Raw genomic sequence first — 56,162 nt, forward strand, 5'->3', positions numbered from 1 at the left:
GGACGGGCTGAAGAAGTTCGATGGCCGGACCGCCGTCTATATCCGCCCGATGTACTGGGCCGAGCATGGCGGCTATATGGGCGTGCCGGCCGACCCGGCCTCGACCCGCTTCTGCCTGTGCCTTTACGAATCGCCGATGATCGCGCCGTCCGGCTTTTCGATCAGCGTTTCGCCGTTCCGACGGCCGACCATCGAGACCATGCCGACCAACGCCAAGGCCGGTTGCCTCTATCCGAACAACGGCCGCGCCATCATGGAGGCCAAGATGCGCGGCTTCGATAACGCGCTGGTCCTCGACATGCTGGGGAATGTCGCCGAGACCGGATCGTCCAACATCTTCCTGGTCAAGGACGGCCATGTTTTCACGCCGGCCGCGAACGGAACCTTCCTCTCGGGCATTACGCGCGCCCGCACCATCGTGCTTCTGGAGGGTTCCGGCATCCGTACCACCGAGAAGACGTTGTCGGTGCGCGACTTCCTCGAGGCCGACGAGATATTCTCGACAGGCAATCATTCGAAGGTGGTCCCCGTCATTCGTATCGAGGATCGTGAATTGCAGCCTGGTCCGGTGGCCGGGAAAGCCCGGGAACTCTATTGGGAGTGGGCGCATTCGGGTTCCGCCGCCTAGGCGAAACGCAAAATAGGTTCGGCCAGGACGGTTGTTCCGCTTCGTGCCGGACCTATGTTAGATCGATCGACACCGCTTTTTCATGAGGGAGTAATATCCATGGCTTTCGAACTGCCCGCCCTGTCTTACGATTACGAGGCGCTTCAGCCCTATATGTCGAAGGAGACGCTGGAGTATCACCACGACAAGCACCACAAGGCCTATGTCGACAACGGCAACAAGCTTGCCGCCGAGGCTGGCGTCGATGCCAGCAATGCCAATCTCGACGAGATCGTGAAGCAGTCTTTCGGCAAGAACGCCGGCCTCTTCAACAACGCGGCCCAGCACTACAACCACATCCATTTCTGGAAGTGGATGAAGAAGGGCGGCGGCGGCAACAAGCTGCCCGGCGCGCTGCAGAAGGCCGTCGACAGCGACCTGGGCGGCTACGACAAGTTCAAGGCCGATTTCGCCGCCGCCGGCGCGACGCAGTTCGGCTCGGGCTGGGCCTGGCTGTCGGTGAAGGACGGCAAGCTCGCCATCTCCAAGACGCCGAACGGGGAGAACCCGCTGGTCCACGGCGCCACCCCGATCCTCGGCGTCGACGTGTGGGAGCATTCCTACTACATCGATTACCGCAACGCCCGGCCGAAATATCTCGAGGCGTTCGTCGACAATCTCATCAACTGGGATTACGTGCTCGAACTCTACGAAAAGGCGACAAGCTGAGTTTTGAAGGCCCCGGCAATGTTCGGGGCCTTTTTCTTTCCGTAAAAAGAAGAAGCGACCGGAATAAATGGAGTACCGGTTTCGTTCGGTAGAGGGGCGCTTTCGCCCTGGATGTCAACGTGGAGCCCAAAGGAATGAGAAAGCTTATACTCGCCATCTCCGTCCTCGCACTCGGTAGTGCCGCCGCCTCCGCCGATCCGATCGGCGACAGGCAGGCGCTGATGAAGGAACGCGGCAAGCTCGTCGGCGGCCTTGCCAAGATGGTCAAGGGCGAGCAGCCCTTCGATGCCGACGCCGTTCTGGCCGCTCTGAAGGGCCTCGAGGCGAATGCCGAGAAGTTCGACGCCGAGGCGCTGTTCCCGAAGGGCAGCGAAGCAGGCGGCGACACCACGGCCGCGCCGAAAATCTGGGAAGACATGGCGGGCTTCAAGGCGGCCGAGGACAAGTACCTGGCCGACGTGAAGGCGGCGGTCGATGCCGCGCCGTCCGACGTCGACGCGCTGAAGGCCCAGATCGGCAAGATCGGCCCCGACTGCGCTTCCTGTCACCAGTCTTACCGCATCAAGAAGGGTTGATCCCGGCCATGAGCCGGGCGCGCAGGCTTGTCGGCGCCGGCATCGTCGTTGTCGGCGCGGCCGCGGTCGCCGGCTGGTTCCTGTCGGCGCCGGTGCGGCTGGATGCGGCGACCCTGGCCGGACTGCATCCCGGTGACGCGACGAAGGGCGAGCGCATCTTCAACGCCGGCGGCTGTGTCTCCTGTCACGCCAGACCTAAAGCCGAAGGGGAGGCCCGTCTCGAACTGGTCGGCGGCGTCCAGCTCAAGACACCGTTCGGCACGTTCGTCACGCCGAACATCTCCCAGGATCCGAAGGACGGGATCGGCACCTGGTCGCCGCAGGATTTCGCCTATGCGATGCTGCGGGGCGTCGCGCCGGACGGCACGCATCTCTATCCGGCGTTTCCCTACACCTCCTATGCCCGCATGACGCCGGCCGACGTCTCCGACCTCTTTGCGTATCTGAAGACCTTGCCGGCAATCGCGGGCAAGCCCGGCCCCAGCCAACTCTCCTTTCCGTTCAATATCCGGCGCGGCATCGGCGTCTGGAAGCGGCTCTATCTCGACAGCGCGCCCGTCTTCCAACTCGCCGCCGATGCGCCGGAAGCCGTGCGCGCCGGGCAATACCTCGTCGAAGGTCCGGGACATTGCGGCGAATGCCATACGCCACGCTCGTTTGCCGGCGGCACCATCAAGGGAGAATGGCTGGCAGGTGCCGTAGCCGCCGAAGGCGAGGGGGTCGTGCCCAACATAACCTCCGGCGAGGGCGGCATCGGCGACTGGTCGGCCGCCGACATCGCCAGCTATCTCGAAAGCGGCTTCACGCCGGATTTCGATTCGGTCGGCGGGGCGATGGTCGAGGTCCAGCAGAACATGGCGCGGCTGACGCCTGAGGATCGCGAGGCGATCGCGGCCTATCTCAAGGCCGTTCCGCCTCATCCGAACGGCTATCCGGCCCGCAAGCCGGAAAGCTGAGCGTCACTTTCGCCGGGGATCAGGCCGTGAGGTTCGCCTTGCCCGTCACCTTGAGCGCGAACGCGTAAGTATAGGCCACCTCTTCCAGCCGCGAAAAGCGCCCGGAGGCGCCGGCATGTCCGGCGTCCATGTTAATCCTGAACAGGATCGGACTGGCGCCGGTTTTCATGTCGCGCAGCTTCGCCACCCATTTGGCCGGTTCCCAGTAGGTGACGCGCGGGTCGGTCAGGCCGGCCACGGCCAGAACCGGCGGATAATCCCTTGCGCCGACATTGTCATAGGGAGAATAGGCCGCGATCGTGCGGTAATCCTTTTCGGACGCGATCGGATTGCCCCATTCCGGCCATTCGGGCGGCGTCAGCGGCAAGGTCTCGTCCAGCATGGTGGTCAGGACGTCGACGAAGGGGACTTCCGCGACGATGGCGCCGAAGGCGTCCGGCGCCATGTTGGCGATCGCGCCCATCAGCATGCCGCCCGCCGATCCGCCATGCGCGACGATGCGGTCGTGCGCCGTATAGTTTTCCGCCACCAGGTGCCGGGCGACCGAGATGAAATCCGTGAACGTGTTCTCCTTGGCCGCGCGCTTGCCGTCCTCGTACCAGGCATAGCCCTTGTCCTTGCCGCCGCGCACATGCGCGATGGCGTAGACGAAGCCCCGGTCGACGAGCGAAAGACAGTTGGTGTTGAAGGCGGCGGGAATGGTGATGCCGTAGGCACCGTAGCCGTAGAGCAGGCAGGGCGCCGAGCCGTCGAGCGGCGTGTCGCGACGGTGGAGCAGGGAAACCGGCACCATTTCGCCGTCCTGCGCCGGCGCCATCAGCCGGCGCGTCACATAGAGGTCGGGATCATGCCCCGACGGCACCTCCTGCGTCTTGAGCAGGGTGCGCTCGCGGGTGCGCATGTCATAGTCGAAGAGCTGCGCCGGCGTCGTCATCGACGAATAGCTGAAGCGCAGGACATCCGTGTCGTATTCGTACGAGCCGGAGAGGCCCAGAGAGAAAGCTTCCTCGTCGAAGCTGATGACGTGTTCGTCCCCGCTGGCGCGCTCGCGCACCACGATGCGCGGCAAGCCGTCCTTGCGCTCCAGCCGCACCAGATACCGGGCGAATCCGATGATCGACAGGATCAGCCGGCCCGGTTCGTGCGGAACCAGTTCGGTCCAGTTCGACCGCGTAGGATCGGCAACCGGCGCGGTCATGATCTTGAAATCCTTCGCGCCGTCTGCGTTGGTCAGGATGAAGAAGATGTCGCCGCCTTCTTCGAGGTCGTATTGCAAGCCGGTCTCGCGCGGGGCGACGATTTTGGGTTCGTCGTGCGGGCGGTCGGCGCTGAGGATCCTGTATTCGGATGTCTCGTGATCGTTGATGCCGATCATGATCCAGTCGTTGTTGCGGGTGCCCCCGACATTCATGAAGAAGCCGGGATCGGCCTCCGCGTAGACAAGCCGGTCGTTCGCCGGATCGTCGCCCAGAACATGATGGAAAATCTTCGACGGTCGATGGTTCGAATCAAGTCTCGTATAGAAGAAGCCGGCATTGTCGGCCGACCAGACGCCGCCGCCGCCGGTATCGCCGATGACGTCCTCGAGATCGGCCCCGCTATCGAGATCGCGCACGCGCAGGCTGTAGAACTCGGAGCCCTTGTCGTCATAGGCCCATAGCAGGCGCGCATGATCCGACGAATGGTCGATGCCGCCGAGCCGGAAATAGGCCTTGCCGGCGGCCTCGGCGTCGCCGTCCAGGAAAATGTGCTGCTCGCCGCCGTCCCGGGGCGTGCGGAAATATCTCGGCTGTTCGCCGCCGATGCGAAAGGAGGAGCCGTAGGCGTAGGGACCGTCCTTCATCGGTACGGAGGAATCGTCCTCCTTGATGCGTCCTTTCATTTCCGCGAAAAGAGCCGTCCGAAGAGCGGCCGTATCCGCCATCAGGGCGGACTGGTAGGCGTTCTCGGCGTCGAGATGCGAACGGATGTCGGGCGCAAGCAGCGACGGATCCCGGAACACGTCCTGCCAGTTGTCGGCGCGCATCCACGCATAGTCGTCGATCCGCCTGATGCCGTGATGCTCGTCTTGCGTCGGCTTCTTCTGCGGCCGCGGCGGCTCGACGGCGGGGAAACTTGCCTTCATTCTTTCGATCTCGTCATTGCGACACAGGTTGCGGGCAATGAACATGTCCGAGCCGGATGCTCAAGCGTCAATTAGATCTGAACGGCATTGTGATGAGCACGCCAATGGCTTGTTGCCGATGTGAATCGACTGGCGCAAGACCTGTATCGTTTTGATACTCTGGAAAGCGTTGGCCTATTTTCTCACAAAAGACGTGCTTCATTTAAAAATATTTGTTGAAGAAAGGATAAGTAGAGAAGTTGCACGAATTGACTTGCGCAGCCTTCAGGTTCATGAAGTCTTCCGCAAAGCGAATCGTTCGTCGCTTCTGGCGAAGGTCGCGCCAAGCCTCGGTCTGAACGGGGCATCAAAACCATAACTCTCGTTGGGACCTGGAACCATGGATACTGCAGAAGCGCCTTCCCGAAGCAGCGAAATGCTCATCGAACTGACAGCCGACGTCGTTGCGGCGTATGTCAGCAACAATCCCGTGCCGGTCGGCGAATTGCCGAATCTCATCGCCGATGTTCATGCGGCCCTGGGGCGCGTTTCCGAGCCGGCCGAGCATGTTCAGCCGGCTGAGAAGCAGAAGCCGGCCGTCAATCCGAAGCGCTCCGTGCATGACGACTACATCGTGTGTCTTGAGGACGGAAAGAAATTCAAGTCGCTGAAGCGCCATTTGATGACCCACTACGGCATGAGCCCGGACGAATATCGCGAGAAGTGGGGCCTCGACGCGTCCTACCCGATGGTCGCGCCAAACTATGCGGCGGCGCGTTCGCAGCTTGCCAAGAAGATGGGGCTCGGACGCAAGCGCAAGGGCGGCCGGTAAGCCGGTCGCACTCTCCGATCAGCGGCGCCTTCGGGCGCCGTTTTTCTTTCCGGCCTGTTCGCGCGGATAGCCGTTGCGGCCAGATGCGCCGTCACGGTCCCGTAACCTGTCGAGCGCCTGTTTGAGCGCGATATGACGGTTCAGGTCATAGCTCCAGTGGCGGCGGGCGCCCTTCAGTCTTTCCCTTTCGATTATTCGTTCCAGCCTTAGGATCAACGCCGCTCTCTCGGAGGGGCCGGCTGCGAAGGCGGCGCTCAGGTCGGCCCCGCAAAGAAGGCTGACGGCAGCAAGCTGTCGCGCTTCTTGGATCCACTCCCGCTTTTCGTCTTCGAAAGCCCTTGCTTCGTCTTCCAGTTTTCCCATTGCCCATCCCGCCTCGAAAGGACTGTGACTATGGGCAGCGGCTTCCGCCGTGGGGAAAAGCCGGGTAGGGAAATTTCTGACGGAAAAAGAAAGAGAGATTTGTTTTCAATGCCTTGTCGAAATCGACGAGGGCAAACGGTTCATCATTTGTTCACAGGTCGGAGGTGTCCGTCTATAAGGAACTTATTCCTATTTGGGAGGAAGTTTCGTGCCTTCGATGTTATCGGCGACCCTGGAAAAGCATCCGCAGCAAACGCCGGCTGCCGCCCCAGATGCGGCGTTCCATGCCAGTTCCAAGCGGCGCGATGAGGTGGCGCAGGAAATGTGCGAGTGCCTTATCGATATCGTGGCGGCACTCTTTTCCGTCTCCAGCAAGGAACTGCGCAAACCGGGGCGAACCGCGGATTCGATATCGCGCGTCAGGCAGATCGCCATGTATGTCGCCCATGTCGTGCTTCGCCTGACGCAAGGAGAAGTCGGGCGCGGCTTCGGTCGCGACAGGACAACCGTCATCCATGCCTGCCACATCGTGGAGGACTTGCGGGACGACGCGGAGTTCGACCGTGCCGTCTCGATGGTCGAACGCATCGCGCATGCCGCCTTCCGTTCCCGGGTGGACCTTTGAGCGTGGGGATGCAGGTAAATGACATGACCGACGGCGGTCAGCGTGTCCTGAGGTTCCTGGCCGCGGGGGCGGCGTCGGTGCGGCCGGCGGCCGGCGCCGGGAAGCTGATCCTCGAAGCGGGTGGACGGGGCGCCGTGGCGATTGACGCCGCCCTGCTGTCCATGCTGGCCGCGCGTGGCATCCTGGCACGGAGTTCGCACAGCGTCGCCCTGTCCGCGCAGGGTTTGTCGCTGGCGCGTCAATTGGTCTTGGTCCCGGCGCCGCGCAACAGGGATGGTCAGATCGGGTTGACCGGAATCGAAGCCGACTCCGGCCCCTCGGTTGCGCTGGCCAATCTTGCCGAATCTCCGCTCGCGCAGCTTGCCCGCCGTAAGGGGAAGGACGGTCTTCCATTCCTCGACGAGAAGGAATTCGGCGCAGGCGAACGGCTGCGCGCCGACTACACGCGCGGCCTCATCATGCCGCGCCTCGGTGCGAACTGGGAAGCCAGTGTCGCCTCCGGGAGGCGAAGCGGTTCCGGCGGCGGCATTGCCGGCCTGACCGACGCCGCGCTCGCGGCCCGGCAGCGCGTGGAAAATGCCGTCGCCGACGTCGGACCTGAATTGTCGGGCGTGCTGATCGACGTCTGCTGTTTCCTGAAGGGGCTCGAGCAGGTGGAAGCCGAACGCCGCTGGCCGGTGCGCTCGGCCAAGGTCGTCCTCAAGACCGCCCTGGGCGCGTTGGCCAGGCACTACGCGCCGCCGGCGCCGTCAGGCCGGCGAAAGCCGGTCCTGCACTGGGGCGCCGAGGACTATCGGCCCACGATAAGCTGACGGGTCAGCCAGCCGTGGAAAACGCTTCCTCGGCGTTGCGCTTGATGCGCTGGACCATGGAACGAAGGCCGTTGGCGCGCTGCGGCGACAGATGCTCGTCGAGGCCGAGCGACTTGAGCGCGGCTTCGGCATCCGTCGCCAGGATCTCGCTGGCGCGACGGCCCGAAAAGAGCGCGAGCACGATGGCGACCAGGCCGCGCACGATATGCGCATCGGAATCACCGCTGAACGTGACGACGGGATCCGTTCCGCTGCCGATTCCGGTGGTCAGCCAGACCTGGCTGACGCAGCCCGGCACCTTGTTGGCCGGCGTCCGCTCGCTGTCGGGAAAAGGCGGGAGGCCTTCGCCCAGCTCGATCACGTAGCGATAGCGGTCTTCCCATTCGTCGAGAAGGGAGAAATCGTCGCTTATGTCTTCGAAGGTCGTCATTTGTGTCGCATATAGGGGCACGCGACAGGCGCGTCACGAAAAAAGAACACCGCGGGCGCCGAGAGGGAAGGCGGCCCGCGGTGTCGCCGTTCAAGCGGCGGAGAGGATCAGTTCTTGGCGGGCGCGCTCCCGACCTCAGCTTCGGGGACGCTACCCGTAACGGTGGTCTGGTCGGGCGCTTCGTTTTCGTCGCCGATCAGCTCGGCGGCGATCTTCGCCGTGGCCTTGGCGCGAACGCCGATCGTATGCATGGCCTGCTTGCCGGTTTCACAAACGTCGGGCCTGCGGTCGCACATGCCGGCAATGTCGCCGACGGCGTCGCGCGCAGCCAGCAGGGCCTGGATCGGACCGACGCTGTCGTCGCCCGAAGTGCCCGAGCCTGCGCCGAACGGGAGCAGCAGCAGGACCAGCGAAAACCAGAAGGCCGCTCTTATCAGGAAACCCATTTTCATACCCTCTCGTCGTGACCGGGCGCCGGCTCGTCGGCCGAGCCTCTTTTCTGCATCGACCATGACACGATCACACAAAAGACGGCTTGCATGAAGCAGGAGGATTTTCTGAAAAGTTTAGACAAATCGGCAGGAAACCGTTCACGCCTGCCTTGCCCCGGTTTCAGTCGGCTTTGTCTTTTACTAAATAGAAACCATTTAAAAGATTGATTATAAAACATAATATTATAAATTCTTCGCCAAAGTCGGCGCCAGTATGCCATGTCCGGTAAGTCACCCCGGGCTAACCGCCCGTTTACTATGGCGGCAGAAGCGGGGGCATAGCGATCGCCATGCCCGAATATTTGCCCGTCGGAGGACGCCTTGTGGCCCCGCCTTATCCTTTCCTTAAAGGCTGGATGCGAGTTTCGTTTCAACGAAAGTGATCTGCGAAGCAGGCGAGTGCGTTGCGTTGAGTTTGGCGGCGACCAGATACGTTGATTTTTGCGATGCGATCGCCGCTGGCTGCGAGCGTTTCGTCCAGCCCGCCGTGGCCGATGCCGGCCGGCGGCGTATTCAGGCGCGCCTCATCGGCGTTCTCCTGGCGTCGCCTTTCCTGATGACCGCAGCCGCGGTGATGCTGGCGACCGCCAACATCGGCGCGGCGGCCACCGTGTTCGTGATCCTTGTTCTGTTTGCCGCAGGCTGGCTCTCGGCGATGCTGGTGGCGGCGACGGGGACGTCCCGGCTGGTCGGTTTGGGGATTTTGACTGTCGCGGCTTGCGGTCTCGCCGGCCTGATCGCCGCTGCCGGCGGTCTCGGCTCGCCTGTTGCTCTCCTCTGTCTTGCCCTTCCGGTGGAGGCCTGGTGGGTTTCAGGGTCGCGCCGCGCTACGATCGCAGCAGGTGCAGCCGCCTTGGCTGCAGCCATCCTGCAGGTTTTCCTGGCACCGCTTCTGCTCTCGGTCGGGGAACCTGCGGCATGGCATTGGCTCATTCCTGCCGCATGGGGCGCGACCGTGCTCGCACGCGCAGGGCGGTTTCACCCCGCCGATGCGGAGCAGGACCAGCGGACCGAGAGCTGTCTGGAGGACGTGATCGACGCCGTCGTTTTTCGCATCGCGCGGGGCGGGGACGTGCTGGACGTCTCGCCAAGCGCCATGCGTTTGCTCGATCTTTCCCCGCAGATATTATCCGGCGCCGGTCTGTTCGATCGAATCCACTTGGCCGACCGCGTCCCTTATCTCAGTGCCATTGCCGACCTGCGCGACGGCGCGGTTTCGCGATGCCTGGAGCTGCGTTTGCGCCTGCCCGGTGCAAACGGCAATTTCCCGACATTTCTCTTCGAGTTGATGCAAGGCGGGCAGGATCAGCCCTTCATCGCTTTGCTGCGCGCAAATGACGAGGTCGCGCAACTGCGGGCAGCACTTGCCGCCGCCAATGAGACGGCCGCCAGCGCCGATGTCGCCAAGAGCCGTTTTCTGGCCGCCGTCAGTCACGAGTTGCGCACGCCTCTCAATGTGATCCTGGGCTTCTCCGACGTTCTTCTGCACGACATGTTCGGGCCGTTCGCCGATCCGCGCCAGAAAGAATACGTCTCGCTCATTCGGCAATCCGGCCAGCATCTGCTGGAGGTGGTGACGTCGATCCTCGACATTTCGCGCATCGAGTCCGGCACCTATGCCGCGCAGCCCGAGCCGTTCCGTTTTGTCGAAGCCGTCGATATGTGCGTTTCGATGATGAAGCTTCCGGCTGCCCAGAAGGGCATCGACTTCACGGCGCAGATCGCGCCGGACGTCGGGGAGATCAACGCCGACAGGCGCGCAGTCCAGCAGATCCTCATCAACCTGGCCTCCAACGCCATCAAGTTCACGCCCGAAGGCGGCAAGGTGGCGATCGGCGCAAGCCGGCTCGGCTCGCGCCTGCATTTCTGGGTCAGCGACAACGGCATCGGCATCGCCGAGGCCGATATGGCCAATCTGGGCAAGCCGTTCACCCAGGTTCATAACGACTACACCCGGCGCTACGAGGGCACCGGATTGGGTCTTTCGCTGGTGAAGGGCCTCGTCTCGCTTCACGATGGCACCATGTCGATCGAAAGCGCGCCGGGCAAAGGGACCACAGTAACCGTCAGCGTGCCGGTCGAGGGACCTAGACAGCAGGCGGATCAGCCTGTCGTGGTGCCCATGCCGAAGTCGAGGAAAGCGAAGGAGGGCGGCGATGGCCAGCTCCGCCAAACGGCCTAAGGCCAAGCCCGCAAAGCGGCGTACCGGCCACCTGCGCAACGGCGCGGTCGCAGTCGGGACGATGATCTCCGACAATCCGGTCCTGGTCGGCGGATCGACCGCGTTCCTGGTCACCTTGTTCTATGTCTCGGCCAATGCGCTCTGGTATCAGCCATACCCGCACAAGGGCGCCTTCTTCGCCACACGCACCATCGAGCACGTCACCGATGCGCCGGCGGACGAGCCGGAAACGACGATCAACATCGAGCGCCCGGAACCGGCGCCGGTTCCACCTGCGCCGATGGTCAGGCCGGATCCGACCGTGCAGAAGGTGCAGGGCGTGCTGAAGGAACTCGGCTTCTATTCCGGCGAAGTGGACGGCATCCCCGGGCCGAATACGCAAAAGGCAATCGACACTTATCGTCATAAGGTCGGCCTTCAGGACGGTGCGATCGACGCGGCCCTGCTCGATCAGCTTGGTGCCGCACCTATTACCGGCGCGGTCGTGCCGGTGCCCGCGCCGCGCGCCCGCACGGCGACCGTGCCGGCCACCGCGCCCCCCGCCATCGGTGACTCCGCCCGTATCGTCAAGATCCAGGCCGGCCTGAAGGCGTTCGGCAACGACGACATCAAGCTCGACGGGGTCATCGGCTCACGCACGCGCTCGGCGATCAAGGAATTCCAGTCGCTGTTCGGTCTTCCCGAGACAGGTGAGCCCGACCAAGCCGTCTACGCCAAGATGCGGCAGGTCGGCTTGACCGATTGACGCCGTCGCTTCAGAAGTCGCGTAATTCCTGAACGTCTGCGTGGATGGCATCGATGCGCGTGACCACGGATCTCTGGGTGTCGGCGCTTGTCCGGCGCGTTTTCGCCGATGGCGGGTTCGCCGCCGTGGTCAGGCGCGGCGCCACCGAGGCCGGCGCGGTGATGGTGCTTTCCCGCAACCGATTGGGCGAAGTCGCCCTGTTCGGGCCGGCGCCGCAGACGATGTACGACACCGCAAAGCCCGACGAGCGCCTGTTCGACCGGCTGGAGCCGGTCACCGATCCGGATGCCCTTGAAAAGAGGATCGAGAAGGAAAGCCGTTTCGATCCCGACATCTGGATCGTGGAGATCGAGGCCGGATCGGTACCCGTCGAGGACCTGATAGCGCTCAGGACGCCTTGAGCACCGAAGGCCTTGGCCGCTCGTCGGTATTGGCCGTGGCCTGCCGCGCTCCGACGATGGCCTGAGCCGCCGCATCGGCTTTCAGAAGTCTCATGCGCTCCAGCGCGGCATCGTGATGCATCAGTCGGTATTTGTCGAGGAAGAGGCGGATTGCCTGCGGATGCGGGAAGTGTTTGGGAAACACCGCGACCGCGATCAGGAACGCCTTGTCCTCGCTGAGATCGAGCGCTCTCAGTGCCGTCAACAGCATTGACGGGTCCGATGCAGAGACGAGCGAACGGGCGGTCGTGAAATCGAGATCGAGCGCGTCGGCCAGTGCGGTCTGGAAGAAGGCGGCGTTTCCGGTCAGCGCCGTCTCGCGCAGCTTGGCGTAGGCGCTGGATCTGTCAGCCGGATTGCTGTCGTCCCTGATCCCGGCGCTCCGCAGCCTTTCACCAAGCATCATGCCACGCAGCCTGGCGCGAACGGCCTCGGCGGCCATGCCCGCAACCCGCTCCTGCCTGACCATAGCCATTGGCCGATCCGCCTTCTCCTGTTCGGCGGTCGGGCCCGGCGCGCGGCCGTTCTGCCTGACCAGAGTGGGTCGTTCCAGTGCGCGGACGAGGCTTGCAATGGTCGGATTGAGGTTCCTTCGCCTGGAGATCGCGCGGGCATGCGGAAGGCCGTGGCGGCCGATCAGCGCAATGAGATCGATATCGGTCAGCGCTCGCGAGCGGACGAGAAGAGGGGCGGCGACGTCGACGCTTGCCTCGCAAAGACGGCGCACCAGCGCCTCGGGCGCGTATTCGCATTCCGAGAGAGCAGCGGCCGCAAAACGCAGGCCCTCGGCGGAGACGCTGTCGAACAGCGGCAACGTGAGGTCTTCGAGCTGGCCGATTTCGCGCCGCGACGGGCGCGTCAGGGAACAGAAGGCGGAAATCGAGGCCCGGAAAAGCCGCTCGTTCTTGCCGCTTTCGGCTCGTGCTGTGATCTGGAGGAAATCTGACGACGACACGAAAAACGCTCTACGCAGTTGCAACTCGGACGGCCGGCGGTTCGAACGTCGCCCCGCGCCTGCCGGAACAAGGATCAATTTAGCGACGATCCGTTAGCGCTCCGTTAACCCTCTGAGGGCCTTAATCGTCCCTGGAGGCGTTGCGTTGTGCTCCGGGTCAACCGAGAGGGAATACGCGAACCATGGCCACGATCCTGTCTTTCACGCCGCGAACCAGCCCGGCTGGGCGTCCACCGCCAGCCGTCGGGGCGGCAGCTTCCGTCATCATTTTTCCCGGCATTCGCTACGAGCACGCCGACGATGCGGAGAGAAGGCGCGATGCGCCGACGCCTCTGCCCCCGACCAGCCCTGTCGGATCGAAGCACTGATAGTTATCGGGCTACTGTTGCTCGCGGGTGGCTGTGTGCCCCATGCGTGCCTGTGCGAAGAACGGATAGCCGTCCGCACTTAGGCCCTTCCGGACGGGCGTCCGGTGATCCGATGCAGCGGGAAATCGCTACGGTCGATTAATTTCGGCAGATAGGAAAAAATACCTTGACACCGTAACGGTGGTTTGGTAGTGTCTCGCTATCGTCGGAAAAGTGCGGGTTGGGCGGGCGGAGCCGCCCCAGACTTGGTTTCCGGCATCTTTATCTTCAACAATCCGGGATCATCATGGCTTTCGCTGTTTCGCCTGCGAAGGCGTGTGCCTTGCGCGCGCTCGCGGAAGGTGCGCGCGTGACATTGCCGCTTTTGGCCGATGCCTCGAGCTGTGCGCTGGCGACGGTGCAGACGCTGTCCGAGCGGGATGGTTGGACTTGGGCCGGAACGGAATCCGGCGATGTCGCCGCCCGTCTGCGTGCCATTGCCGCCGACCTTCTGACCAGGATGGAGGCGCTCGGCCGCAAGGCGTTCGAAGAGGGAACGAAGATCGATCGCACCGAGATCGACGGCATCGTCGCGATCATTCGCGGCCTGGACAAGATCGGCGAAATCATGCGGCCGGACGAAGCCGCCAAAGAGAACCAGATCAGGCAGGATGAAGACTTGGCCGCCATACTCGAGCGCATCGATCGACGCATTGTTGAGTTGGCCAAGGCGTTTGCAGCGCAACTGGTCGCTGAGGAACGTGGGCTGGACGGGAGCGAGACTGGCGCGGCACGCCTGGTTTCTTGAAGCGCGTCTCGCGCAATATCCGCTGCTGGATCTGCAGCCGCCGACATGGCTGGTGATCGGCGGGCGCGGCGCGGGCAAGACGCGGCTCGGCGCGGAATGGGTGAACGCGCTGGTGCGAGGCCTGCCGCCCTTCGCGCCGAAACAGAAGCATCGAAGGCTCGCCCTGATCGGCGAGACGCTGGCAGACGTGCGAGACGTGATGGTTGACGGGCCGTCCGGCATCATCGGCGTTTCGCAGCCCTGGCGGCCGCGGTACGAGCCCAGCCGCCGCAGGCTGGTATGGGAAAACGGGGCGGTGGCGACGATCTTCTCCTCGGAGGATCCCGAAAGCCTGCGCGGTCACCAGTTCGAGGCCGCATGGTGCGACGAGGCCGGCAAATGGCGCAATGCCGACGCCTGCTTCGACATGCTGCAATTCGGCCTGAGGCTCGGCGACCGTCCGCGCCAGCTCGTCACGACGACGCCACGCCCGACGAAATTGATAAAGGGCCTTCTCGCTGATCCGGCGGTGCTGGTGACGCGGATGCGGACGGCCGAAAACGCCGACAACCTGGCGACGGGGTTTCTCGAAGCGGTCGCTTCCCGCTATGCCGGCACCGTGCTCGGGCGGCAGGAACTGGATGGCGAACTGATCGAGGACCGCGAAGACGCGCTGTGGACGCGGCGCACGATCGAGGAGGCGCTGATCGAAGCGCCGCCGCAACTGCGCCGCATCGTCGTGGCGGTCGATCCGCCGGCCAGTTCGCGCCGAACCTCGGACGCATGCGGCATCGTCGCCGCCGGGCTGGATATGGATGGCCGGGTCGTCGTGCTGGCCGATGCCACGCTGAAATCCGCGAAACCGCAGGACTGGGCGGCACGCGCCGTTGCGCTGTACCACACTCTGGCCGCCGACTGCCTGCTGGTCGAGGTCAACCAAGGCGGCGAGATGGCGAGCGCCGTCATCCGGACCGTGGACGCCGCCGTGCCGGTGAAACCGGCGCGGGCGCGACGCGGCAAATGGGCGCGCGCCGAACCGGTGGCGGCGTTGTACAGCCAGCGCAGGGTGTTCCATGCGGGACGCTTCCCCGCGCTGGAAGACGAGATGTGCGATTTCGGCGCCGACGGGCTGTCCGGCGGCCGCTCGCCCGATCGGGTCGACGCCCTGGTCTGGGCTGTGACCGAGCTGATGCCGGATCGCATCGGCGCCCCGCGAATCCGCGACTTTCGATAGGAAACGACATGGCTTGGACCTGGCCCTGGCTTCGCGCCTCGGGGAACGGCGGCGCGCGCGCCGAATTGAAGACAGCGACGCCTTCCGGCTTCATCGCGCTGCATGCGCAGGGCGAGGCGCGCTGGACCCGGCGCGACTACGCCACGCTCGCTCGCGAGGGGTTCATGCGCAACCCGATCGTCCACCGGTCGGTGCGATTGATCGCCGGCGCGGCGTCGGCCGTGCCGTGGCTCCTCTACGAAGGCGCGGACGAGATCGTCGAACATCCCCTGCTCGATCTGGTCGAGCGACCCAACCCGCGCCAGGCCGGCGCGACGTTCCTCGAAACGCTGTACGGCCATTTGCTGCTGTCGGGAAACGCCTATCTCGAACTTGTCGAGGCCAATGAGGGGACGCGTGAGCTGCACCTTCTGAGGCCGGACCGCGTGACCGTCGTGGCCGATCAGGCCGGTTGGCCCGTGGCGCTCGATCATCGGGAGTCGGCGGGACGGCGGCGAGTGACGCTTTCGGACGGAGAAGGCGGCGGCGCGCTTCACTTGACGCTGTTTCACCCGCTGGACGACCATTACGGCTTTCCGCCGCTGGAAGCCGCGCTCATGTCGCTCGACACGCACAACGCTGCCGGGCGCTGGAACAAGGCGCTGCTCGACAATTCGGCCCGTCCCTCCGGGGCGCTCGTCTATGCGCCGAAGGAGGGCGGACACCTGCCGGAGGACCAGTACGAACGGTTGAAATCGGAGCTGGAGGACGGCTACTCAGGCGCGACGCGGGCCGGCCGGCCGCTGCTGCTCGAAGGCGGGCTCGACTGGAAGGCGATGGCGCTGTCGCCGAAGGACATGGATTTCGTCGAGGCGAAACATTCGGCGAGCCGCGACATCGCGCTGGCCTTCGGCGTGCCGCCCATGCTGCTCGGCATTCCCGGCGACAACACCTATGCCAATTACCAGGAGGCGAACCGCGCCTTCTACAGGCTGACGGTGCTGCCGCTGGTGGCGAGGATCGCCCGTGAAATGTCGGCCTGGCTGGGGCCTGCGTTCGGTGAGGGGCTGCGGCTCTGGTACGACGCCGACCAGATCGAGGGGCTTTCGGCCGAACGCGACGCGCTGTGGGCCCGCGTCGGCGCGGCGGAGTTCTTGACCGACGACGAGAAGCGCGAGGCGGTGGGGTATCGGCCCAACGATGCGGCGTAGTACGCGCCGCCCGATCTGAAAGAACAAAAAATGTCCGATCTTTCCAACGCCACCCTTTTGTGGATGGCGAAGGCCGTTGGCGCGGTCGCCGGCTCGGCGGTCTCGCTGGCCTACATCCTGCCGCATGGCCGCCGCGAGGCGGCGTGCCGGTTCGCCGTCGGCGTCGTCTGCGGCCTGGTTTTCGGTGGCACCGCCGGCCTGAAGATCGCCGCCGAACTCGACGTCGAGAGCGCCATCGGCCCGACCGAGCTCATGCTCATGGGATCGGCCGCCGCCAGCCTGTGCGCCTGGTGGGCGCTGGGCTTCGTCATGCGCGCCTTCGAGCAGAACCGCTTCGTGCGGATGTTCAGGAACAGAAGCGAGGAGAATGCCGATGACCGTTGAAGCGCCGGCGCGCAGGGCGGAGCGGAAATTCGTCGATCTAGCGCTGGAGCGGGTGGAGGCCGACGGCACTTTCTCCGGCTATGCCAGCCTGTTCGGCGCCGTCGATCTCGGCAAGGACGTTGTCGAACGCGGGGCTTTCGCGAAGGCGTTGCGGGAAAGGAGTGCCGGCGGCATCCGCATGCTGTTCCAGCACGATCCGGCTGCGCCCATCGGCGTCTGGACGGAAATCCGCGAGGACCATCGCGGCCTTTTCGTGCGTGGCAGGCTGGCGACGGATGTCGCCAGGGCGCGCGAAGTTCATGCGCTGATGCGCGCCGGCGCGCTGGACGGGCTTTCCATCGGCTTCCGCACGGTGAAGGCGCGCCGGGACGCTTCGAGCGGCATCCGCCGCATCATCGAGGCCGATCTCTGGGAGATCTCGGTCGTCACCTTCCCGATGCTGCCCGGCGCGCGAATCGAGACCGTCAAGGGCCGCCGCGCGAAGCGCCTGCCCAGCGTCAGGGAATTCGAATCGTGGCTCACGCGGGATGCGGGGCTTTCCAGGAGCGACGCCCGGGCGGTCATCGCCAAGGGTTTCGCTTCGCTCGTGCGCAGGCGGGACGCCGCGGCGGGATCGCAGAGCCTGACGGAGACGATCCGGCAGGCGACCAGCCTCATAAATCCGAAAGGGAACTGTCAATGAATGCACATGCGCAAGCCGCGCCGCTCGAGACCAAGAGCGCGGACGATCTCGACCTGAAGGACGCCTTCGGCGAGTTCATGGCCACGTTCGAGGCCTTCAAGGACTCCAACGACGAGAAACTGACGCAACTGGAAAGCCGCCTCGGCGCCGACGTCGTCACCGCGGAAAAGGTGGAGCGCATCAGCCGGTCGCTCGACCAGCAGAAGCGGGCGCTGGACAATCTGGCGCTGAAGCGCGTCCGCCCGGCACTGGGCGGCGCCGGCCGCGCGATGCCCAGTGAGCACAAGGCGGCCTTCGACGCCTACATGCGCTCCGGCGACGACCGCGCGCTGAGAACCCTCGACACCAAGGCAATGTCGATCAATCTCGGCGGTTCGGGCCAGGACGGCGGCTATCTGGTGCCGGACGAGACGGAGGCCGAGATCGGCAAGCGGCTTGCGGCTCTGTCGCCGATCCGCTCGATCGCCTCGGTGCGCCAGGTTTCGTCTTCCGTCCTGAAGAAGCCGTTTTCCATCACCGGACCGGCGGTCGGCTGGGTCGCCGAGACGGCGGCGCGGCCGCAGACCAACACGGCGACGCTGGCGGAACTGCAGTTCCCCACCATGGAGCTCTACGCCATGCCGGCGGCCACAGCATCGCTGCTCGACGACGCGGTGGTCGATCTCGACCAGTGGATCTCCGGTGAGGTGGAGGCCGCCTTCGCCGAGCAGGAGGGCGCGGCCTTCGTCTCGGGGGACGGCACCAGCAAGCCGAAAGGCTTCCTGAGCGAAGCGCAGGTCGCCGAGAGCGCCTGGGCCTGGGGCAAGATCGGCTACACGCTGACCGGCGTCGCCGGCGACTGGCCGGCCAGCGATGCCTCGGACGTGCTGATCGACACCATCTATGCGCTCAAGGCCGGCTATCGCCAGAACGCCAGCTGGGTGATGAACCGAAAGACTCAAGCCGCCATCCGCAAGATGAAGGATGGCGACGGCAACTATCTGTGGCAGCCGCCGGCGAGCCCCGGAAGCCGCGCCATGCTGATGGGCTTCCCGCTGGTCGAGGCGGAGGACATGCCCGACATCGACGAGGATGAGACGCCGATCGCCTTCGGCGATTTCTCGCGCGGTTATCTCGTGGTCGATCGCGCCGGCGTGCGCGTGCTGCGCGATCCCTACTCCGCCAAGCCTTATGTGCTGTTCTACATCACCAAGCGCGTCGGCGGTGGCGTGCAGGACTTCGACGCCATCAAGCTGCTGAAGTTCGGCACGGCGTAACAGGACGCGCTCCGTTCTCCTCGTTCACGGGGAAACGGAGTTGCTCGCGGCCCCGGCGTTCCTCCCCGTCGGGGCCGTTTCTTTTCTCCCGACAAGGTGCCTGACAAGGTGATTGCATGACGCTGTTCAGAACCGTCGAACCGGCTGTCGAGCCGGTGACGCTTTCCGAGGTCAAAGCGCATCTGCGCATCGACGGCACGAGCGAGGACGACCTGCTTACCGGCCTGGTCCGCGCCGCCCGTCAGGACGTGGAGCGCAGCACCGGCCTGGCGTTGATCGATCAAAGCTGGCGGCTCGTCCTCGACCGCTGGCCGGCAAGCGGAACGGTCCCGCTCAGGATTCATCCGGTTCGCGAGGTGCTTTCGGTCACGCTCTACGGCAGCGAGGGCGAGGCTTCGCTCCTTGCGCCGGAGAGTTATCAGGTCGATACGCTTTCCCGGCCTGCCCGTGTCCACGCCGAGACCACGCCGCCCGCCTTGCGCGCCATGAACGGCGTCGAGATCGATTTTTCGGCAGGCTTCGGCGAATCGGGAACGGACGTGCCGGATCTCCTGAGGCGCGCGATCCTGCTTCTGGTTGCGCACTGGTATGAATTCCGTGCGGGCTTCGGGCCTGACGACCAGCCCGTCTCCTATCCGGCCGGCTATGAGCGCATGATCGTCGGCTACCGCGCGGGCAGGTTGTGATGGCGGCGCTCTTCATCGACCCCGGGGCGCTGCGTACCGAGCTTTCGTTGCAATCGGTTACGACGACCGGCGACGGCTTCGGAGGATTCAGCGAGGAATGGAACGAGCTCGCGACCGTGTTCGGCCATATCGAGCCGCTTGCGGCCGATAGCCGCTTCGGCGCCGGCCAGACGTTGGAAACCGTGACTCATCGCATCACGCTGCGCCACCGGCCGGACGTGACGAGCGGCATGCGGTTCTCGCGACAGAACCGCGTTTTCGAGATCGTCACCGTGCACGATCCTGACGAGACGGGACGCTTTCTCGTCTGCCGGGTCCGGGAGACGGGCGCATGAAGCTGTCGATGGCCATAACGCTCGACGGGTTGGTCCGGGCGCTGCGTTGGAAGGAGCACGATCTCGCCGAAAGGGCCGCGCGGACTCTCGCGGTTCCGGGCATTCGCGCCGACGCGGACCAGCACGCTTTGAGGAGCGGGGCGCCCGCATCACAGGCAAGGATGACGGATGATGACAGCAGCTACCGCTGACCTGCAAAAGGCGATCTTCGCCGCGCTTCTGGCCGATTCCGGCCTTGTCGCGGTGCTCGGCGGCGGCAAGGTGTTCGATCATGCGCCCGCCAGCGCCGCCTTTCCCTATGTCACCCTCGGGCGCGCCAGCGTCTACGACTGGAGCACGGCGACCGAGCCGGGGACCGAGCAGCTGCTGACCCTGCATGTCTGGTCGAAGGCCAGAGGCAAGAAGGAGGCGCTCGACATCATGGAGCGCGTTCGCTTGGCGCTTGATGGCGCGCCCCTCGACCTCGACGGGCACCAGTTGATCGATCTGCGGCTGGTCTATTCCGAGGCTCGCTACGACGACGACATCGATGTCTACCATGGCCAGTTGCGCTTTCGCGCCGTGACCGAAGACGCCGTCTGAAGACGGGCGCGCCAGAATCCATTTTCCAACATCAACAGGAGACCAGGATGGTCGCTCAAAAGGGCAGGGACCTTCTCTTGAAGATCGATTCCGACGGCGCCGGCACGTTCGTGACCGTCGCGGGCTTGCGGACCAAGCGTATCGCCTTCAACAGCGAGACGGTCGATATCACCGACGCGGATTCCGCCGGCCGCTGGCGCGAGCTGCTTGCCGGAAGCGGCATCCAGCGCGCCGCGATCAGCGGCGCCGGAATCTTCAAGGATGCGCAATCGGACGCGCTGATCCGCGCCAAATTCTTCGCCGGCGACATCGCTGCCTGGCAGATGACGGTGCCGGATTTCGGCGTGCTATCGGGCGATTTCCAGATCACCTCGCTCGAATACACAGGCGCGCATGACGGCGAGATCACCTTCGAGATGGCTCTCGAATCCGCCGGCGCCGTCGATTTCGCGGCAAGCTGATGGCGGCGAACAGGCGGCGCGGCGAGATCGCCGCGGAACTCGACGGGCGCGTCAGGACACTTTGCCTGACGCTCGGCGCGCTTGCCGAACTGGAAGCGGCGTATGCCGCCGACGATCTCGGGGCGCTGGTGGGACGCTTTTCCGGCGGCAAGCTGTCGGCGCTGGATCTGGTGCGCATCATCGGCGCCGGCCTGCGAGGCGCGGGAGAGACGGTCACGGACGACGATGTCGGCGCCATGCGGGCGGAAGGCGGGGTGGCCGGCTTTGCCGCCATCGTCGCCGAACTGCTGACGGTCACATTCGGGGCGACGGCCCAGAACGGTTCCACGTCAAACCCTTGACTGCCGCAGCAGGTCCCGCCCCGTTCCCCTGGGACGACGCCATGCGCGTCGCCTTCGGCCTGCTGCGGCTTGCGCCCCAGGTGTTCTGGGCGATGACGCCCGTCGAGTTCGAACGCGCCGTCAGCGCCTTGAACGGTCCGCGCGTGTCGGCGCCCGGACGCAGCGATCTCACCGCGCTCATGCGCGCCCATCCCGACTCGATCAATAAGGAGGCCGCCATTGGCTGAGGACGTCACCGTCGCCATCGACGCCGACGTGGCGCCGTTTCAGGCGGCGCTTGAAAATCTCGGAAAACTCTCCGAGCGCTTCGGCACCCAGCTTACCGGCGCGTTGAAGGGAGCCGCGGTGAGCGGCAGGGACCTGGACGACGTGCTGCGCCGCATCGGCCTCAATCTGGCGGGCATGGCGCTGGACCAGGGATTGAAGCCGCTGCAATCCCTGACCGGTTCGCTGCTGGGCAATCTCTTTTCCGGGCTGACCGGACTGACCGCCTTCGCCAAGGGTGGCGTACCGAGGCGCATCGTGCCTTTCGCCGATGGCGGTGTCGTGTCCGCACCCAGTTACTTCCCGCTCGGCGGCCAGATCGGCCTGATGGGCGAGGCGGGGTCCGAGGCGATCCTGCCTTTGCGTCGTGGCTCCGATGGAAGTCTTGGTGTCGCGACGAACGGGCAATCGTCTCCCGTGAATGTCGTCTTTAACGTCACGGCGCAGGACGCTGCTTCGTTCCGCAAATCCGAGGCGCAGATCACCGGCATGCTGGCGCGGGCGGTGTCGCGCGGCACGCGGGGGCTTTGAGGGGGTCCGATGTCCGAGCTTTCGTCCTTCCACGATGTCCTGTTCCCGTTGGCCGTCTCCTTCGGCGCGACCGGCGGGCCTGAGCGCCGCAACGAGATCGTGTCGCTGACATCGGGAAGGGAAAAGCGCAATGCGCGCCAATCCCAGTCGCGGCATTACTACGATGCCGGAACCGGCCTGCGCTCGCTCGACGACCTGCACGAGGTTCTGGCCTTTTTCGAAGCACGACGCGGCTCTCTCCACGCCTTCCGGTTCCGCGATCCTTTCGACATGAAATCGTGCCGGCCGCAGGACGAACCGGCGCCGCAGGATCAGGTCCTCGGTATCGGCGATGGAACGACCAGCCGATTTGCTCTGGTGAAGGTCTATGGGGACGGGGAGGAGGCCCACAGGCGGTTCATCGCCAGGCCGGTAGACGGCAGCCTGCGCGTCGCGATCAATGGCGAGGAAAAATCTCCGCCGGGAGACTATGCCTTCGATGTCGCCACCGGGGAGATCGTGTTCGACGCGGGCTCCATTCCCGCCGACGGCGCAACCGTCACGGCAGGTTATGAATTCGACGTGCCCGTGCGCTTCGACACCGAGCGCCTGTCGGTCAGCCTGAAGGCCTTCAAGGCGGGTCAGATTCCTTCCATCCCGCTGGTCGAGGTGTTGCTTTGATCCATTATCCCGATGCGCTGGCGGCTCATCTCGACGGCGACGTCACGACGCTGTGTCATTGCTGGCGCGTGGCGCGCAAGGACGGGGAGGTCGCGGGCTTTACGGACCATGACCGCGCCCTGGTCCTGGACGGCCTGAGCTACGAACCGGAAACCGGGTTCGCCGCCAGCGAAGCGCGCGACACGCTTGGTCTGTCGGTCGATACGGTCGATGTGGAAGGCGCGCTGTCGTCCGACCGGATTTCCGATGCCGATATCTCGACAGGGCTCTATGACGGAGCGAAGGTCGAGACGCTCCTGGTCAACTGGCGCTCGCCTGAGCAATTCGCCCTGATCCGGAGCGCGACCATCGGCAAGATCACTCGGCGCGACGACGCATTCGTCGCCGAACTGGAAAGCCGGACCCGCGCGCTCGACCAGCCGAACGGCCGGTACGTGACGCGCCTTTGTGACGCGGAACTGGGCGATGGGCGCTGCACGGTCCTGCTGGACCAGTCTGCCTTTTCCGGCGCGGGCGCCGTCACGACGGTCGGGCCGCCGGATACGGTGACCGTCGCCGGGCTCGATGCCTTCGCGTCGGGGTGGTTTTCCAACGGCATTCTCACATGGAGTGCCGGGACGCGCGCCGGCCGGGCCGATCGCATCGCCGATCATCGCGTCGAGCGTGGCGCCGTGGTCCTGAGGATCATGTCCCCGCTCGGCCCGGCGATCACGCCTGCGGACACGTTCACCATCGTGGCCGGCTGCGACAAGAGCTTTGCGACCTGCAAGGCGAAATTCGACAACGGCCTGAATTTCAGGGGATTTCCGCACCTCCCGGGCAACGATGCCGCTTATGGCTACGTTACGGATGGCGGGAATTTCGACGGAGGGCCGATTGTTTCCTGATCCGCCGCGCGACACATGCAGCGGCTTGACCGATCAACGCGTCGTCACGGAGACGCTTGATTGGATCGGTACGCCCTATCGCCATCAGGGCGCGCGCAGGGGCGTCGGTTGTGACTGCCTCGGTCTGGTGCGTGGCGTCTGGCGCGGCCTTTACGGTTTCGAACTGCCGGAGTCGGGGCCGTATGCTCCCGACTGGGCAGAATCCTCCGGCGCCGACCGCCTGTTGGCGGAACTGCGCTTCCACTTTCATGAGATACCGGAGCCGGCAGCCGGCTGCGTGCTTCTGTTTCGCTGGCGGGCAAACCTGCCGGCCAAGCATCTCGGCATTCTGGTGGACGGCGGCTGCTTCGTCCACGCCTACGAGGGCGCCGGCGCCGTCGTGCGCTCGAGACTGGTTCCACAATGGCGCCGGCGCATCGCCTCCGCCTTCGCCTTTCCAACCACCGCAACGATTTCGATCGACCGGAGTATCTGATGGCGACAATCCTGCTTCAGGCTGCCGGCGCTTATCTTGGCGGGTTGCTCGGGCCGGTTGGAAGCGTGATCGGAACGGCAGCGGGTGCCCTTGTCGGCTATGCGGTCGATCGGGCGCTGCTCAACGGCTCGAGCCGCGTCGAAGGCCCGCGGCTGTCCGGCGCCAGGCCGTTCACGGCCGAGGAGGGAACCGCGCTGCCGAGACTCTACGGCACCGCACGGCTGGGCGGCATTCTCATCTGGGCGACCCGTTTCGAGGAGAGCCGTTCGACACGGCGGCAAGGCAAGCTCGGCCCGAAGGTCACCGAATATTCCTACTATGCGAACGTCGCTTTGGCGCTGTGCGAGGGCGAGATCGCCGGCATTCGGCGGATCTGGGCCGACGGCCGCGAGGTCGATCGTGAAAGCGTCGAGCTGCGCATCTATCGCGGCGCAGGCGACCAACTGCCGGATCCTTTGATCGAGGCCAGGCAGGGAGAAGGAAACGCTCCGGCCTACCGCGACGTCGCCTATGTCGTGCTCGATCGTTTCGCCATCGGCGACTACGGCAATCGAATTCCGCAATTGCAATTCGAAGTTAGCCGTCCCGTCGGCGAGTTCTACAAGTCCGTCAGGGCGGTAGCGTTGCTGCCGGGGGCGATCGAATATGGGCTTTCGCCGCTCCCGGTCACGCGCAAGCTCCGGCCCGGCGAACAGCAGTCGGTCAATCGCAACGTCCTGTTCGCCGGCACCGATATCGCCGCATCGCTCGATGAATTGCAGGCGATCTGCCCCAACCTCGAAAACATTGCGCTGGTGGTCACCTGGTTCGGCGACGACCTCAGGGCGGGCCAATGCAGGATTGAGCCCGCCGTCACGAGTGCGAACGGAGGCGGGCTCTCCGCGGCGTGGCTTGTGTCGGGACTTTCGCGCGAGGAAGCGCGGAACGTCTCCACGTTCGACGGGCTTCCCGCCTATGGCGGCACCCCGTCGGACCGGAGCGTCCTCGATGCCATTGCCGAGATCAAGTCGCGCGGGCTCGGCGTCACGCTCTACCCTTTCATGATGATGGATATAGCCGACGGCAATGCGCTGCCGGATCCCGAAGGCGGAACGGGACAGCCGGCCTATCCCTGGCGCGGCCGCATCACCTGCGATCCGGCACCGCTTCGAGAAAGCAGCGCCGATCGCAGCGCCTTGGCACGCACACAAGTCGAGAGTTTTTGCGGAACGGCGATACCGGAGCAGTTCTCGGCGGCCGGTGAAACGGTGCTGTTTTCAGGCGGTCCGGACGATTGGGGCTATCGCCGCTTTATCCTTCACTACGCTGAACTTGCGGCTGCGGCCGGCGGCGTGGATGCCTTCCTGATCGGCAGCGAACTGCGCGGCCTGACCACGCTGCGCGATGCGTCCGACGCCTTCCCCTTCGTGGAGGCGCTTTGCGCCCTGGCGGCGGACGTCCGGTCGGTGCTCGGTGCGGGTTCTCGCATTTCCTATGGCGCGGATTGGAGCGAATATTTCGGCCATCACCCGGCCGACGGAAGCGGCGACGTCTTTTTCCATCTCGATGCATTGTGGGCGCATCCCGCGATCGACGCGGTCGGCATCGACAACTACATGCCGCTTTCCGACTGGCGCGACGCTGACTATGCGGGCGGCAATCCGGACGGTTTTGCGGGACCTTATGATCCGAACGGCTTGGGGGCCGGCGTCGCCGGTGGCGAGGGCTTCGACTGGTATTATCCGGACGACGGAGCGCGTGTCGCGCGCGACCGCAGCGCCATCACTGATGGATTTTATGGCAAACCCTGGGTCTATCGCTACAAGGACATCGCGTCCTGGTGGTCGAACCCGCATTTCGACAGGATCGCGGGCGTGGAAAGCGATACGCCCACCGCTTGGACGCCGCAGGGAAAACCCATCTGGTTTACCGAGCTTGGATGCCCGGCGGTGGACAAGGGTCCCAACCAGCCGAACGTCTTTCCCGATCCGAAGTCCATAGAGGGCAGCCAGCCCTATTTTTCGAACGGCGGTCGTTCGGATTTGGCGCAGCGGCGGTTCCTGGAAGCGCATTTCGCCCATTGGGATGCAGCGGTCCTCGGCTTCGACGAGGCAGCCAATCCGGTATCCACAGTCTATGGCGGGCGCATGGTGGATGCCTCGCGCCTCTATCTCTGGGCCTGGGACGCGCGGCCTTATCCGGCGTTTCCGCTGCGCAACGACCTCTGGGCGGACGGCCTGAACTGGTCGCGGGGCCATTGGCTAAACGGTCGCCTAGCCAATCCGGACCTTGCGTCTCTCATCAGCGCCATCCTGGCAGATCATGGCCAGCCGCCCGCCGATGTGTCCGGCCTCGAAGGGACGGTAGAAGGCTTCGTCCTCGACGATCCGACATCTGCCCGCGAGGCGCTGGAATCGCTGATCGATCTTTTCGACGTCGTGGTCTGCGAAGCGCCTGACGGCCTTGTTTTCCGGCAGTCTGGCGGCAACGCGGCCGGCCCGCTTCAATTGGATGAACTTGCCTGGTCCGGCGACGACCCCTTGATTGAAACGGTTCGTGATCCGGACGACGATCTGCCTGCGGAAGCCTTGTTGAATTTCCGCGACGCGTTTGCCGAGTACCAGACCGTATCGGCTCGCGGCCGGTGGCCGGATGCGTCGGGGAGCCGCCAGCGCACCCTGTCTTTTCCGGGTTCCCTCGATGCCGGTCAGGCAAGGGCTTTGCTGCAGGATTGGCTGAAGCGCTCATGGTCGCGACGCGAGACGACGACCTTCTCTGTCGCCGGACAGCGGGCCGATGTCGTTCCCGGCGCCACCATACGATTACCGGGCGACGACGGCTCTTCCGAACTCCTCGTCACCGGCGTGGACGAAGGCATTTTCCGCAAGGTCACGGCACGCCGGATCATACGGCGCGCGCCCGCCACCTGGCTTGCGTCGGTGCCGTCCGGAAAGGTGGAAACATCGCCGGCGGCCGGACCTCCCCACGCCCTGTTCATGGATCTGCCGGCCGCCGTCGGATCGGGTGACGCGAATGACCAGTTCAGGGTAGCGGCGTGGCGCAAGCCGTGGCGCAGCCAGGCTCTTTTCGCATCACCCGAGGACACCGGCTTCACGGCGCGCACCACGATTACGGCGCCTGCGGCGCTTGGCCGCCTCGTCGAAGCATTGCCGCCGGGATTCGCCGGCCGGCTGGACCGTTCGACCGCTGTCGTCGTCGAACTCTTCGATACGGCCGTTTCCAGCATCGCCGATCTTCAGCTTCTCAACGGGGGCAACGCGGCGGCGGTTCGATCTTCTGCCGGACCATGGGAAATCCTGCAATTCCGTGATGCCGAGGAAATATCCGCTGGTGTCTGGCAACTCTCGGATCTCTTGCGTGGCCAACTCGGCACCAGCGATGCGGCTGTGGCCGGTGCGCCGGTTGACGCCGATTTCGTCATGCTGGACGACGCCGTCGTTCCGGCCGGCCTTCAGCCGGGCGAGGCGGGGCTTGAACTCAACTGGCGCGTCGGCCCGGCTGGCTCGGATATATCCGATGCCAATTTCGTAACTGCGACGCAGATCGGCGGCGTGCGCGCGCTGCTGCCGTACGCCCCCGTGCATCTGCGCGGACAGTGGGACGGCGCCGATCTTGCAATTTCCTGGATACGGTGCGGCCGCCTCGACGCCGACCGGTGGGAGGCGAGCGAAATTCCGCTCGGCGAGGAAAGCGAATCCTACGAGGTGACGATCGCCGTCGCAGGCGGCTCGCCGGTTCGCGTGGTGACCACCGCCGCGCCGTCGTGGCTTTACGCAGCGGCCGCGATTGCTGCCGATTTTCCAGCCCTGCCCGCAGAAATCGATGTGACGGTCCGCCAACTCAGCACAGCGGTGGGATGGGGCCTTCCCGCGTGCCGGCGCATTGCGCTGGTGTGAATCCGAGTGCAGCCTGAAAGGAGCAAATGATGACGACAACCAAACCCTGGTATCTTTCCCGCACGATCTGGGCCTCGGTGGTGACTGTTCTGATCGGCGCCGTCGGCCTTACCGGTCTGCCGGTCGACACGATAGACGGGTCGTCCCTGACGGATACGGTGGTGCAGGCGGTCACCGCATTTTCCGGCCTCGTGGCCATTTTCGGCCGGTTGTGGGCCAGCAAGAAGATCGGTTAAGGTTGCCGGGGCTGGCGGGGGCGTCGCCCGCTCGCGTTCTGCAATAAGGAGAGAGGGGACTCCACGTGTTCATTTCATGTTCAGCAGCGAAGCTTTAGAACGCCGGTCATGAAACGGCGTTTCTCTCGATTTCGCACCTTTATCGCGCTGGCGTTGACGGCCAGCGCGACATTCGGCGCGCCGTCCGCGATGGCGATTCCCGTTGTGGTTCCCGGAATGGACAATACCGTCGTTCCGGTCGCTGCCGATTGCTATGCCGCTGGCCAACAGGTGGCCGCTCAGAAGGGCGGCACGCTCGCCAAGGCGTCGCAATCCACCCGCGGCGGCCAAGCCGTCTGTGTAATCGTCGTGCTGGTGCCGGGGAAGGACGGTCAGCGGCCGCGCCGCGCCGAGGTCGTGGTTCCTCAGAAGTGATGATGGACAGGTCCGTTTCCAGCAGCGCCGGAATCGGCCTATATCTGAACCGCTTTCGACCTATCGTAAGAGGAGAGGATGCGCGTACTCGTCGTTGAGGATGACAATGACCTGAACCGCCAGATCGGTGACGCGCTGGTGGATGCCGGTTACGTCGTCGATCGCGCTTTCGATGGCGAAGAAGGCCATTTCCTCGGTGATACCGAACCGTACGACGCCGTGGTTCTGGACGTCGGCCTGCCCCAGATGGACGGCATCAGCGTGCTTGAGCGCTGGCGGCGAGACGGCCGGAAAATGCCGGTACTGGTCCTGACGGCGCGCGACCGCTGGAGCGACAAGGTCTCCGGCATCGATGCCGGCGCGGACGACTATGTCACCAAGCCCTTCCATATCGAGGAAGTCCTGGCGCGGGTCAGGGCGCTCATCCGCCGCGCCGCCGGGCACGCGTCCTCGGAACTCACATGCGGCCCTCTGCGCCTCGACACAAGGGTTTCCAAGGCCGATATCGACGGCGTGCCGCTCAGGCTGACCTCCCACGAATTCCGCCTGCTTGCCTATCTCATGCACCATATGGGCGAGGTCGTTTCCCGCTCCGAACTCGTCGAGCATCTCTACGATCAGGATTTCGACCGGGATTCCAACACGATCGAGGTCTTCGTGGGACGGCTGCGCAAGAAGATGGGCGTCGACATGATCGAAACCGTGCGCGGCATGGGCTATCGCATGCGTGAACCGGAGACCTAAGGCGAAACCGCTCCCCGGCACATCTTCGCGAGTGCAATCCTCCCGACCCGGCGGTTGGGTTCGCTCATTGACGTTTCGCGTCGTGGCCCTGTCGTCGATCTGGGCCATGGTCACGCTCGTCATCATCTTCACGCTGATAACGACGCTTTATCGCCAAACCAGCGAACGCGGTTTCGACAGTCTGCTTTCAGCCCATCTCTTCAATCTCATCGGCTCCGTCGGCATTTCCGAAGAAGGCATCCTGTCCGGCTCGCCGGACCTTGGAGACCTTCGCTTCTCGCAACCCGATTCCGGCTGGTACTGGTCGGTGGAGCCTGCGTCGGAGGGCGTCAGCGGCGTGTTGCGCTCTTCCTCGATGACGCGGTCGATCCCGTCCCCGAGCGTTTCCGAGGTCCCGTTCAATCCGGCGTTCCAGCGCAGCTACATGACCGAAGGCCTCGATGGCGAGGAACTGAGGGTCTTCGAAAGCGAATTCGTGCTGGACACCAAGAACCGTGCGGCGCGCTTCCGGGTCATGGGAAACTATACGGAACTGCAGCAGGAGGTCACGACCTTCCAGCGCCGCCTGCTCACCTACCTTTCCCTGTTCGGCGTAGGCATGATCGCCATTAACGCCGCTGCCATCCTGTTCGGGCTGCAGCCCTTGCGGCGAGTGCGCAATGCGCTGGCCCAGGTCAGGGAGGGCACAGCTCAACGCCTTTCCGGCAGCTTTCCCACTGAAATCGAGCCGCTCGCCAACGAAACCAATGCGCTGATCGAGAACAACCGGCGCATCGTCGAGCGCTCGCGGACACAGGTCGGCAATCTGGCCCATTCGTTGAAGACTCCGCTCGCGGTCCTGCTGAACGAAGGCCGCGCGCTGGGCGGCGCGAAAGGGCAACTGATCGCCGATCAGGCTTCTTCGATGCAGCAACAGGTCGAGCACTATCTGCAGCGGGCGCGGGTGGCCGCGCAGCGCGACAGCGTCGTGTATCGCACGCCGGTCGGCCCATTGGTCGAACGAATGGTCCGGGTGGTCCAGAAGCTGAATCCGCGAGTGAAGCTGTCGTCGTCGCTGCCTGCGGATGCTATCCTGTTCGCGGGCGAGCGGGAGGATCTCGAGGAAATACTGGGCAACCTCCTGGAAAACGCGATGAAATGGGCAAAAAGTGCCGCGACGATATCGGTCGTTCCGCTGGTCGATCAGGGGGAGGGCGCTCGATTCGAGATCGCGATAGAAGATGACGGTCCTGGAATTCCCGCCGAGAAGGCACGCGAGGCCATGCAGAGGGGGCGCCGTCTGGACGAAACCAAGCCGGGCACCGGACTCGGCCTCGCTATCGTAGCCGATCTCGTGAAGGAATATGGCGGCTCTTTTGCGTTGGAACGCTCGGCTATGGGAGGGCTGCGGGCATTGATCTGTTTAAGGAGCGCCGCGTGAATGGAAGCCGGCGGCAAAGCGGCCAAATTTCGGCCAAATATCAACACTATCGCCGAGCCTGATTGTGACGGGCGGTGACTTGAATCCGGTATCGGGCATGAAAATTCTTACGATTCTCGCCGCCGCTTCCATGGCCGCTCTGGCGGGCTGCGGCACGACCTCGCAACCTACGAGCCGGAGCGGTGGCGGCCTGCTGGGATTGGCCGGCGGCGGCACGCCTGGCGGCGGCACGGCGGCCTCCAGGATTTCGGCCATGAACGGCGGTCTTGTCGGCGGCACGATCGGCGCCGGGCTCAATGCCGGCGAGAAACGCAGCGCGCTTGAAGCCGAATACAAGGCCCTCGAATATACCGCCAGCGGCCAGAAGGTTGCGTGGCAGGGCATTTCCGGGCATTCGGGCGAGGTTGTCGCCGCTCAACCTTACCGGGTCGGTTCGCAGGATTGCCGGCAATACACGCAGACCGTCGTGATCGGCGGTGCCTCCACCACGGCGCGCGGGACTGCCTGCCGCAATTCCGACGGAAGCTGGACGCCGTTGACGTAGGCCCGGCCGGAAGGTCGGAATTCTGCCAAAGCGTCGCAGCATCCTGTGGTTGGCAGGCCGACCGTGCCCGGCTATTGGATGTGCCATGCTTTTTTGGGTCGTCGCCATCGGTCTCACGCTGTGCGCCAGCCTCGCCGTGCTTTGGCCGCTGAGCGGGCCGTCCCGGCCTGCCGAGCCGGGCGCCGATCACGATCTCGAAGTCTATCGCGACCAGCTTGCGGAAGTTGACAAGGATGTCGCGCGCGGCGTTGTCCCTGCGGAGGAAGCCGAGCAGGCTCGGGCCGAAATCGGCCGCCGGATCCTGAGGTTGGCGGTCGGCGGCGCACACGCCGGAGACTCCGCCTCACCGACACGGCAAGGCCGGCTCGTGACGATGACGGCCGTCCTTGCAGTGCCTCTGGTCGCCTGGGGTATGTACAGCGCGCTGGGCTCGCCTGATCTGCCGCCGCAACCGCTGGCGGAGCGTCTTGCCAAGAATCCAGCGGACAGTTCCATCGACGAACTGGTGGCGCGCGCGGAAGCGCACCTTGCCGCCAATCCTGACGACGGGCGTGGCTGGGATGTTCTTGCACCCATTTATGTCCGGATGCACCGCTACGCCGATGCCGTGACAGCCTACCGCAATGCCATTCGCCTGTCGGGCGCGACGGCGGCCCGGCAATCGGGACTGGGCGAAGCCCTGGCCTATGCGGCCTCGGGCATCGTGACCGCGGACGCCCAGGCCGCATTCGAGGCGGCGCGGGCGCTCGATCCCGCCGATTCCAAGGCCGGTTTCTATCTCGGCATCGCAATGGCCCAGGAAGGTCGCAAGGACGAGGCGCGATCGTCCTGGCAGGCCATGCTGGACAAATTGCCGGCGGATTCGCCCTGGCGCGGTGCCGCGACGGAGGCGCTGGCCGAACTCGACACGGCGCCGGCCACGGCTGCGCCGCAGGCGAACGGCCCGACAGGCGACGATGTGGCCGCCGCCTCCTCGATGACGTCCGAGGACCGGGCTGCCATGATCGAGACGATGGTGGCGGGGTTGGATGACAGGCTTCGCCGCAACCCGCAGGATGCGGACGGTTGGATGAAGCTGATGCGCTCCTATGTCGTGCTGGGAAAGACCGGACAGGCGCGGGATGCGTTGCAACGCGGCCTAGCCGCATTCGCGCCGGAAAGCGATCAGGCAAAGCAATTGACCGCCTTCGCGGCGTCGCTCGGCCTGTCGGCGACGGAGTAGATAATGACGCGGAAGCAGAAACGGCTATCCGTTATCCTGGGCGGCCTCGCTTTTCTCGGCGCGGCGATGGGGCTGACGCTCTACGCGCTCGGCCAGAAAGCGTCCTATTTCTACATGCCCGCCGATCTGGCGGCGGCGAACCTCGAACCGGGCCAGCGCATCCGCCTTGGCGGCTTGGTGGAGGACGGCACCGTCGAACGCGGCAAGGGCGCGACGGTGAAATTCGCGGTCACCGACCATCAGAAATCCGTGGAGGTGACCTATACGGGCGTTCTGCCTGATCTTTTCCGCGAAGGACAGGGCGTGATCACCGAGGGCAGTTTCGGCTCCGACGGCGTTTTCGACGCCGACAGCGTCCTTGCCAAGCACGACGAGCGCTATATGCCCAAGGAAGTGGCCGATGGCCTCAAGGCCAAGGGCGTGTGGGTCGAGAGCAAGAGCGACTAGAGGGACCTCTGTCATGGTCGAAATAGGTCATTTCGCACTCGTTCTCGCCTTCGCGCTGGCGCTCGTGCAGACCGTGCTGCCGCTGCTGGGCGCAAGGACGGGCGACAACCGCATGATGGCGGTCGGCGGCCCCGTCGCCGTGACGGGATTTGCCATGACGGCGCTGTCCTTCGTCGCCCTGGTCTCGGCCTATGTGACTTCCGACTTCTCGGTCATCAGCGTTTGGGAAAACTCACATTCGCTGCAGCCGCTTCTCTACAAGATCACCGGAACCTGGGGCAATCACGAGGGCTCCATGCTCCTGTGGGTTTTGATCCTGACCTTTTTCGGTGCCCTGGTCGCCTGCTTCGGCGCAAATCTTCCCGCCACGTTGAAAGCCAACGTTTTGGCCGTGCAGGGCTTGATCGGCGCGGTTTTCTTCCTCTTCATCCTGACGACCTCGAATCCCTTCACGCGCCTCGTGCCTGCTCCCATCGAGGGGAGGGAGTTGAATCCCGTGCTGCAGGATTTCGGTCTGGCCGTTCACCCGCCGTTTCTCTATCTCGGCTATGTCGGCTTTTCGGTCTGCTTCTCCTTCGCGGTCGCGGCCCTCATCGACGGCCGCATCGACGCCGCCTGGGCGCGTTGGGTGAGGCCGTGGACCCTGGTCGCCTGGATATTCCTGACCGGCGGCATCGCCTTGGGTTCCTACTGGGCCTATTACGAACTCGGCTGGGGCGGCTTCTGGTTCTGGGACCCGGTGGAAAACGCCTCCTTCATGCCGTGGCTTGCCGGCACCGCGCTTCTCCATTCCGCCATTGTCATGGAAAAGCGCTCGGCGCTGAAGATCTGGACGCTGCTTCTGGCGATCCTGACCTTTTCGCTGTCGCTGCTCGGCACGTTCCTGGTGCGCTCCGGCGTGCTGACGTCCGTGCACGCCTTTGCCAGTGATCCCACCCGCGGCGTCTTCATCCTGTGCATCCTGATCTTCTTCATAGGCGGTTCGCTGGCGTTGTTCGCGCTGCGGGCATCCGCGCTGACGGCGGGCGGACTGTTCCAGCCGATCTCGCGCGAAGGCGCTCTGGTGCTCAACAACCTCTTCCTCACGACAGCGACGGCGACCGTCCTGGTCGGCACTCTCTATCCTCTGGCTCTCGAAGCCTTGTCCGCCGGCAAGATTTCCGTCGGTGCGCCGTTCTTCAACCTGACCTTCGTGCCGTTGATGGTGCCGCTGCTCCTGCTGGTGCCTTTCGGGCCGCTGCTGGCGTGGAAGCGGGGAGACGCCTATGCCGCCGCACAACGGCTGATGGCGGCGTTTGCCGCGGCATTGCTCGTCATGCTGGTTTCCTATGTCCTCATCGATGGCGCGTCGGTCTTCTCGGCGCTCGGCATCGGCCTCGCCGTCTGGCTGATCTGCGGCGCGCTTACCGACATTGCGATGAAGTCGGGCGTCGGCTCGGTTTCGCTGCCGGTGATGGCGCGACGCTTCGCGGGCTTGCCACGCTCCGTCTTCGGGACTGCGCTGGCGCATCTCGGCCTCGGGCTGACGGTGCTGGGCATGGTCGCGACGCTGAGCTTCGGCGTCGAGAAGATTCTCACCATGCAGCCCGGAGAGACGGTGGACGTGGCCGGCTACAGCCTGCGTTTCGACGGGCTCGTCCCGGCGCAGGGGCCGAATTATACCGAGAGCCGCGGCCGCTTCGAACTCCTTTATGCAAATGGTGACGTGAAGACCGACATAAGCTCTGCCAAGCGTTTCTTCCCGGTCCGTCAGACCGCGACCACGGAAGCGGGCATCCGCACCATCGGCTTCAGCCAGTTCTACATCTCGCTCGGCGACGAGACCGGCGACGGCGGGTCGGTCGTGCGCATATGGTGGAAGCCGCTCGTCACATTGATCTGGGGCGGAGCTCTGGTGATGATGATCGGCGGCCTGTTCTCCCTGGCGGATCGCCGCTTGCGCATCGGCATGCCGGCGCGCCGCAGGAAGCCGGCTTCGGTATCCGCCGCCGGTGCGTCATGACGTCCATCAGACGCCTTCTGTTCTTCATTGCCCTTCTGCCGGTGCTGCTGGCCGCGCCGGCCCATGCGGTGAAGCCGGACGAGATGCTGGCGGATCCCGCCCTGGAGGCGCGCGCCCGCGCGATTTCCGAGGGTTTGCGCTGCATGGTCTGCCAGAACCAGTCCATCGACGAATCCGACGCCGATCTCGCCCGCGACCTGCGCATCCTCGTGCGGGACCGGCTGAAGGCCGGCGACAGCGACCGGCAGGTTGTCGACTACATCGTGTCCCGTTACGGCGAGTTCGTGCTGCTGAAGCCGCGTTTCGATCTGCGCAACGCGCTTTTGTGGGCGACGCCGGCGCTTCTGCTCGTCATCGGCGGCATCGTCCTTGTCTGCTCGGTCCGCTCGCGGCGCAAGATCGATAGCCAGCCTTTGACGGAGGCTGAGGAAACCGAGCTGAACGCGCTTCTGCGGCCCGACTGAGCTCGACCGGGCAGGCCGGTTTTCAACATTACGAAAGTTTCACGAACCGGAAATGGCCTCGTAATGTGGGCCGCTCTACCTCTTTGACCAGAGGATGCCGATCAGGCATCCCGGCCCAAAGAGGATACCAGATCGATGAGCACTGCCCCCAAGAATTCCTCCCCTCTTCGCAATCGCCTGATGGCCGCGGCCGCTTCGCTCGCGATAGCCGGCGCGATCGGCTTCGGCGCCGTCGCCACCGGCACCGCGCCGGTTCTGGCGGACGCCGTCAAGGTTGATGCCCCCCAGGTCCCGAGCTTTGCCGACGTCGTTTCGCAGGTTTCGCCGGCAGTCGTCAGCGTCCGCGTCAAGGCCAATATCCAGCCTGCTTCGGACAATGGTCCCGACTTTTTCAACGGCCCGGACGGACTGCCCGATAACCCCCAGCTTCGCCGTTTCTTCAAGCAGTTCCGCCAGTTCGGCAATCCGGACCAGGATCACCGCAGCCACCGCGATCATCGCAGCGAAAAGCCCCGCCCGGTCGCGCAGGGCTCCGGCTTCTTCATTTCGGACGACGGCTATCTCGTCACCAACAACCACGTGGTCCAGGAAGGGTCCGCCTTCACGGTCGTCATGGACGACGGCAAGGAACTCGACGCCAAGCTGATCGGCACCGATCCGCGCACCGACCTGGCTGTTCTCAAAGTGGATGGCAACGGCCAGAAATTCACCTATGTCGACTGGGCCGATGATTCCAAAGTTCGCGTCGGCGACTGGGTGGTTGCCGTCGGCAACCCGTTCGGCCTCGGCGGCACGGTAACCGCCGGCATCGTCTCGGCGCGCGGCCGCGACATCGGCGCCGGCCCTTATGACGACTTCATCCAGATAGACGCCGCCGTGAACCGCGGCAACTCGGGCGGTCCGGCCTTCAATCTCAGCGGCCAGGTGGTCGGCATCAACACCGCCATCTTCTCGCCGTCCGGCGGCAATGTCGGCATCGCCTTCGCCATTCCGGCCTCCACGGCCAAGACCGTGGTCCAGGACCTGATCAAGAACGGTTCGGTCGCGCGTGGCTGGCTTGGCGTTGAAATCCAGCCCGTCACCAAGGACATCGCCGAATCGCTCGGAATGAAGTCCGACAAGGGTGCCCTGGTGGCGAGCGCACAGGCCAACAGCCCCGCCAAGCAGTCCGGCATCGTGGCGGGCGATGTCATCACTCAGGTCGACGGCAAGGATATCGACTCGACCAAGGACCTGGCCCGCATGATCGGGGACTATGCGCCCGGCAAGACGGTCGATGTCACCGTGCTCCACAACGGCAAAACCCAAAGCGTCAATGTCGAGCTCGGCAAGCTGCCCAACAGCGACAAGCAGGCCTCGGCCGACGATCAGAAGGCAAGCCCCGACGCGCCGAGCTCGCTGGCCGACCTTGGGCTGACCGTGACCAAGTCCGATGACGGCAAGGGCCTTGTGGTGACCGACGTCGATCCCGACAGCGATGCGGCGGACCGTGGCATCCAGGCGGGCGACATCATCACTGCGGTGAATTCGCAGGAGGTATCGACCACCGGCGACGTGACCCGCGCGATGGACGATGCGGCCAAGTCCGGCCGCAAGTCGGTGCTTGTCCAGATCAGCCGCGACGACAACAACCGCTTCGTCGCCCTGCCGATCGCCAAGGGATGACCCTTCCATTCCGGTGCGGCGGATCAACACCCCCGAGCCCCGCACAGGAAGCACGGCGCCGGGCGCGACTGTCAGTCTTTGCGTCCGGCGCCGACGGCAGCGGGTCCCATCCCGCTGCCGCATGATTTTCCGGGCCTGGATCCGTTTGGGCTCAAAAACTGTCCGGGATCGTGCAAATGCCTTCCACCAAGCCCGTCGAAATCACCTATAACGGCCCGATGAAGATTCTCGTCATCGAAGACGATCGAGAGGCCGCCGATTACCTGCAGAAGGCCTTTTCGGAAGCGGGCCACACTGCCCATGTCGCGGGGGACGGCGAAACCGGCTTCGCGCTCGCCGATTCCGGCGACTACGATGTCATGGTGGTGGACCGCATGATGCCTCGCCGCGACGGGCTTTCCGTCATCGCTGCCTTGCGGTCGCGCGGCAACACCACGCCGGTCCTGATCCTCTCGGCGCTGGGAGAGGTGGACGACCGGGTCACCGGTCTGCGCGCCGGCGGCGACGACTATCTCACCAAGCCCTATGCCTTTTCCGAACTGCTGGCGCGGGTCGAGGTGCTCAACCGGCGTGCCGGTGCCAAGGAAAGCGAGACGGTCTATCGGGTCGGCGATCTCGAGCTCGACCGGCTTTCCCATTCGGTCCGCCGCGCCGGCCAGGAGATCACGCTCCAGCCCCGCGAGTTCCGGCTGCTCGAATATCTCATGCGCCATGCCGGACAGGTGGTGACGCGCACCATGCTTTTGGAAAATGTCTGGGATTATCATTTCGATCCGCAGACCAACGTCATCGACGTGCACGTCTCGCGCCTGCGCTCCAAGATCGAGAAGGGGTTCGAAACGCCGATCCTCCATACGGTCCGCGGCGCGGGCTACATGCTGAAAAGCGGCTAGCGGGAAATCATGGCGCTTTCCGTGCCCGCCATCATGAAGACGACGGCAGCACGTCTTTCGGCGCTGTATCTCCTGTTGTTCGCCATCTGCGCGGTGGCGCTGGTCTTCTACATGACTTCGCTGTCGGTGCGCATGCTGACGGCGCAGACGCAGGAAACCATCAATGACGAGGTCGTCGGCCTGGCCCGCGCCTACCAGCGCGGCGGTCTGCCCTTGCTTGTGCGCTTCGTCGAGCAGCGCTCCCGCCAGCCTGGCGCCAATCTCTATCTGATCGCCGACGCCAACGGGCAGATCCTGACCGGAAACGTCGAGAGCCTTGAACCCGGCGTGCTCGGCCGCGAGGGCTGGACGAACAAGCCCTTCTACTACCGGCGCTATGGCGAGGCCGAGATCGACCGCCAGCGCGCGACGGGGCAGGGCGAGACGCAGGCCCAAGGCGAAAAGGGCCACAATGCGATTGCCCTGGTGCTGCGCCTGCCGAACCAGATGATCATGCTGGTCGGGCGCGATCTCGGCGAGCCGGAGCGCTTCCGGGATGTGGTGCGGCGCGCCCTGATGCTGGCGCTCGGCATGATGGGGCTCGGCGGCATTCTGATCTGGTTCTTCGTCGGTCACGCGGCGTTGAAGCGCATCGACAGCGTGTCGGAAGCCAGCCGCCGCATCATGGGCGGCGACCTTGCCGGCCGTCTGCCGGTGACGGGCGCGGGCGACGAGTTCGACCGTCTTTCGGAAAATCTGAACGCGATGCTCGCGCGCATCGCCATGCTGAACGAAGGCCTCAAGCAGGTCTCCGACAATATCGCCCACGACCTCAAGACGCCGTTGACGCGCTTGCGCAACCGTGCCGAGGCGACGTTGTCGGGCAAGCACAGGACCGGCGACTACCGGGCGGCGCTGGAGGCGACGATCGCCGAATCGGATCATCTCATCAAGACGTTCAACGCCATCCTGATGATCTCGCGCCTGGAGGCGGGATATTCCGCCGAACATCTGACGCGCGTCGATCTGAAGGCTGCCGTTCAGGACGTCGTGGAACTTTATGAACCGGTCGCCGAAGAGGCAGGCGTCAGGCTCTTGGTGGACGCCGAGCCGCCGCTGGCAATTGACGGCAACCGGGAACTGGTCGGCCAGGCGCTGTCCAACATCATCGACAACGCCATCAAATATTCGATCGATTCCACCTCTTCGCCCGAAGTCCGCGTGTCGCTTGAGCATATGGATGGCCGGATTCGCGTCGTCGTGGCGGACAATGGCCAGGGCATTCCCGACGACGCGGATCGCGAGCGCGTCACCGAGCGTTTCGTGCGCCTGGAAAAGAGCCGCTCGCAGCCGGGTTCCGGCCTCGGCCTTGCGCTTGCCAAGGCAATCATGAAATTCCACAACGGCAGGCTTGATCTGTTGCCCGCCAATCCTGGACTATCCGTCGTCATGGACTTCCCCGAGCGGGACGGGGATTGACGCAGGAGGCCGGAATGGCACGACGCAGCCGGGCGGAGACGGAAGAGGGCGGAAACTGGCTCTCTTCGCCGAAAATGGTGCTGTCTCCCCTCGATGCCGGACGCGCGGCGGACGAGATCGCCGAGATAGCCGAATCCGCGACCGAGGCGGGACTTGCCGGGCTGGCCGCGCGGCTGCGGAAGACGGAGCCGCTGCACGATTTCCTCGCCGCCGTCTTCGACCTGTCGCCTTTCCTGCGCGATCTGGCGCGTCGCAGACCGGAGATGCTCGACGCGCTGCTGGCCACGAGCGCGGAGGCCCGCCTCGACTCCATTCTGGACGAGATCGGGCGTCTGGCCACGCAGCAAGAGGCTTCCGAAGCCCGCATGATGATGGAGTTGCGCCGCCTGAAGACCGAGGCGCACTTCCTCATCGCGCTGGCCGATCTTGCAGGTGAGGCGGACACGGTCGAAACGGTGCGGCGGCTGAGCAGGCTGGCGGATGCCTGCGTGCGCGCGGCGGTCGATTTCCTGCTCATCGACGCCGGCCGGCAAGGCAAGCTCAAGCTCGGGGACCCGGTGCAGCCCGCGCTCGGCTCCGGGTGGATCGTGCTCGGCATGGGCAAGCTCGGCGCGCATGAGCTGAATTTCTCCTCCGATATCGACCTGATTTCGTTCTTCGATCCCCATGCGCCGGCCGTCATCGATCCGCTCGACGCGACGGATCTGTTCGCACGGCTGACTCGCCGGCTGGTCCGCATTCTGCAGGATCGGACAGAACACGGCTACGTCTTCCGCACCGATCTCAGGCTGCGCCCCGATCCCGGCTCCACGCCGTTGGCGATCCCGGTCGAGGCCGCGCTCACCTACTACGAGGCGCGCGGCCAGAACTGGGAGCGCGCCGCCATGATCAAGGCGCGCCCCGTGGCTGGCGATATCGCCGCCGGCGAGGCTTTCCTCAAGGAACTTCAGCCCTATGTCTGGCGCAAGTATATGGACTATGCGGCGATCGCGGACGTCCATTCGATCAAGCGCCAGATCCACGCCCACAAGGGGCATGGCGAGATCGCGGTGCGCGGCCACAATGTCAAGTTGGGACGTGGCGGCATCCGCGAGATCGAGTTCTTCGTGCAGACCCAGCAATTGATCGCAGGCGGCCGCTTTCCCGAATTGCGCGGCCGCGAAACCGTGCCGATGTTGGCCGAACTCGCGAAGCGTAACTGGATAACAGCAGAGGCGCGCGACGCGCTGGGTCGGCAATACTGGTTCCTGCGTCGGGTCGAGCACGCGATCCAGATGGTCGCCGACGAGCAGACGCACACGCTGCCCGAGGACGACGAAGGGCTGGAGCGCATCGCCCGTCTGCTCGGCTTTGCCGATCTCGATGCCTTCTCGGCGACCTTCCGCGCCGCCTTGCAGCAGGTGGAAAGCCATTACGCGGCTTTATTCGAGGCCGCGCCGGAATTATCCTCCGGTGTCGGCAATCTCGTCTTTACCGGCGACGTCGACGATCCGGACACGCTCCAGACCCTGCATCGTCTCGGCTTCCAGCGGCCGAGCGACATCTGCCGCGTCATCCGGGCCTGGCATTTCGGCCGCTATCGCGCCACCGGTTCGCGCGAAGCGCGCGAGCGCCTGACCGAGCTGACGCCGGCCCTTCTGGAAGCCTTCGGCCAGACGCGGCGCGCCGACGACGCGCTGATGCGTTTCGACGAATTCCTCGCCGGCCTGCCCGCCGGCGTCCAGCTTTTCTCCCTCCTCCAGTCCAATCCCGCGCTTCTCAGGCTCGTCGCCACCATTATGGGCGCGGCGCCCCGCCTGGCCGAGATCATCACCCGCCGCCCGCACGTTTTCGACGGTCTGCTGGATCCCGCGCTGCTCGCCGAACTGCCGAACCGCGCCTATCTGTCGGCGCGCCTTGCGGCCTTTCTGGAAGGCGATCGACCTTATGAAGAGGTGCTGGACCGCCTGCGCATTTTCGCCTCGGAACAGAAATTCCTCATCGGCGTTCGGCTGCTTGCCGGCGCCATCGATGCGGCGCGCGCCGGCAAGGCCTTCTCCGATCTGGCCGACCTGACGCTGGACGCCGCGCTCGAAGCGGTGCGGGGCGAGTTTGCCCGACGTCACGGCCAAGTGCCCGGCGGTCGGGTCGCGCTGCTCGGCATGGGCAAGCTCGGCAGTCGTGAGTTGACCGCAGGCTCCGACGTCGACCTGATCCTGCTTTACGACCACGACGCCACCGCCGAGGAGTCCGACGGCGACAAGCCGCTCGCGCCTTCCCACTACTACGCCCGGCTGACGCAGCGCCTCATCGCCGCCGTATCGGCGCCGACGGCGGAAGGCGTTCTCTACGAACTGGACCTGCGCCTGCGCCCTTCCGGCAACAAGGGGCCGGTTGCCACGCATTTCGGTTCTTTCCTGAAATACCAGCGCACGGAAGCCTGGACGTGGGAGCAGATGGCGCTGTCGCGGGCGCGCAGCGTAGCCGGCGACCGGACTTTGCGCGACGAGATCGATGCCGAGGTCGCTACTATCCTCGCCCAGTCCCGTGATTTCGCCAAAATCGCCGCGGATGCGGTGGAAATGCGCGATCTGATCGAAGAAGAGAAGCCCGCGCGCGACGTCTGGGACATCAAGCTCATTCCCGGCGGATTGATCGACCTGGAATTCATCGCGCAGGTGGCCGCCATAACCGGCCGGATCGAGGAGGGCGAGCGGACGAGCAATACGGCCGATCTCCTTGCCCGCCTTTCGCTGGGGTTCGCGGATGCCGGAACGCGGGCCGATCTCTCGACCGCTTGGACTTTCTATGTGGCGCTGACGCAGATCATCCGGCTTTGCCTGACCGGGCCACTCGACAGGGAAGACGTACCGCCCGGCCTCGCCGACCTGCTGCTGGCGCAGACCGACCTGCCGGATTTCAAGGTGCTGGAAGCGCATCTCAAGGAAACGGCCGGCAAGGTCAGGGCCGATTTCGACCGGCTCCTGCGCTCCGGAAAGCGATAGGCCGCGGGTCAGGCCGCCTTTTTCATCGGCCGCGCGGCCTTCTTCCGCGTCTTCATCGGGATGCGCACGGACACGATCGTGCCGACCCCCTCGGTCGAACGGATCTTGAGCGCGCCGCCGTGCAGTTCCGCCAGCGAGCGGGAGATGGCGAGGCCGAGGCCGGAACCGGCATGGTTCTTCGAGAACTGGTTCTGCACCTGCTCGAACGGCCGCCCGAGCTTGCCGAGCGCGCCCTTCGGGATGCCGCAGCCATTGTCCTCGATCGTCAGGATCATCGCCCCGGAGGCGTTGCGCGCGCGCACGGTGATGCGGCCGCCCTCGCCGGTGAATTTCACCGCGTTCGACAGCAGGTTGATGGCGATCTGCTTGATGGCGCGGCGGTCTGCGACCAGCGACATGGAGTCGGCGATGCGCGTCTCCACGGTGATGGACTTGGCGGCCGCCTGCAGCGAGACCACGCGCACTGTTTCCTTGATGAGCGGGCACAGGTCGATCTGCTCGCGGTCCATCGAGAACTGGCCGGCCTCGATCTTCGACATGTCGAGGATGTCGTTGATGACGCCCAGTAGGTATTTGCCGCTGCCATTGATGTCGCGCACATATTCCTCGTAGCGTTCGGAGCCGAGCGGGCCGAACAGCTTCTGCTCCATCAGCTCGGAGAAGCCGATGACGGCGTTGAGCGGTGTGCGCAGCTCATGCGACATGTTGGCGAGGAATTCGGATTTCGCCTGGTTGGCCGCCTCGGCGCGATCCTTCTCCTTCATGTATTTGCGGTTGAGCTCTACGAGCTCCAGCGCACGTTCTTCCTCGGCACGGCGCGCCAGGCTGAGGTCGTGGATCGTCGCCATCAGGCGCCGCTCGCTGTCCACCAGCTTTTCCTGGTGCTGCTTGATCTGGGTGATGTCGGAGCCGACCGAGACGATGCCGCCGTCGCGCGTGCGCAGCTCGTTGACCTGCAGCCAGCGCCCGTCCGCCAATTGCCGCTCGAAGGTCGAACCGCCTCTGGGGCCGTTAGCGTTGGCCAGCCTGCGCTCCGACGCATAGGCTAGCATCTTTTCCTCGAGCCGCGAGCGGTACGTGCCGGGCACGACGTCGCGGTCGTGGAGGCCATTGTCCTGCTGGTATTTCGAGTTGCACATCACCAGCCGTTCCTGCGAATCCCAAAGGACGAAGGATTCGGTGATGTTCTCGATCGCCGTGCGCAGGCGCAGGTCGGCGGCCTCCGAGCGCAATGCCAGATGGCGCTGCTCGGTGACGTCGACGGCGATGCCGATGAGCTGGATCTCCGGTGCGTCGCGATCCATGACCTGCGCGCGGGCGCGCATCCAGACCCAATGGCCGTCGGCATGGCGCATGCGGAAGACCTGGTCGATCTGGTCGATCTCGCGCGCGACGATGCGGCTGGCGAGCTCGAATAGGTTGCCGTCGTCGGGATGGATGATGTCGTCCACCTCGCCGAACGACAGCATGGTGTCGCAGGGCTCGTAGCCCAGCATGTCGTACATGGAGCGCGACCAGTACATGCGCCCGCGCGCCATGTCCCAGTCCCACAGGCCGCACCGCCCGCGCACCAGCGCCATGTCGATGCGCTGGTGCGCCTCGATGTAGATGCGGTCGGCGCGCTGCGCCCGCGTCGCCTGGCTGAAATAGGCGTAGAGGACGATGATGAGCACGCCCGAGGTCAGGACGAACAGCGTGACGTTGAGCGACAGGGTCCGGCGCCACTCGGCAAAGACCGCGTCCCGCGGAACAAGCGCCGCCGCCGCGACGCCGCCGGATTTTGCGAGCATGACGGCCGCATACCAGTCCTGGCCGCCTATATCGACGTCCATGACGCCGGCCCGGTCGCCGAACAGGAAGAGGGGCTGTCCGCCGCTCACGATGTCGTCCAGGGCGCGCCCTTCCCATCGCATCGACCGCGGCGAGACCGCCAGCACCTTGAACTTGCCGTCCGTCAACGCCAGCACCTGATCTGTGCCGAGCGCGCTCCTGCGCGCGATGTCGTCGAGCAAGGTCTGCTTGTCGCCGCCCGCGTCGGACGCCGCCAGCGCCAGCTGACCGGCGGCGAGCGTCAGCATGGATTTGGCGTTGCGCTCGATCTCGTCATGCCAGTTCATCAGCGAAAGGACGCGCAATGCGGCGACCACGACCAGGAAAATGACGATCAGCGTGGGAATGAGCTTTCTGAGCACAGGCTCGGTCGCCAGCAGCCTGCGATAGGCAGGTTCGGCGATGAGGCGCGTGTTGCCGGCAAGTCCGTGTCTGCCTCGCGCCGCGCCGCGTTTGGCAAAAACGATCCTGCCGGGCGCGCTCCACGCGTCCGCCTTGGCCATCAATGGCTCTCCCCGAAGCACTTGTCTCGCTTGACGATCCGGCAACGCCGCACATCCGAATCGACAGTAAAGAATCAAAGGTGATTCGCGTTGTCCAGAGGCATTGCGAAAAAAGACGGCTAAACGGGTGAAAACGGCCGTCGGGCCAAGGGTCAAGCCAGGGTTCGCTGGACGATATCGCCGAGATCTGCGGAAAGATCGCTGGTCTGGGCGACCGACAGAAGCGCTGCACGGGCCTTTTCCTGCCGGATCGGCTCGAGCGACCGCCACGACCGGAAGGCCGTGGCAAGGCGCGCCGCCAGTTGGGGATTGCGCCGGTCTATGTCCACGACTGTGTCCGCCAGGAACCGGTAGCCTTCCCCGTCGGCGCGGTGGAAACCTGTCTGGCTGGCGTTCGCCAACGTTCCGATGAGGGCACGCACGCGGTTGGGATTGTTCATCGAGAAGGACGGGTGCCGCATCAGCGCCTTCACCCTGTCGAGCGTTTCGGCGCCCGGAGCGCTGGCCTGGATTTGGAACCATTTGTCCATCACCAGCGAGTCTGCGAGATAGGTGCTTTCGAAACGTGCTAGCGCTTCCGCAGCCTCCTGCGTCTCCCCCTGGCGATGGACGAGAACGGCAAGCGCCGCCGCCCGGTCCGTCATGTTGGTCGCATCGCGGAAATGCCGGGCCGCGAGACCGGCGCCGTCGGGAAGCAGCGAAAGATGGTCGAGCAGGATGTTGCGCAGCGCGCGCCTGCCGGCGCTGGCCGCATCGGGACTGAATTCGCCGCCATCGACCAGACTGGCGTAATGAGCCTCGAACCCTTGTCGGTTGGCCGCGGCGATTGCCTGCGCCAGCGCGAGGCGAGCGGCGAAGACGATCTCCGGATCGATGTCCCCGCCGATCTCGCGGGCGATGTCGGCTTCGCTCGGCAGGGTCAGCGCCAGGGCGCAGAAGGCGGGCTCGAGCGTCTCGTCGCCGGCGATAGCACCCGCCAATGCCGCGAGTTCCGGCTTGAATTCCGCCGCCTTGCCGCCGCGCAGCCGGCGATAGGCGGTGATGATGGCTTTCGAGAAGAGCGTATGCAGGGCTTCCCAGCGTGCGAACAGATCGCTGTCATGACCGGCTAGAAACGCGAGGTCCTCCGCCTTCTGTTCGACCGACAGAGTGATCGGAGCGGAAAAGCCGCGGTTCAGCGAAAGCGCCGGACGCGAGGAAATGCCGGAAAAGGTAACGGAGTGCCTGCGCTTGTGCACATGGATGACGCCGTCCTCCACGGTTGCGCCGTCGACCGAGGACGCGAGCATGTCTTGGCCGTCCTTGCCGACGAGCCCGAAGGCGAGCGGAATGTGCATCAAACGCTTGCGGGTCTCCGACGGCGTCGGCGGCACGGACTGCTCGATGTCGATCGTGAGTTCCTTGGCGGCCGCATCGTAGCGCGACGTCACGGCCAGGTGCGGTGTGCCGGCTTGGTGATACCACAGCGCGAATTGGGACAGGTCGCGGCCGGACGCATCCTCGAACGCCTTGAGGAAATCCTCGATCGTCGCCGCCTCGCCGTCATGCCGGTCGAAGTAGAGATCCATGCCGGCGCGAAACGCCGCTGTTCCGAGGATGGTGCGGATCATGCGCACCACCTCCGAGCCTTTCTCGTAAACCGTCGCCGTGTAGAAGTTGTTGATCTCGCGATAGCGGCGCGGCCGCACCGGATGGGCGAGGGGACCCTGGTCCTCGGGGAACTGGAGCGCCCTCAGCGCCCGCACCTCCGCGATGCGCTTGACGGCCCGCGAGCGCTGGTCGGCGGAAAACTCGTGGTCGCGGTAAACGGTCAGACCTTCCTTGAGGCAAAGCTGGAACCAGTCGCGGCAAGTGATTCTGTTGCCTGTCCAATTGTGGAAATACTCGTGCGCGATGATGGCTTCGATATTGGCGAAGTCGGTGTCGGTCGCCGTCTCACGGTCGGCCAGCACGTATTTGTCGTTGAAGACGTTGAGGCCCTTGTTCTCCATCGCGCCCATGTTGAAGTCCGACACGGCGACGATGTTGAAGACGTCGAGGTCGTATTCCCGCCCGAACGCCTCCTCGTCCCATTTCATCGAGCGCTTGAGGGCGTCCATCGCATAGGCGGCGAGCGGTTCCTTGCCGTGTTCGACGTAGACGCCCAGGTCGACGGTGCGGCCGTTCATGGTCGTGAACTGGTCGGAAATCCTGCCGAGGTCGCCGGCGATCAGGGCAAAGAGGTAGGACGGTTTCTGGAAGGGATCGTGCCAGACGGCGAAATGCCGACCGCCCGGTAGGTCGCCGCTCTCGACCGGATTCCCGTTGGAAAGCAGCAAAGGCGCTTCTTCGCGCCGCGCTTCGATCCGTACCGTATAGACGGACAGGATGTCGGGCCGGTCGAGGAAGTAGGTGATCCGCCGAAACCCTTCCGCCTCGCATTGGGTGCAGTAGACGCCGCTCGATCGATAAAGGCCCATCAGCGCCAAGTTGGCCGACGGGTTCACCACCGTCTCGATCGTCAGGCGGAATTGCCGCGCGGCGGGCGACACATGGATCGTCAGCCTGTCGGGCGTCGCGTCATAGGCGCTCAGGTCCGGTTCCCTGCCGTCGATCTCCAGGCGGCTGAGCGCCAGTCCGTCGCCGTCGAGGACAAGAGGCGTCGTGAGAGCGGTGTCCTCGCGCCGCTCTATTGTCAGGGTGGCGGTCACCACGGTCGCCTCTGGGGCGAGCCGGAAGGTCAATTCCGTGCGGGGAATGGCGTAGTCGCTCGGCCGATAGTCTTCCAGCTTGAAGACCTGTCCGGTGTCTGTCCGCATTCCGTCTTTCCTGCCGTCCGGCGTCTGGTCCAAAAAAGTTGGCGCCAGCGCTCTTTACACGAAGAGTTCCCTCGACAACACTACAGGCGAGCCTATTTCAAGGCATTGCTTCCAGTCATTTTCGCGAGGTTGTCATGACGGTTGCCACACCGAAATTCGGGATGGGCGCGGCTGTGCTGCGGGTCGAGGACAGCGCCTTCATTACCGGCAAGGGCCGTTACACCGACGATATCCAGCCGGAAGGCGTCCTGCATGGCTACGTGCTGCGCTCCCCGGTCGCGAAGGCGGGCTTCACCCTCGGATCGCTCGACGAGGCGCGGGCAGCGCCCGGCGTGCACCTCGTCCTGACAGGCACCGATATCGGCCACATCGCCGACCTGAAGTCCGGCGTCATGCAGAAGCAGCCCGACGGGACGCGGGCGCCGACGCGCGACATCCCCATCCTGTGCCGCGACAAGGTGCAGTATGTCGGCGACGCCGTCGCCTTCGTTGTCGCCGATTCACGCGCGCAGGCGCAGGACGCCGCCGAACTGATCGAGGTGGACTACGAGGCCGAGGACGCGGCGTCCGGCACGGCGGTCGCGCTCGATCCGGACACGCCTCTGGTCTGGCCGGAACTCGGCTCCAACCGCGCCTTCGAGCACCACACCGGCGACAAGGCGAAATCCGATGCCGCCTTCGCCGAAGCCGTGCATGTGACGCGCATCGAATTCGTCAACAACCGTCTCGTCTGCAATTACATGGAGCCGCGCGGCGCGCTCGGCGAATGGAACGAGGCGGAGGACCGCTTCGTCCTCACCACCGGCTCGCAGGGCGTCCATTCCATGCAGAAGATCATTGCCGACCTGTTCGGCATCGACAAGACAAAGCTGCGCGTCGTCACGCCCGATGTCGGCGGCGGCTTCGGACCGAAGACCTTCGTCTACCGCGAGTATCCGCTGGTGCTGGAGGCCGCCAAGCGCCTCGGCCGTCCGGTGAAATGGACGGGCGACCGCACCGAGCATTTCCTCACCGACGCGCAGGGCCGCGACAACGTCGTCACCGCCGAGATGGCGATGGACAAGGACGGACGCTTCCTGGCGCTGAGGGTGAAGCTGCTGGCCAATATGGGTGCCTATATCTCTCAGTACGGTCCCTTCATTCCCTTCATCGGCGTCACCATGTCGACCGGCGTCTATGATATCCGGGCGCTCGATGTGTCGGTGATCGGCGTCTACACAAATACCTGCCCGGTCGACGCCTATCGCGGCGCGGGGCGTCCGGAGGCGGCCTTCCTGCTCGAGAAGCTGGTCGATGCCTGTGCCCGCGATCTCGGCCTCGGGGCGGACGAGATCCGCCGCCGCAATTTCATCAAGCCGGAGCAGATGCCCTATCGCACCCAGACCGGCCGGCTCTACGACACCGGCGAGTTCGCGGGCCACATGGACCTCGCGCTGCAACGCGCTGAATGGAATCGGTTTTCCGAGCGATTGGACGAAGCGAAATCGCGGGGAAAAATCCGCGGCATCGGCATGGCCACCTATATCGAGGCCTGCGCTTTTCCGGGCTCGGAACCGGCGCATGTGACGCTGAACGGCGACGGCACGGTGACGCTGAAGATCGGCACGCAGACCAATGGGCAGGGCCATGCTACCGCCTATGCGCAGTTCGTCTCGGAAAAGCTCAATCTGCCGATCGAGCGCATCCATGTACGGCAGGGCGACACCGACGAGCTGAAGTCTGGCGGCGGCACCGGCGGCTCGCGCTCCATTCCGCTCGGCGGCGTGTCGGCCGCGCGCGCCGGCGAACATTTGGCGGAAAAGATTCGCCAGATCGCCGCTGACGAACTGGAAGCCTCGGCCGGCGACATCGAACTGGAGGATGGCGTCGCCCGCATCGTCGGCACCGACCGCACCGTCGACTTCGCCACCATCGCCAAGGCCGCGAAGAAACCGGAAGACCTCCAAGGCTTCGGCGAGTTCGTGCAGGACGAGGCGACCTATCCGAACGGCACGCATATCTGCGAGGTCGAGATCGATCCCGACACCGGCAGCACCGAGGTCGTGCGTTACACGATCGTCGACGATTTCGGCGCGACGGTGAACCCGATCCTGCTGGCGGGCCAGGTGCATGGCGGCGTGGTCCAGGGTATCGGCCAGGCGCTTTGCGAGGAGGCGGTCTACGGCGAGGACGGCCAGCTTCTCGCGGCGAGCTTCATGGATTATGCCATGCCGCGCGCCGACGACTTTCCCTTCTTCCACTTCGAGACCCGCAACGTGCCCTCGACCACCAATGCGCTGGGCATCAAGGGGGCAGGGGAGGCCGGCACGATCGGCGCGACGCCGGCGGCGCTCAACGCCGTGACCGACGCGCTCTACCGCGCCTGTGGCATCGACCATATCGAGATGCCGGCGACCCCGGCCCGCGTCTGGGCTGCGATCAACGACGCAAGCGCGTCGTGACGGCAGTCGCGGCCGCTTCCGAAAGCACCCTCACCGGGATCGGCATGAAGGTGGCCTCGGTGGCCGTCTTCGTCGCCATGCAGACGCTGATCAAGGCAGCCGGTGACGTGCCGGCTGGCGAGATCGTTTTCTTTCGTTCCTTTTTCGCCATCCCGCCAATCCTGCTTTTCATGGCGAGACGAGGAGAATTGCGTTCGGCTCTGGCGACCTCCAGACCGTTCAATCACATCGCGCGAGGGCTCGTCGGCGTCACGTCGATGGCGCTCGGCTTCTTCGCGCTTACCCGGCTTCCGCTGCCCGAGGCGATCACGCTGAACTATGCGCAGCCGCTTCTCGTGGTCGTCTTCAGCGCGCTCTTCCTGCACGAGACGATCCGCCTCTATCGCTGGACGGCGGTGGCGGTCGGGCTCGCCGGCGTTCTCATCATCTCCTGGCCGGACCTTACCCTTCTGGCCTCGCCCGGCGGATTGGACGACCAGGAACTGCTCGGGGTCATCGCCGTTCTCATCGCGGCCGCCGTGTCGGCCGTGGCGATGATCCTGGTGCGCAGCCTCGTTCACACCGAACGGACGGCGACGATCGTCCTGTGGTTCTCGCTGACCGCCACGGCCGCCTCGTTTCTGTCGCTGCCGTTCGGCTGGCAGTGGCTGACGCCCGCGCAATCCGCTCTCCTGATCGGCTCCGGCCTCTGCGGCGGCGTCGCGCAGATCCTGATGACGCAGGCCTATCGCTACGCCGAGGCGTCGGTCGTCGCGCCGTTCGAATACACGTCGATGATCCTCGGCGTGATCGTCGGCTTCTTCATCTTCTCGGAGGTGCCGCGGATGAGCACGGTGGTGGGCGGCGCCATCGTGGTCGCGGCCGGCATCTTCATCATCTGGCGCGAGCGCCAGCTCGGCCTGCCGCGCGGGGCGGCGCGAAAACTCGTGCCGCCTCAGGGTTAGAGTATTTTGCAGCCCGACGGGATCGTCTGGCGTGCGCACAAATGCGGCCAAGAAAAGCTGGAGCAACGGAGCCGCGTTCGTCAGAACGCCCGCGGCACTAGCCGGAGCGCTCCCGTGCCAGCTTGGTCAGATGGGCTGCGGTTTCGGGGTCGGCCGGGAAGAAGGATTCGATCGCCAGTTCGGACAGCGTGACATCCAGCGCCGTGCCGAAGACGGTGATCGTGCCGATGAAGGACAACACGTCCTTTCCCGCCTTGAGCCTCAGCAGATGGGCGATCGCCGTGCCTTCGTCATGCACGATCCGGCCCTGCGAGACGCCTCCCGGATAACCGCGCAGTTCCTCCTCCAGTTCCTCCAGAAGCGGGTCGGCGTAAATCTCGTTCTGCCGCTTGAGCCGCGCCAGCAGGTGGGCGCGCCATTCCGCCAGATTGGCGATGCGCGGCGCGAGTCCGCCGGGATGCAGGCAGAGCCGCAGCACGTTGACCGGCGCCTGCAGCAGCGCCGGGTCCTCGACGCCGGCGATGAGGGGGGCGACGGCATCGTTCGCGGCCACCATGGTCCAGTGCGAATCGACGGCGAAGGCGGGGAAGGGCTCGTGCCCCTTGAGCACCAGCTTCACGGTCTCCAGCGCCGGCGACAGCGAGGGGTCGGCCAGCGGCCGCTCGCTGTAATGCGGCGCGAAGCCGGCCGCCAGCAGCATCCGGTTGCGCTGGCGCAGCGGTACGTCGAGCCCGTCCGCCAGCCGGATCACCATGTCGCGCGACGGCGCGGCGCGCCCGCTTTCGACGAAGCTGAGATGCCGCTGCGAGATATCGGTCTCCGCAGCCAGGTCGAGCTGGCTCATGCGCCGGCGCGCGCGCCATTCTCGGATCAGATCGCCGACGGCGTTCGCCGTTCCGTTCATCGGCCGTCTCCACATTCGGTATCGGCAGACCCTAGCGGGCAATCCTGTCAGGTTCCATTACCTGGCGGGTAATCGCCTGCGCGCCGTAGAACGATCAGAGTGGCCTTGCTGAGGCGACCTGCCGATGGATCACCCCGAGACCTGAAGACCGAGGAAATCGTCATGCCGATCACACTCACCGGATTCCTGCGCACCGTTCTCTACGCCGATATCGTCTTCAGCACCGGCGGGGCCGTGCTGATGGCGGTCGGCGCGTCCTGCCTGTCGCCGCTGCTGGCCTTGCCAGGGGCGCTGCTCGCCGGCGCCGGATTGCTGCTGGTGCCGTGGGTGGTTGCACTCATTGTCGTGGTACGCCGCAAGACGGTTCCGAAGATCGTGCTGGTCGACATCGCCGGCATCAATCTGCTCTGGTGCGCCGCCTGTTTCGGCCTGCTCGCCTTCGGCGGGATCACGCCGAACGCTTTCGGAATTGCATTCGTCGCCGCGCAGGCACTCGCCGTTGCCCTGCTGGGCGTGTTGCAACTGCTGGGACTTCGCGGCGCCACGGCTGCGGCCTGAGCGCTCAGCCTTGCAGGCTCCGCAGCCTCGTCTTCACTTCCAGGAAGTCGCGCCAGGCCAGCCTTTTGTGGGCAGGCGTGCGCAGCAGATAGGCCGGGTGCAGCGTCGGCATTGCCGGGATCGGCATGCCGGACGGCGTGACGTGCTCGCGCCAGTTGCCGCGCAGCCGCAATATGCCCTCCGTCGTGTTGAGCAGCGTCTTGGCCGAGGGGCCGCCGAGATTGACCAGCACCTTCGGGTTGACGAGCTCGATCTGCCGTTCGATGAACGGCCGGCAGATTTCGGTCTCGTGCGGTGTCGGCGTGCGGTTGCCGGGCGGCCGCCACGGAATGACGTTGGCGATATAGGCCGAATTGCGGTCGAGGCCGATCGCCGCCAGCATGCGGTCGAGCAGCTTGCCGGAGCGCCCCACGAAAGGCAGGCCCTGGATGTCTTCGTCGCGGCCTGGCGCCTCGCCCACCAGCATGAGATCGGCCTGCGGATTGCCGTCGGCGAAGACGAGGTTCTTGGCGGTGAACTTGAGATTGCAGCCGTCGAAGGAGGCCATCGCCGCGCGCAGTTCTTCCAGCGTGCCGACGCTGCGCGCAAGTTCGCGTGCCGCCGCGGCCTGCGCCTGGTCCGGCACGGCCATCGCCGGCGGCGGCGTGGTCGCGCGCGGCGCCGCAGGGGAGGGAGGAACCGACCCCGTGGCGGGTTGGCTGTTTTCCCGCGGCGTGGGAGCCGGCGGGGACGGCCTTTCGACTGCGGCGGCATCGGCCGATGCCCTGGCCTTCGCAGCCTCGGCGAAACGGTCGGCCGGCTCTTCGCCCAGCGCTTCGTCCACCCCGGCATCGGCATAGAAACTCAGGAGCTCGCGCAGATCGATGCCGGCGTCGGGGAAACTGGTCGTCATGGCCGCACCTTTGTCTCCGTGGAAGATATTTGCAAGAGACCAGGTCGGGATAGTCGCAAGCGACGCAGCGCCAACCGGCCGCTCCCCGACCGCCGCGCCGGCATCCGTCATCCCGGCCAAGCGAGCTTGCGAGCGCAGAGCCGGGACCTATTCCGTGACTTTGGAATGTCCCGGAATGGATCCCGGATAGCTTGCTCTCGCTGCGCTCGGCAAGGCTTCCGGGATGACGCCGCTGGCGCGGTGCCCACGGCTGCGGCGGCAGCGCGGCCGGTGTGGCGTGCGGCCACGGCTCAGCTCGACGGGATGCGCGGGTCCTGCACCAGATAGAATGTCCAGCGCGGCGTGTAGTCCGTCATCAGGAACTCGAATTCGACCGTCTTGAGCGGATCGACGTTGCCTTGCGTGAACAGCAGGCGGTCATAGGGCTCGAAGTTGCGGTCGAACTTCGCGTAGTTGCTGGACACGATGTTGTCCGGGTTCCTGTTGCGCTGGTCGAAGGACAATCCGTCGCCGAACACGCTCGGCTGGCCGAGCATCTCCTGCAACTCGAACTCGAATTCGACCCACGCCTTGCCGCTGTTGTTGAGCGCCTCTATGCGCATATACATGATGCCGTTGGCGTATTCGGCCGCGTCCGCGAAAGCCTTGATCGGCTTGGTGGTGCGGATCGTCAGCGTCACCGGCGTGGCGGATTCGAGTTCTTCGGTGATGACCAGCGGATCGTCGCGCGTTCCGCTGCCCGATGCGCCGGTGATGCGGAAGCCGCCCAATTCGTCCGAGAAGGAATAGGCCCCGGCCGCCCAGACCTTTTGCGGATCCGCGAGAGCCGAACTCGTTGAAAGAAACGCAAATCCGGCGCCGAGCACCGACACAAGCGGGACGCTGCGCCGGAAGCGCGATCCCACGACGGCGGTGCAGGCATGGACGAGACCACGCATGGCCGGAGTATGGCCGATCCGCTCCGCATCTCGAAGCCGGCTTTCATTGCGCAAGAGTGACGTTTACGTTAACGTCATTTGGATTATTCCTGCCCAGCGGGCCGTGGACCGGTGCGTTGTCACTGCTGCGCCGGTTTCGCGTCGCGAATTGATGCGCTATGGAGCGCAAAGCCAGCAAAGATTGCCACCAGCCAGATGGCTGACCCGGACGGCCGGGCGGCCAAGCCAGTGCGGAGAAGATGATGAGCGAGATCGAACGGGAGAGCATGGAGTTCGACGTGGTGATCGTCGGCGCCGGTCCTGCGGGGCTGGCCGCTGCGATCCGGCTGAAGCAGCTCGACCCGGACCTGTCGGTCGTGGTGCTGGAGAAGGGCGGCGAGGTCGGCGCGCATATCCTTTCCGGCGCGGTCGTCGATCCGGTCGGCATCGACCGTCTGCTGCCGGGCTGGCGCGAGGACGCCGATCATCCCTTCAAGACGCCGGTCACCGCCGACCATTTCCTGGTGCTCGGTCCCGCCGGCTCCTTCCGGCTGCCCAATTTCATGATGCCGCCGCTGATGAACAACCACGGCAACTACATCGTCTCGCTCGGCAATGTCTGCCGGTGGCTGGCGACCAAGGCCGAGGCGCTGGGCGTCGAAATCTATCCGGGCTTCGCGGCCGTGGACCTCGTCTATAACGACGAAGGCGCGGTGACGGGCGTGATCACCGGCGACATGGGCGTGGAGAAGGACGGCTCGCACGGTCCGAACTATGCGCCCGGCATGGCGCTGATGGGCAAATACGTGCTGATCGGCGAGGGCGCGCGCGGCTCGCTCGCCAAGATACTGATTGCCAGATACGGCCTCTCCGAAGGCCGTGAGCCGGGCAAATTCGGCATCGGCCTCAAGGAACTGTGGCAGGTCAAGCCGGAAAACCACAAGCCGGGGCTGGTCCAGCACTCGTTCGGCTGGCCGCTCGACATGAAGACCGGCGGCGGTTCGTTCCTCTACCATCTCGAAGACAACATGGTGGCGGTCGGCTTTGTCGTGCACCTGAACTACAAGAATCCGTATCTGTCGCCCTTCGAGGAGTTCCAGCGTTTCAAGACGCATCCGGCGATCCGCGGCACGTTCGAGGGCGCCAGGCGCCTCGGCTACGGCGCGCGCGCCATCACCGAAGGCGGCTGGCAGTCGGTGCCGAAGCTGTGCTTCCCCGGCGGCGCGCTCATCGGCTGCTCGGCCGGCTTCGTCAACGTGCCGCGCATCAAGGGATCGCACAACGCCGTGCTGTCAGGCATGATGGCGGCGGAGCATGTCGTCGACGCCGTCAGCGCCGGCCGCGCCAACGACGAACTGGCCGCCTATGAGGCGGCATGGCGCGCCTCGGATATCGGCCGCGACCTGAAGCGGGTACGTAATGTCAAGCCGCTGTGGTCGCGCTTCGGCACGCTGGCCGGCATCGCGCTGGGCGGGCTCGACATGTGGCTGAACACGCTGTTCGGCGTTTCGCCCTTCGGCACGCTGAAGCATGGCAAGATCGACGCCGCCGCGCTCGATCCGGCGTCGAAGCACAGCCGGATCGACTACCCCAAGGCCGACGGCGTGCTGACCTTCGACCGGCTGTCGTCGGTGTTCCTGTCCAACACCAACCATGACGAGAACGAGCCGGTGCACCTGCTGGTCAGGGACATGGAACTCCAGAAGCGGTCCGAGCACGACGTCTTCGCGGGGCCATCGACGCGCTACTGTCCGGCCGGCGTTTACGAATGGGTCGACAAGGACGGCAACCCCGCTGCCGACCCTGCGGCCAAGGACGTCCGCTTCGTCATCAACGCGCAGAACTGCGTCCACTGCAAGACGTGCGATATCAAGGATCCCAACCAGAACATCGACTGGGTGCCGCCGCAGGGCGGCGAGGGACCAGTCTACCAGAATATGTAGGCGCATGTGGCGGCGGACAGATGTCGGGCGCTCATGCATTGAAACGACGTGGTCGGGCGTGATTTGCCCGTCCTTCGCTCCGGAGTGACCATGCG

The 56,162-nt window shown here is 65.0% G+C and carries 56 protein-coding genes (2 of these 56 running past the window's edge); 46 read left to right on the forward strand and 10 right to left on the reverse strand.

Annotated features, from left to right (window positions below; genetic code table 11):
• From ABMA46_RS09035 to ABMA46_RS09050, 4 genes are all read left to right on the forward strand, one after another.
• On the forward strand, nt 1-628 hold the 3' portion of the coding sequence (locus ABMA46_RS09035) for a branched-chain amino acid aminotransferase (protein WP_348999014.1). It extends 251 nt beyond the left edge of the window; only the last 628 of its 879 coding nucleotides appear in the window; its start codon lies beyond the left edge, outside the window; it ends in the stop codon at nt 626-628.
• A gap of 99 nt (nt 629-727) precedes the next feature.
• The gene (locus tag ABMA46_RS09040) at nt 728-1,336 is read left to right on the forward strand and encodes a superoxide dismutase (protein WP_348999015.1); all 609 of its coding nucleotides are present in this window, start codon (nt 728-730) and stop codon (nt 1,334-1,336) included.
• 134 nt (nt 1,337-1,470) lie between these two features.
• Complete coding sequence (locus ABMA46_RS09045; RefSeq protein WP_348999016.1) at nt 1,471-1,911, forward strand: c-type cytochrome; 441 nt, start codon at nt 1,471-1,473, stop codon at nt 1,909-1,911.
• Between the two features lie 8 nt (nt 1,912-1,919).
• Nucleotides 1,920-2,867 (forward strand): c-type cytochrome, encoded by a 948-nt coding sequence (locus tag ABMA46_RS09050; protein ID WP_348999017.1) that lies wholly within the window; start codon nt 1,920-1,922, stop codon nt 2,865-2,867.
• 19 nt (nt 2,868-2,886) lie between these two features.
• Here the strand turns inward: ABMA46_RS09050 and ABMA46_RS09055 are convergent, their stop codons facing one another.
• Nucleotides 2,887-4,992: a S9 family peptidase gene (locus tag ABMA46_RS09055; protein WP_348999018.1), complete on the reverse strand. Its 2,106-nt coding sequence runs from the start codon at nt 4,990-4,992 to the stop codon at nt 2,887-2,889.
• 379 nt (nt 4,993-5,371) lie between these two features.
• On the opposite strand from ABMA46_RS09055, the gene ABMA46_RS09060 reads away from it, so the two are divergent.
• Nucleotides 5,372-5,803: a Ros/MucR family transcriptional regulator gene (locus tag ABMA46_RS09060; protein ID WP_348999019.1), complete on the forward strand. Its 432-nt coding sequence runs from the start codon at nt 5,372-5,374 to the stop codon at nt 5,801-5,803.
• Between the two features lie 18 nt (nt 5,804-5,821).
• On the opposite strand, the gene ABMA46_RS09065 is transcribed toward ABMA46_RS09060, so the two are convergent.
• Nucleotides 5,822-6,166: a cytoplasmic protein gene (locus ABMA46_RS09065; protein WP_348999020.1), complete on the reverse strand. Its 345-nt coding sequence runs from the start codon at nt 6,164-6,166 to the stop codon at nt 5,822-5,824.
• 217 nt (nt 6,167-6,383) lie between these two features.
• Here ABMA46_RS09065 and ABMA46_RS09070 point away from each other — a divergent pair, with 217 nt between their 5' ends.
• Together ABMA46_RS09070 and ABMA46_RS09075 are read left to right on the forward strand one after the other, a co-directional pair.
• A complete protein-coding gene (locus ABMA46_RS09070) occupies nt 6,384-6,791 on the forward strand; it encodes a helix-turn-helix domain-containing protein (protein ID WP_348999271.1) in 408 nt (135 codons plus the stop codon).
• Nucleotides 6,792-6,814: 23 nt separating this feature from the next.
• The gene (locus ABMA46_RS09075; RefSeq protein ID WP_348999021.1) at nt 6,815-7,603 is read left to right on the forward strand and encodes a DUF6456 domain-containing protein; all 789 of its coding nucleotides are present in this window, start codon (nt 6,815-6,817) and stop codon (nt 7,601-7,603) included.
• Nucleotides 7,604-7,607: 4 nt separating this feature from the next.
• Here the strand turns inward: ABMA46_RS09075 and ABMA46_RS09080 are convergent, their stop codons facing one another.
• Nucleotides 7,608-8,033: a SufE family protein gene (locus ABMA46_RS09080; protein ID WP_348999022.1), complete on the reverse strand. Its 426-nt coding sequence runs from the start codon at nt 8,031-8,033 to the stop codon at nt 7,608-7,610.
• A 107-nt stretch (nt 8,034-8,140) separates the two neighbouring features.
• On the reverse strand, nt 8,141-8,479 hold the full coding sequence (locus tag ABMA46_RS09085; protein WP_348999272.1) for a DUF5330 domain-containing protein: 339 nt from the start codon (nt 8,477-8,479) through the stop codon (nt 8,141-8,143).
• A 460-nt stretch (nt 8,480-8,939) separates the two neighbouring features.
• Between ABMA46_RS09085 and ABMA46_RS09090 the strand changes: the two genes are divergently transcribed.
• Genes ABMA46_RS09090 through ABMA46_RS09100 form a run of 3 tightly spaced genes read left to right on the forward strand, consistent with a single transcriptional unit; the run spans nt 8,940 to nt 11,852 of the window.
• Nucleotides 8,940-10,706: a sensor histidine kinase gene (locus ABMA46_RS09090; RefSeq protein WP_425475722.1), complete on the forward strand. Its 1,767-nt coding sequence runs from the start codon at nt 8,940-8,942 to the stop codon at nt 10,704-10,706.
• Entirely contained in the window at nt 10,681-11,451 is a 771-nt protein-coding gene (locus ABMA46_RS09095; RefSeq protein WP_348999023.1) for a peptidoglycan-binding domain-containing protein, read from the forward strand. The genes ABMA46_RS09090 and ABMA46_RS09095 overlap by 26 nt, the downstream gene beginning before the upstream one ends.
• 53 nt (nt 11,452-11,504) lie before the next feature.
• Nucleotides 11,505-11,852 (forward strand): DUF1491 family protein, encoded by a 348-nt coding sequence (locus tag ABMA46_RS09100; protein WP_348999024.1) that lies wholly within the window; start codon nt 11,505-11,507, stop codon nt 11,850-11,852.
• Here ABMA46_RS09100 and ABMA46_RS09105 read toward each other — a convergent pair.
• Nucleotides 11,839-12,846, reverse strand: coding sequence for a hypothetical protein (locus tag ABMA46_RS09105; RefSeq protein WP_348999025.1), 1,008 nt, complete (start codon nt 12,844-12,846; stop codon nt 11,839-11,841). The two genes, ABMA46_RS09100 and ABMA46_RS09105, sit on opposite strands and share 14 nt — an antisense overlap.
• 654 nt (nt 12,847-13,500) lie before the next feature.
• Between ABMA46_RS09105 and ABMA46_RS09110 the strand changes: the two genes are divergently transcribed.
• From ABMA46_RS09110 to ABMA46_RS09260, 31 genes are all read left to right on the forward strand, one after another.
• Nucleotides 13,501-14,001, forward strand: a complete 501-nt coding sequence (locus tag ABMA46_RS09110; RefSeq protein ID WP_348999026.1) for a hypothetical protein — start codon at nt 13,501-13,503, stop codon at nt 13,999-14,001.
• Nucleotides 13,928-15,214: a DNA-packaging protein gene (locus ABMA46_RS09115; RefSeq protein WP_425475717.1), complete on the forward strand. Its 1,287-nt coding sequence runs from the start codon at nt 13,928-13,930 to the stop codon at nt 15,212-15,214. Before ABMA46_RS09110 ends, ABMA46_RS09115 begins: the two co-directional genes overlap by 74 nt.
• Nucleotides 15,215-15,222: 8 nt before the next feature.
• Nucleotides 15,223-16,404, forward strand: coding sequence for a phage portal protein (locus ABMA46_RS09120; RefSeq protein WP_348999027.1), 1,182 nt, complete (start codon nt 15,223-15,225; stop codon nt 16,402-16,404).
• Nucleotides 16,405-16,434: 30 nt separating this feature from the next.
• The gene (locus tag ABMA46_RS09125; RefSeq protein WP_348999028.1) at nt 16,435-16,788 is read left to right on the forward strand and encodes a DUF6107 family protein; all 354 of its coding nucleotides are present in this window, start codon (nt 16,435-16,437) and stop codon (nt 16,786-16,788) included.
• Nucleotides 16,778-17,470 (forward strand): HK97 family phage prohead protease, encoded by a 693-nt coding sequence (locus tag ABMA46_RS09130; RefSeq protein WP_348999029.1) that lies wholly within the window; start codon nt 16,778-16,780, stop codon nt 17,468-17,470. Before ABMA46_RS09125 ends, ABMA46_RS09130 begins: the two co-directional genes overlap by 11 nt.
• On the forward strand, nt 17,467-18,726 hold the full coding sequence (locus tag ABMA46_RS09135; protein ID WP_348999030.1) for a phage major capsid protein: 1,260 nt from the start codon (nt 17,467-17,469) through the stop codon (nt 18,724-18,726). Before ABMA46_RS09130 ends, ABMA46_RS09135 begins: the two co-directional genes overlap by 4 nt.
• Nucleotides 18,727-18,842: 116 nt before the next feature.
• Nucleotides 18,843-19,412, forward strand: coding sequence for a head-tail connector protein (locus ABMA46_RS09140; protein ID WP_348999031.1), 570 nt, complete (start codon nt 18,843-18,845; stop codon nt 19,410-19,412).
• Complete coding sequence (locus tag ABMA46_RS09145; RefSeq protein ID WP_348999032.1) at nt 19,412-19,747, forward strand: phage head closure protein; 336 nt, start codon at nt 19,412-19,414, stop codon at nt 19,745-19,747. The genes ABMA46_RS09140 and ABMA46_RS09145 overlap by 1 nt, the downstream gene beginning before the upstream one ends.
• On the forward strand, nt 19,744-19,938 hold the full coding sequence (locus ABMA46_RS09150) for a hypothetical protein (RefSeq protein WP_348999033.1): 195 nt from the start codon (nt 19,744-19,746) through the stop codon (nt 19,936-19,938). Before ABMA46_RS09145 ends, ABMA46_RS09150 begins: the two co-directional genes overlap by 4 nt.
• Nucleotides 19,919-20,329, forward strand: a complete 411-nt coding sequence (locus ABMA46_RS09155; RefSeq protein ID WP_348999034.1) for a DUF3168 domain-containing protein — start codon at nt 19,919-19,921, stop codon at nt 20,327-20,329. Before ABMA46_RS09150 ends, ABMA46_RS09155 begins: the two co-directional genes overlap by 20 nt.
• Before the next feature lie 47 nt (nt 20,330-20,376).
• Nucleotides 20,377-20,790: a phage major tail protein, TP901-1 family gene (locus ABMA46_RS09160; protein ID WP_348999035.1), complete on the forward strand. Its 414-nt coding sequence runs from the start codon at nt 20,377-20,379 to the stop codon at nt 20,788-20,790.
• Complete coding sequence (locus tag ABMA46_RS09165) at nt 20,787-21,131, forward strand: gene transfer agent family protein (protein WP_348999275.1); 345 nt, start codon at nt 20,787-20,789, stop codon at nt 21,129-21,131. Before ABMA46_RS09160 ends, ABMA46_RS09165 begins: the two co-directional genes overlap by 4 nt.
• A gap of 41 nt (nt 21,132-21,172) precedes the next feature.
• Nucleotides 21,173-21,358, forward strand: coding sequence for a phage tail assembly chaperone (locus ABMA46_RS09170; protein ID WP_348999036.1), 186 nt, complete (start codon nt 21,173-21,175; stop codon nt 21,356-21,358).
• Nucleotides 21,351-21,926: a phage tail tape measure protein gene (locus ABMA46_RS09175; protein ID WP_348999037.1), complete on the forward strand. Its 576-nt coding sequence runs from the start codon at nt 21,351-21,353 to the stop codon at nt 21,924-21,926. The genes ABMA46_RS09170 and ABMA46_RS09175 overlap by 8 nt, the downstream gene beginning before the upstream one ends.
• A gap of 9 nt (nt 21,927-21,935) precedes the next feature.
• Entirely contained in the window at nt 21,936-22,586 is a 651-nt protein-coding gene (locus ABMA46_RS09180; RefSeq protein ID WP_348999038.1) for a phage distal tail protein, Rcc01695 family, read from the forward strand.
• Nucleotides 22,583-23,473 carry a DUF2163 domain-containing protein gene (locus tag ABMA46_RS09185; protein ID WP_348999039.1) on the forward strand — a complete coding sequence of 297 codons (891 nt, stop codon included), beginning with the start codon at nt 22,583-22,585 and terminating at the stop codon, nt 23,471-23,473. The genes ABMA46_RS09180 and ABMA46_RS09185 overlap by 4 nt, the downstream gene beginning before the upstream one ends.
• A gap of 25 nt (nt 23,474-23,498) precedes the next feature.
• Nucleotides 23,499-23,948 (forward strand): NlpC/P60 family protein, encoded by a 450-nt coding sequence (locus tag ABMA46_RS09190; RefSeq protein ID WP_348999040.1) that lies wholly within the window; start codon nt 23,499-23,501, stop codon nt 23,946-23,948.
• The gene (locus ABMA46_RS09195) at nt 23,948-27,844 is read left to right on the forward strand and encodes a baseplate multidomain protein megatron (protein WP_348999041.1); all 3,897 of its coding nucleotides are present in this window, start codon (nt 23,948-23,950) and stop codon (nt 27,842-27,844) included. Before ABMA46_RS09190 ends, ABMA46_RS09195 begins: the two co-directional genes overlap by 1 nt.
• A gap of 29 nt (nt 27,845-27,873) precedes the next feature.
• Complete coding sequence (locus ABMA46_RS09200; RefSeq protein WP_348999042.1) at nt 27,874-28,080, forward strand: hypothetical protein; 207 nt, start codon at nt 27,874-27,876, stop codon at nt 28,078-28,080.
• Nucleotides 28,081-28,188: 108 nt separating this feature from the next.
• The gene (locus tag ABMA46_RS09205; RefSeq protein ID WP_348999043.1) at nt 28,189-28,494 is read left to right on the forward strand and encodes a hypothetical protein; all 306 of its coding nucleotides are present in this window, start codon (nt 28,189-28,191) and stop codon (nt 28,492-28,494) included.
• A gap of 78 nt (nt 28,495-28,572) precedes the next feature.
• Complete coding sequence (locus ABMA46_RS09210; RefSeq protein WP_348999044.1) at nt 28,573-29,238, forward strand: response regulator transcription factor; 666 nt, start codon at nt 28,573-28,575, stop codon at nt 29,236-29,238.
• 106 nt (nt 29,239-29,344) lie between these two features.
• Nucleotides 29,345-30,658: an ATP-binding protein gene (locus tag ABMA46_RS09215; RefSeq protein WP_348999276.1), complete on the forward strand. Its 1,314-nt coding sequence runs from the start codon at nt 29,345-29,347 to the stop codon at nt 30,656-30,658.
• A gap of 97 nt (nt 30,659-30,755) precedes the next feature.
• Nucleotides 30,756-31,202 (forward strand): hypothetical protein, encoded by a 447-nt coding sequence (locus ABMA46_RS09220; RefSeq protein ID WP_348999045.1) that lies wholly within the window; start codon nt 30,756-30,758, stop codon nt 31,200-31,202.
• A gap of 85 nt (nt 31,203-31,287) precedes the next feature.
• Nucleotides 31,288-32,424: a c-type cytochrome biogenesis protein CcmI gene (gene ccmI, locus ABMA46_RS09225; RefSeq protein ID WP_348999046.1), complete on the forward strand. Its 1,137-nt coding sequence runs from the start codon at nt 31,288-31,290 to the stop codon at nt 32,422-32,424.
• A gap of 3 nt (nt 32,425-32,427) precedes the next feature.
• On the forward strand, nt 32,428-32,871 hold the full coding sequence (gene ccmE / locus ABMA46_RS09230; RefSeq protein ID WP_348999047.1) for a cytochrome c maturation protein CcmE: 444 nt from the start codon (nt 32,428-32,430) through the stop codon (nt 32,869-32,871).
• 13 nt (nt 32,872-32,884) lie between these two features.
• Nucleotides 32,885-34,873, forward strand: a complete 1,989-nt coding sequence (locus ABMA46_RS09235; RefSeq protein ID WP_348999048.1) for a heme lyase CcmF/NrfE family subunit — start codon at nt 32,885-32,887, stop codon at nt 34,871-34,873.
• Nucleotides 34,870-35,337 (forward strand): cytochrome c-type biogenesis protein, encoded by a 468-nt coding sequence (locus tag ABMA46_RS09240; RefSeq protein WP_348999049.1) that lies wholly within the window; start codon nt 34,870-34,872, stop codon nt 35,335-35,337. Before ABMA46_RS09235 ends, ABMA46_RS09240 begins: the two co-directional genes overlap by 4 nt.
• Before the next feature lie 135 nt (nt 35,338-35,472).
• Nucleotides 35,473-37,002 carry a Do family serine endopeptidase gene (locus ABMA46_RS09245; protein WP_348999050.1) on the forward strand — a complete coding sequence of 510 codons (1,530 nt, stop codon included), beginning with the start codon at nt 35,473-35,475 and terminating at the stop codon, nt 37,000-37,002.
• Nucleotides 37,003-37,220: 218 nt separating this feature from the next.
• Nucleotides 37,221-37,895 (forward strand): response regulator transcription factor, encoded by a 675-nt coding sequence (locus ABMA46_RS09250; protein ID WP_348999277.1) that lies wholly within the window; start codon nt 37,221-37,223, stop codon nt 37,893-37,895.
• A gap of 9 nt (nt 37,896-37,904) precedes the next feature.
• A complete protein-coding gene (locus tag ABMA46_RS09255; RefSeq protein ID WP_348999051.1) occupies nt 37,905-39,353 on the forward strand; it encodes a sensor histidine kinase in 1,449 nt (482 codons plus the stop codon).
• A 14-nt stretch (nt 39,354-39,367) separates the two neighbouring features.
• Nucleotides 39,368-42,337 carry a bifunctional [glutamine synthetase] adenylyltransferase/[glutamine synthetase]-adenylyl-L-tyrosine phosphorylase gene (locus ABMA46_RS09260; protein WP_348999052.1) on the forward strand — a complete coding sequence of 990 codons (2,970 nt, stop codon included), beginning with the start codon at nt 39,368-39,370 and terminating at the stop codon, nt 42,335-42,337.
• A gap of 8 nt (nt 42,338-42,345) precedes the next feature.
• Here ABMA46_RS09260 and ABMA46_RS09265 read toward each other — a convergent pair whose 3' ends face one another.
• A complete protein-coding gene (locus tag ABMA46_RS09265; protein WP_348999053.1) occupies nt 42,346-44,670 on the reverse strand; it encodes a PAS domain-containing sensor histidine kinase in 2,325 nt (774 codons plus the stop codon).
• A 152-nt stretch (nt 44,671-44,822) separates the two neighbouring features.
• Nucleotides 44,823-47,468, reverse strand: coding sequence for an aminopeptidase N (gene pepN / locus ABMA46_RS09270; RefSeq protein WP_348999054.1), 2,646 nt, complete (start codon nt 47,466-47,468; stop codon nt 44,823-44,825).
• A 134-nt stretch (nt 47,469-47,602) separates the two neighbouring features.
• Between pepN and ABMA46_RS09275 the strand changes: the two genes are divergently transcribed.
• Both ABMA46_RS09275 and ABMA46_RS09280 read left to right on the forward strand, forming a co-directional pair.
• Nucleotides 47,603-49,909, forward strand: coding sequence for a xanthine dehydrogenase family protein molybdopterin-binding subunit (locus ABMA46_RS09275; protein ID WP_348999055.1), 2,307 nt, complete (start codon nt 47,603-47,605; stop codon nt 49,907-49,909).
• A gap of 44 nt (nt 49,910-49,953) precedes the next feature.
• Nucleotides 49,954-50,853 (forward strand): DMT family transporter, encoded by a 900-nt coding sequence (locus tag ABMA46_RS09280; protein ID WP_348999278.1) that lies wholly within the window; start codon nt 49,954-49,956, stop codon nt 50,851-50,853.
• Nucleotides 50,854-50,950: 97 nt separating this feature from the next.
• Here the strand turns inward: ABMA46_RS09280 and ABMA46_RS09285 are convergent, their stop codons facing one another.
• Nucleotides 50,951-51,757, reverse strand: coding sequence for a helix-turn-helix domain-containing protein (locus ABMA46_RS09285; protein WP_348999056.1), 807 nt, complete (start codon nt 51,755-51,757; stop codon nt 50,951-50,953).
• Between the two features lie 162 nt (nt 51,758-51,919).
• On the opposite strand from ABMA46_RS09285, the gene ABMA46_RS09290 reads away from it, so the two are divergent.
• A complete protein-coding gene (locus ABMA46_RS09290) occupies nt 51,920-52,315 on the forward strand; it encodes a hypothetical protein (protein WP_348999057.1) in 396 nt (131 codons plus the stop codon).
• A 4-nt stretch (nt 52,316-52,319) separates the two neighbouring features.
• On the opposite strand, the gene ABMA46_RS09295 is transcribed toward ABMA46_RS09290, so the two are convergent.
• Nucleotides 52,320-53,207, reverse strand: coding sequence for a uracil-DNA glycosylase (locus ABMA46_RS09295; RefSeq protein WP_348999058.1), 888 nt, complete (start codon nt 53,205-53,207; stop codon nt 52,320-52,322).
• A 290-nt stretch (nt 53,208-53,497) separates the two neighbouring features.
• Nucleotides 53,498-54,145 (reverse strand): hypothetical protein, encoded by a 648-nt coding sequence (locus ABMA46_RS09300; protein WP_348999059.1) that lies wholly within the window; start codon nt 54,143-54,145, stop codon nt 53,498-53,500.
• A gap of 242 nt (nt 54,146-54,387) precedes the next feature.
• On the opposite strand from ABMA46_RS09300, the gene ABMA46_RS09305 reads away from it, so the two are divergent.
• Nucleotides 54,388-56,067 carry an electron transfer flavoprotein-ubiquinone oxidoreductase gene (locus ABMA46_RS09305; RefSeq protein ID WP_348999060.1) on the forward strand — a complete coding sequence of 560 codons (1,680 nt, stop codon included), beginning with the start codon at nt 54,388-54,390 and terminating at the stop codon, nt 56,065-56,067.
• 90 nt (nt 56,068-56,157) lie between these two features.
• Nucleotides 56,158-56,162 carry the start of a DUF922 domain-containing protein gene (locus ABMA46_RS09310; RefSeq protein ID WP_348999061.1) on the forward strand. 589 nt of this gene lie beyond the right edge of the window, so the window shows 5 of its 594 coding nt (coding positions 1-5); it begins with the start codon at nt 56,158-56,160; its stop codon lies beyond the right edge, outside the window.

The organism is Mesorhizobium hunchu (genome assembly GCF_040081975.1).
Lineage (GTDB): Bacteria > Pseudomonadota > Alphaproteobacteria > Rhizobiales > Rhizobiaceae > Mesorhizobium > Mesorhizobium hunchu.

Coding starts and splice junctions, on each gene's coding strand:
- ABMA46_RS09040 (WP_348999015.1), top strand. CDS start 728: ATGGCTTTCGAACTGCCCGCCCTGTCTTACGATTACGAGGCGCTTCAG.
- ABMA46_RS09045 (WP_348999016.1), top strand. CDS start 1,471: ATGAGAAAGCTTATACTCGCCATCTCCGTCCTCGCACTCGGTAGTGCC.
- ABMA46_RS09050 (WP_348999017.1), top strand. CDS start 1,920: ATGAGCCGGGCGCGCAGGCTTGTCGGCGCCGGCATCGTCGTTGTCGGC.
- ABMA46_RS09055 (WP_348999018.1), bottom strand. CDS start 4,992: ATGAAGGCAAGTTTCCCCGCCGTCGAGCCGCCGCGGCCGCAGAAGAAG.
- ABMA46_RS09060 (WP_348999019.1), top strand. CDS start 5,372: ATGGATACTGCAGAAGCGCCTTCCCGAAGCAGCGAAATGCTCATCGAA.
- ABMA46_RS09065 (WP_348999020.1), bottom strand. CDS start 6,166: ATGGGAAAACTGGAAGACGAAGCAAGGGCTTTCGAAGACGAAAAGCGG.
- ABMA46_RS09070 (WP_348999271.1), top strand. CDS start 6,384: ATGTTATCGGCGACCCTGGAAAAGCATCCGCAGCAAACGCCGGCTGCC.
- ABMA46_RS09075 (WP_348999021.1), top strand. CDS start 6,815: ATGACCGACGGCGGTCAGCGTGTCCTGAGGTTCCTGGCCGCGGGGGCG.
- ABMA46_RS09080 (WP_348999022.1), bottom strand. CDS start 8,033: ATGACGACCTTCGAAGACATAAGCGACGATTTCTCCCTTCTCGACGAA.
- ABMA46_RS09085 (WP_348999272.1), bottom strand. CDS start 8,479: ATGGGTTTCCTGATAAGAGCGGCCTTCTGGTTTTCGCTGGTCCTGCTG.
- ABMA46_RS09095 (WP_348999023.1), top strand. CDS start 10,681: ATGGCCAGCTCCGCCAAACGGCCTAAGGCCAAGCCCGCAAAGCGGCGT.
- ABMA46_RS09100 (WP_348999024.1), top strand. CDS start 11,505: ATGCGCGTGACCACGGATCTCTGGGTGTCGGCGCTTGTCCGGCGCGTT.
- ABMA46_RS09110 (WP_348999026.1), top strand. CDS start 13,501: ATGGCTTTCGCTGTTTCGCCTGCGAAGGCGTGTGCCTTGCGCGCGCTC.
- ABMA46_RS09120 (WP_348999027.1), top strand. CDS start 15,223: ATGGCTTGGACCTGGCCCTGGCTTCGCGCCTCGGGGAACGGCGGCGCG.
- ABMA46_RS09125 (WP_348999028.1), top strand. CDS start 16,435: ATGTCCGATCTTTCCAACGCCACCCTTTTGTGGATGGCGAAGGCCGTT.
- ABMA46_RS09130 (WP_348999029.1), top strand. CDS start 16,778: ATGACCGTTGAAGCGCCGGCGCGCAGGGCGGAGCGGAAATTCGTCGAT.
- ABMA46_RS09135 (WP_348999030.1), top strand. CDS start 17,467: ATGAATGCACATGCGCAAGCCGCGCCGCTCGAGACCAAGAGCGCGGAC.
- ABMA46_RS09140 (WP_348999031.1), top strand. CDS start 18,843: ATGACGCTGTTCAGAACCGTCGAACCGGCTGTCGAGCCGGTGACGCTT.
- ABMA46_RS09145 (WP_348999032.1), top strand. CDS start 19,412: ATGGCGGCGCTCTTCATCGACCCCGGGGCGCTGCGTACCGAGCTTTCG.
- ABMA46_RS09150 (WP_348999033.1), top strand. CDS start 19,744: ATGAAGCTGTCGATGGCCATAACGCTCGACGGGTTGGTCCGGGCGCTG.
- ABMA46_RS09155 (WP_348999034.1), top strand. CDS start 19,919: ATGACAGCAGCTACCGCTGACCTGCAAAAGGCGATCTTCGCCGCGCTT.
- ABMA46_RS09160 (WP_348999035.1), top strand. CDS start 20,377: ATGGTCGCTCAAAAGGGCAGGGACCTTCTCTTGAAGATCGATTCCGAC.
- ABMA46_RS09170 (WP_348999036.1), top strand. CDS start 21,173: ATGCGCGTCGCCTTCGGCCTGCTGCGGCTTGCGCCCCAGGTGTTCTGG.
- ABMA46_RS09180 (WP_348999038.1), top strand. CDS start 21,936: ATGTCCGAGCTTTCGTCCTTCCACGATGTCCTGTTCCCGTTGGCCGTC.
- ABMA46_RS09195 (WP_348999041.1), top strand. CDS start 23,948: ATGGCGACAATCCTGCTTCAGGCTGCCGGCGCTTATCTTGGCGGGTTG.
- ABMA46_RS09200 (WP_348999042.1), top strand. CDS start 27,874: ATGACGACAACCAAACCCTGGTATCTTTCCCGCACGATCTGGGCCTCG.
- ABMA46_RS09205 (WP_348999043.1), top strand. CDS start 28,189: ATGAAACGGCGTTTCTCTCGATTTCGCACCTTTATCGCGCTGGCGTTG.
- ABMA46_RS09210 (WP_348999044.1), top strand. CDS start 28,573: ATGCGCGTACTCGTCGTTGAGGATGACAATGACCTGAACCGCCAGATC.
- ABMA46_RS09215 (WP_348999276.1), top strand. CDS start 29,345: ATGGTCACGCTCGTCATCATCTTCACGCTGATAACGACGCTTTATCGC.
- ABMA46_RS09220 (WP_348999045.1), top strand. CDS start 30,756: ATGAAAATTCTTACGATTCTCGCCGCCGCTTCCATGGCCGCTCTGGCG.
- ccmI (WP_348999046.1), top strand. CDS start 31,288: ATGCTTTTTTGGGTCGTCGCCATCGGTCTCACGCTGTGCGCCAGCCTC.
- ccmE (WP_348999047.1), top strand. CDS start 32,428: ATGACGCGGAAGCAGAAACGGCTATCCGTTATCCTGGGCGGCCTCGCT.
- ABMA46_RS09235 (WP_348999048.1), top strand. CDS start 32,885: ATGGTCGAAATAGGTCATTTCGCACTCGTTCTCGCCTTCGCGCTGGCG.
- ABMA46_RS09240 (WP_348999049.1), top strand. CDS start 34,870: ATGACGTCCATCAGACGCCTTCTGTTCTTCATTGCCCTTCTGCCGGTG.
- ABMA46_RS09245 (WP_348999050.1), top strand. CDS start 35,473: ATGAGCACTGCCCCCAAGAATTCCTCCCCTCTTCGCAATCGCCTGATG.
- ABMA46_RS09250 (WP_348999277.1), top strand. CDS start 37,221: ATGAAGATTCTCGTCATCGAAGACGATCGAGAGGCCGCCGATTACCTG.
- ABMA46_RS09255 (WP_348999051.1), top strand. CDS start 37,905: ATGGCGCTTTCCGTGCCCGCCATCATGAAGACGACGGCAGCACGTCTT.
- ABMA46_RS09260 (WP_348999052.1), top strand. CDS start 39,368: ATGGCACGACGCAGCCGGGCGGAGACGGAAGAGGGCGGAAACTGGCTC.
- ABMA46_RS09265 (WP_348999053.1), bottom strand. CDS start 44,670: ATGGCCAAGGCGGACGCGTGGAGCGCGCCCGGCAGGATCGTTTTTGCC.
- pepN (WP_348999054.1), bottom strand. CDS start 47,468: ATGCGGACAGACACCGGACAGGTCTTCAAGCTGGAAGACTATCGGCCG.
- ABMA46_RS09275 (WP_348999055.1), top strand. CDS start 47,603: ATGACGGTTGCCACACCGAAATTCGGGATGGGCGCGGCTGTGCTGCGG.
- ABMA46_RS09280 (WP_348999278.1), top strand. CDS start 49,954: ATGAAGGTGGCCTCGGTGGCCGTCTTCGTCGCCATGCAGACGCTGATC.
- ABMA46_RS09285 (WP_348999056.1), bottom strand. CDS start 51,757: ATGAACGGAACGGCGAACGCCGTCGGCGATCTGATCCGAGAATGGCGC.
- ABMA46_RS09290 (WP_348999057.1), top strand. CDS start 51,920: ATGCCGATCACACTCACCGGATTCCTGCGCACCGTTCTCTACGCCGAT.
- ABMA46_RS09295 (WP_348999058.1), bottom strand. CDS start 53,207: ATGACGACCAGTTTCCCCGACGCCGGCATCGATCTGCGCGAGCTCCTG.
- ABMA46_RS09300 (WP_348999059.1), bottom strand. CDS start 54,145: ATGCGTGGTCTCGTCCATGCCTGCACCGCCGTCGTGGGATCGCGCTTC.
- ABMA46_RS09305 (WP_348999060.1), top strand. CDS start 54,388: ATGAGCGAGATCGAACGGGAGAGCATGGAGTTCGACGTGGTGATCGTC.